The organism is Rhodococcus sp. NPDC058532 (assembly GCF_042719255.1).
In the GTDB taxonomy this organism is placed as follows: domain Bacteria; phylum Actinomycetota; class Actinomycetes; order Mycobacteriales; family Mycobacteriaceae; genus Rhodococcus_G.
In genome coordinates, this window is record NZ_JBHXNU010000004.1 from 1 (window position 1) to 57671 (window position 57671).

The 57671-nt window shown below is 67.5% G+C and carries 44 protein-coding genes, 1 rRNA gene and 1 pseudogene (1 of these 46 running past the window's edge); 24 read left to right on the forward strand and 22 right to left on the reverse strand.

Annotated elements, in window-relative coordinates; all coding sequences use genetic code 11:
* Positions 1–117 precede the first annotated feature (117 nt).
* Positions 118–234: ribosomal RNA gene (gene rrf / locus ACFWQG_RS06365) — 5S ribosomal RNA — on the forward strand.
* Between the two features lie 1026 nt (positions 235–1260).
* On the opposite strand, the gene ACFWQG_RS06370 is transcribed toward rrf, so the two are convergent.
* The gene (locus tag ACFWQG_RS06370; protein WP_378506756.1) at positions 1261–1617 is read right to left on the reverse strand and encodes an MmcQ/YjbR family DNA-binding protein; all 357 of its coding nucleotides are present in this window, start codon (positions 1615–1617) and stop codon (positions 1261–1263) included.
* Positions 1618–1701: 84 nt separating this feature from the next.
* Here ACFWQG_RS06370 and ACFWQG_RS06375 point away from each other — a divergent pair, with 84 nt between their 5' ends.
* A complete protein-coding gene (locus tag ACFWQG_RS06375; RefSeq protein WP_378506757.1) occupies positions 1702–2160 on the forward strand; it encodes a MarR family winged helix-turn-helix transcriptional regulator in 459 nt (152 codons plus the stop codon).
* On the forward strand, positions 2153–3931 hold the full coding sequence (locus tag ACFWQG_RS06380; RefSeq protein WP_378506758.1) for an AMP-dependent synthetase/ligase: 1779 nt from the start codon (positions 2153–2155) through the stop codon (positions 3929–3931). Before ACFWQG_RS06375 ends, ACFWQG_RS06380 begins: the two co-directional genes overlap by 8 nt.
* Positions 3932–3937: 6 nt before the next feature.
* Here the strand turns inward: ACFWQG_RS06380 and ACFWQG_RS06385 are convergent, their stop codons facing one another.
* The gene (locus tag ACFWQG_RS06385; protein ID WP_378506759.1) at positions 3938–4516 is read right to left on the reverse strand and encodes a hypothetical protein; all 579 of its coding nucleotides are present in this window, start codon (positions 4514–4516) and stop codon (positions 3938–3940) included.
* Between the two features lie 120 nt (positions 4517–4636).
* Between ACFWQG_RS06385 and ACFWQG_RS06390 the strand changes: the two genes are divergently transcribed.
* Positions 4637–6193 (forward strand): carboxylesterase/lipase family protein, encoded by a 1557-nt coding sequence (locus tag ACFWQG_RS06390; protein ID WP_378506760.1) that lies wholly within the window; start codon positions 4637–4639, stop codon positions 6191–6193.
* On the opposite strand, the gene ACFWQG_RS06395 is transcribed toward ACFWQG_RS06390, so the two are convergent.
* Both ACFWQG_RS06395 and ACFWQG_RS06400 read right to left on the reverse strand, forming a co-directional pair.
* Positions 6186–7418, reverse strand: a complete 1233-nt coding sequence (locus tag ACFWQG_RS06395; protein WP_378506761.1) for an MFS transporter — start codon at positions 7416–7418, stop codon at positions 6186–6188. The genes ACFWQG_RS06390 and ACFWQG_RS06395 overlap by 8 nt on opposite strands.
* A gap of 84 nt (positions 7419–7502) precedes the next feature.
* Entirely contained in the window at positions 7503–7799 is a 297-nt protein-coding gene (locus ACFWQG_RS06400; RefSeq protein WP_378506762.1) for a DUF2470 domain-containing protein, read from the reverse strand.
* Between the two features lie 65 nt (positions 7800–7864).
* On the opposite strand from ACFWQG_RS06400, the gene ACFWQG_RS06405 reads away from it, so the two are divergent.
* Positions 7865–8230 (forward strand): VOC family protein, encoded by a 366-nt coding sequence (locus ACFWQG_RS06405; protein WP_378506763.1) that lies wholly within the window; start codon positions 7865–7867, stop codon positions 8228–8230.
* An 11-nt stretch (positions 8231–8241) separates the two neighbouring features.
* Here ACFWQG_RS06405 and ACFWQG_RS06410 read toward each other — a convergent pair whose 3' ends face one another.
* Positions 8242–9027, reverse strand: a complete 786-nt coding sequence (locus tag ACFWQG_RS06410; protein ID WP_378506764.1) for an enoyl-CoA hydratase/isomerase family protein — start codon at positions 9025–9027, stop codon at positions 8242–8244.
* An 85-nt stretch (positions 9028–9112) separates the two neighbouring features.
* Between ACFWQG_RS06410 and ACFWQG_RS06415 the strand changes: the two genes are divergently transcribed.
* The gene (locus ACFWQG_RS06415; protein WP_378506765.1) at positions 9113–10519 is read left to right on the forward strand and encodes a plasmid pRiA4b ORF-3 family protein; all 1407 of its coding nucleotides are present in this window, start codon (positions 9113–9115) and stop codon (positions 10517–10519) included.
* Between the two features lie 50 nt (positions 10520–10569).
* On the opposite strand, the gene ACFWQG_RS06420 is transcribed toward ACFWQG_RS06415, so the two are convergent.
* On the reverse strand, positions 10570–11568 hold the full coding sequence (locus ACFWQG_RS06420) for an MBL fold metallo-hydrolase (RefSeq protein ID WP_378506766.1): 999 nt from the start codon (positions 11566–11568) through the stop codon (positions 10570–10572).
* Between the two features lie 482 nt (positions 11569–12050).
* Here ACFWQG_RS06420 and recC point away from each other — a divergent pair, with 482 nt between their 5' ends.
* The 4 genes from recC (at position 12051) to ACFWQG_RS06440 (ending at position 21742) form a co-directional block, all read left to right on the forward strand.
* Complete coding sequence (gene recC / locus ACFWQG_RS06425; protein WP_378506767.1) at positions 12051–15317, forward strand: exodeoxyribonuclease V subunit gamma; 3267 nt, start codon at positions 12051–12053, stop codon at positions 15315–15317.
* Complete coding sequence (locus tag ACFWQG_RS06430; protein WP_378506768.1) at positions 15275–18841, forward strand: UvrD-helicase domain-containing protein; 3567 nt, start codon at positions 15275–15277, stop codon at positions 18839–18841. The genes recC and ACFWQG_RS06430 overlap by 43 nt, the downstream gene beginning before the upstream one ends.
* A complete protein-coding gene (recD, locus tag ACFWQG_RS06435; RefSeq protein ID WP_378506769.1) occupies positions 18838–20679 on the forward strand; it encodes an exodeoxyribonuclease V subunit alpha in 1842 nt (613 codons plus the stop codon). Before ACFWQG_RS06430 ends, recD begins: the two co-directional genes overlap by 4 nt.
* 91 nt (positions 20680–20770) lie before the next feature.
* Entirely contained in the window at positions 20771–21742 is a 972-nt protein-coding gene (locus tag ACFWQG_RS06440; protein ID WP_378506770.1) for a hypothetical protein, read from the forward strand.
* A gap of 64 nt (positions 21743–21806) precedes the next feature.
* On the opposite strand, the gene ACFWQG_RS06445 is transcribed toward ACFWQG_RS06440, so the two are convergent.
* On the reverse strand, positions 21807–22394 hold the full coding sequence (locus tag ACFWQG_RS06445) for a hypothetical protein (RefSeq protein WP_378506771.1): 588 nt from the start codon (positions 22392–22394) through the stop codon (positions 21807–21809).
* Positions 22395–22544: 150 nt separating this feature from the next.
* Here ACFWQG_RS06445 and ACFWQG_RS06450 point away from each other — a divergent pair, with 150 nt between their 5' ends.
* Both ACFWQG_RS06450 and ACFWQG_RS06455 read left to right on the forward strand, forming a co-directional pair.
* Positions 22545–23066, forward strand: coding sequence for a DUF3558 domain-containing protein (locus ACFWQG_RS06450; RefSeq protein WP_378506772.1), 522 nt, complete (start codon positions 22545–22547; stop codon positions 23064–23066).
* A gap of 14 nt (positions 23067–23080) precedes the next feature.
* Positions 23081–23452, forward strand: a complete 372-nt coding sequence (locus tag ACFWQG_RS06455; RefSeq protein ID WP_378506773.1) for a hypothetical protein — start codon at positions 23081–23083, stop codon at positions 23450–23452.
* Between the two features lie 33 nt (positions 23453–23485).
* Here the strand turns inward: ACFWQG_RS06455 and ACFWQG_RS06460 are convergent, their stop codons facing one another.
* Entirely contained in the window at positions 23486–24748 is a 1263-nt protein-coding gene (locus ACFWQG_RS06460) for a hypothetical protein (RefSeq protein ID WP_378506774.1), read from the reverse strand.
* Between the two features lie 90 nt (positions 24749–24838).
* On the reverse strand, positions 24839–26272 hold the full coding sequence (locus ACFWQG_RS06465; RefSeq protein WP_378506775.1) for an MFS transporter: 1434 nt from the start codon (positions 26270–26272) through the stop codon (positions 24839–24841).
* 102 nt (positions 26273–26374) lie between these two features.
* Here ACFWQG_RS06465 and ACFWQG_RS06470 point away from each other — a divergent pair, with 102 nt between their 5' ends.
* From ACFWQG_RS06470 to ACFWQG_RS06505, 8 genes and pseudogenes are all read left to right on the forward strand, one after another.
* Positions 26375–27052, forward strand: coding sequence for a helix-turn-helix domain-containing protein (locus ACFWQG_RS06470; protein WP_378506776.1), 678 nt, complete (start codon positions 26375–26377; stop codon positions 27050–27052).
* Positions 27053–27124: 72 nt separating this feature from the next.
* Complete coding sequence (locus ACFWQG_RS06475) at positions 27125–27490, forward strand: SseB family protein (RefSeq protein ID WP_378506777.1); 366 nt, start codon at positions 27125–27127, stop codon at positions 27488–27490.
* Entirely contained in the window at positions 27487–28002 is a 516-nt protein-coding gene (locus ACFWQG_RS06480; protein WP_378506778.1) for a WXG100 family type VII secretion target, read from the forward strand. The genes ACFWQG_RS06475 and ACFWQG_RS06480 overlap by 4 nt, the downstream gene beginning before the upstream one ends.
* Positions 27999–32696, forward strand: coding sequence for a putative T7SS-secreted protein (locus tag ACFWQG_RS06485; RefSeq protein WP_378506779.1), 4698 nt, complete (start codon positions 27999–28001; stop codon positions 32694–32696). Before ACFWQG_RS06480 ends, ACFWQG_RS06485 begins: the two co-directional genes overlap by 4 nt.
* On the forward strand, positions 32686–33396 hold the full coding sequence (locus ACFWQG_RS06490) for a hypothetical protein (protein ID WP_378506780.1): 711 nt from the start codon (positions 32686–32688) through the stop codon (positions 33394–33396). Before ACFWQG_RS06485 ends, ACFWQG_RS06490 begins: the two co-directional genes overlap by 11 nt.
* A gap of 176 nt (positions 33397–33572) precedes the next feature.
* Positions 33573–33638 (forward strand): annotated as a pseudogene (locus tag ACFWQG_RS06495) (hypothetical protein); the annotation flags it as partial.
* 87 nt (positions 33639–33725) lie between these two features.
* Positions 33726–34070, forward strand: a complete 345-nt coding sequence (locus tag ACFWQG_RS06500) for a hypothetical protein (protein WP_378506781.1) — start codon at positions 33726–33728, stop codon at positions 34068–34070.
* A complete protein-coding gene (locus ACFWQG_RS06505) occupies positions 34067–34441 on the forward strand; it encodes a hypothetical protein (protein ID WP_378507056.1) in 375 nt (124 codons plus the stop codon). Before ACFWQG_RS06500 ends, ACFWQG_RS06505 begins: the two co-directional genes overlap by 4 nt.
* On the opposite strand, the gene ACFWQG_RS06510 is transcribed toward ACFWQG_RS06505, so the two are convergent.
* From ACFWQG_RS06510 to queC, 5 genes are all read right to left on the reverse strand, one after another.
* Positions 34354–34707: an integrase core domain-containing protein gene (locus ACFWQG_RS06510; RefSeq protein WP_378506782.1), complete on the reverse strand. Its 354-nt coding sequence runs from the start codon at positions 34705–34707 to the stop codon at positions 34354–34356. The genes ACFWQG_RS06505 and ACFWQG_RS06510 overlap by 88 nt on opposite strands.
* Positions 34691–35242, reverse strand: a complete 552-nt coding sequence (locus ACFWQG_RS06515) for a VUT family protein (RefSeq protein WP_378506783.1) — start codon at positions 35240–35242, stop codon at positions 34691–34693. Before ACFWQG_RS06515 ends, ACFWQG_RS06510 begins: the two co-directional genes overlap by 17 nt.
* A gap of 77 nt (positions 35243–35319) precedes the next feature.
* Positions 35320–35697, reverse strand: a complete 378-nt coding sequence (gene queD / locus ACFWQG_RS06520) for a 6-carboxytetrahydropterin synthase QueD (protein WP_378506784.1) — start codon at positions 35695–35697, stop codon at positions 35320–35322.
* A complete protein-coding gene (gene queE, locus ACFWQG_RS06525; RefSeq protein ID WP_378506785.1) occupies positions 35694–36329 on the reverse strand; it encodes a 7-carboxy-7-deazaguanine synthase in 636 nt (211 codons plus the stop codon). The genes queD and queE overlap by 4 nt, the downstream gene beginning before the upstream one ends.
* Position 36330: 1 nt before the next feature.
* Positions 36331–37026, reverse strand: a complete 696-nt coding sequence (gene queC, locus ACFWQG_RS06530; protein ID WP_378506786.1) for a 7-cyano-7-deazaguanine synthase QueC — start codon at positions 37024–37026, stop codon at positions 36331–36333.
* A 105-nt stretch (positions 37027–37131) separates the two neighbouring features.
* Here queC and ACFWQG_RS06535 point away from each other — a divergent pair, with 105 nt between their 5' ends.
* From ACFWQG_RS06535 to dbpB (ACFWQG_RS06550), 4 genes are read left to right on the forward strand one after another with little or no spacing between them, the layout of a single operon-like run.
* Positions 37132–38022, forward strand: coding sequence for a hypothetical protein (locus tag ACFWQG_RS06535; RefSeq protein ID WP_378506787.1), 891 nt, complete (start codon positions 37132–37134; stop codon positions 38020–38022).
* The gene (gene dbpB, locus ACFWQG_RS06540; protein WP_378506788.1) at positions 38019–39158 is read left to right on the forward strand and encodes a DGQHR domain-containing protein DpdB; all 1140 of its coding nucleotides are present in this window, start codon (positions 38019–38021) and stop codon (positions 39156–39158) included. The genes ACFWQG_RS06535 and dbpB (ACFWQG_RS06540) overlap by 4 nt, the downstream gene beginning before the upstream one ends.
* Positions 39155–40378, forward strand: a complete 1224-nt coding sequence (gene dpdA, locus ACFWQG_RS06545; protein WP_378506789.1) for a tRNA-guanine transglycosylase DpdA — start codon at positions 39155–39157, stop codon at positions 40376–40378. Before dbpB (ACFWQG_RS06540) ends, dpdA begins: the two co-directional genes overlap by 4 nt.
* Before the next feature lie 9 nt (positions 40379–40387).
* The gene (gene dbpB, locus ACFWQG_RS06550; RefSeq protein ID WP_378506790.1) at positions 40388–41485 is read left to right on the forward strand and encodes a DGQHR domain-containing protein DpdB; all 1098 of its coding nucleotides are present in this window, start codon (positions 40388–40390) and stop codon (positions 41483–41485) included.
* 60 nt (positions 41486–41545) lie between these two features.
* Here dbpB (ACFWQG_RS06550) and ACFWQG_RS06555 read toward each other — a convergent pair whose 3' ends face one another.
* The 8 genes in view from ACFWQG_RS06555 to dpdE are tightly spaced (each overlapping or abutting the next) and all read right to left on the reverse strand, a layout consistent with a single transcriptional unit that may run on beyond the window.
* Positions 41546–43537 (reverse strand): hypothetical protein, encoded by a 1992-nt coding sequence (locus ACFWQG_RS06555; protein WP_378506791.1) that lies wholly within the window; start codon positions 43535–43537, stop codon positions 41546–41548.
* A complete protein-coding gene (gene dpdK, locus ACFWQG_RS06560) occupies positions 43534–44058 on the reverse strand; it encodes a phospholipase D-like domain-containing protein DpdK (protein ID WP_378506792.1) in 525 nt (174 codons plus the stop codon). The genes ACFWQG_RS06555 and dpdK overlap by 4 nt, the downstream gene beginning before the upstream one ends.
* Positions 44055–48452, reverse strand: a complete 4398-nt coding sequence (gene dpdJ / locus ACFWQG_RS06565) for a protein DpdJ (protein ID WP_378506793.1) — start codon at positions 48450–48452, stop codon at positions 44055–44057. The genes dpdK and dpdJ overlap by 4 nt, the downstream gene beginning before the upstream one ends.
* The gene (locus ACFWQG_RS06570; RefSeq protein ID WP_378506794.1) at positions 48449–49135 is read right to left on the reverse strand and encodes a hypothetical protein; all 687 of its coding nucleotides are present in this window, start codon (positions 49133–49135) and stop codon (positions 48449–48451) included. The genes dpdJ and ACFWQG_RS06570 overlap by 4 nt, the downstream gene beginning before the upstream one ends.
* Entirely contained in the window at positions 49128–52133 is a 3006-nt protein-coding gene (gene dpdH, locus ACFWQG_RS06575) for a protein DpdH (protein WP_378506795.1), read from the reverse strand. The genes ACFWQG_RS06570 and dpdH overlap by 8 nt, the downstream gene beginning before the upstream one ends.
* Complete coding sequence (locus ACFWQG_RS06580; RefSeq protein ID WP_378506796.1) at positions 52130–52996, reverse strand: hypothetical protein; 867 nt, start codon at positions 52994–52996, stop codon at positions 52130–52132. The genes dpdH and ACFWQG_RS06580 overlap by 4 nt, the downstream gene beginning before the upstream one ends.
* Positions 52996–55569, reverse strand: coding sequence for a protein DpdF (dpdF, locus tag ACFWQG_RS06585; protein ID WP_378506797.1), 2574 nt, complete (start codon positions 55567–55569; stop codon positions 52996–52998). The genes ACFWQG_RS06580 and dpdF overlap by 1 nt, the downstream gene beginning before the upstream one ends.
* A protein-coding gene (gene dpdE, locus ACFWQG_RS06590) for a protein DpdE (protein WP_378506798.1) crosses the window boundary here: on the reverse strand, positions 55559–57671 show its 3' portion. Its footprint extends 1127 nt past the window's final position; the window shows 2113 of its 3240 coding nt (coding positions 1128–3240); the start codon falls outside the window, past its right edge; it ends in the stop codon at positions 55559–55561. Before dpdE ends, dpdF begins: the two co-directional genes overlap by 11 nt.

Here is a 57671-nt window from a genome sequence, read left to right on the forward strand (position 1 = left end):
GGTAACTGATGTAGGTGACTGGTACTAATAGGCCGAGGACTTACCACAAAGAAGCTACGCGTCCACTGTGCGGTATCTGAAACAACACACATGTTTTGTGTGACAGTTTCATAGAGTTACGGCGGCCATAGCGGAGGGGAAACGCCCGGTCCCATTCCGAACCCGGAAGCTAAGCCCTCCAGCGCCGATGGTACTGCACTCGACAGGGTGTGGGAGAGTAGGACACCGCCGTACATTACTTGTTCGGGAGCCCCGGAACTTGACCCCTTTTGGGGGGTTGGGTTCCGGGGCTTTCGGCGTTTTCGGGGGTGGGTCGCCCGGTGGGGTGGGTGTGTGCACGCGGCAGAAGCCGTGTGCGCAGGGGGGATGTGGTGTTCGCGGGGGTGTTGAGCGCGGAACACGGGTGTGCACGCAGCAGAAGGTATGTGCACACGACCGCTGCCGGGTGCGCACGGGTATTGCTGGCCTCGCCTCCGGGCGCACGCGGCCGCTGGCATGCATCACGCAGACGAGGTGTGCACACGGGAAATGTGGCGTCCGCGGGGGTATTGAGCGTCGAATGCTGGTGCGCACGCGGCAGAGGCCGTGTGCACACGGGGGTGCACTCGCACGCGCCCGGTGCGCGCCGAACCCCGCTGCGCGCATCCCACCCCTTCCACGGGCACCCATCAGCTGTGCACACGCGGGATGCGGTGTTCGCGGGGGTGTTGAGCGCGGAACACTGGTGTGCACGCCGCAGAAGCCGTGTGCACAGCGCGGGTGACCACGCCGCTGCCACCAGCCCGACCACGGACCCAGCGACGACACCGCCCACTGACGGCGACCGCCAGCCAACGCATGCGACGGCGACACCGCAGGTGTGCACACGCCCACTGCCGCGTCCGCAGACAGATTGCGCGCCGAACACCGGTGTGCACGCGGCAGGAGCTGTGTGCACACGCCCGCTGCCGGGTCGGCACGGGTATTGCTGGCCTCGCCTCGGGGGCACACGCGACCGCTGGCATGCATCACGCAGACGAGGTGTGCACACGGGAAATGTGGTGTCCGCGGGGGTGTTGAGCGCCGAACACTGGTGTGCACGCGGCAGAAGCCGTGTGCACAGGGGGGATGTGGTGTCCGCGGGGGTGTTGAGCGCCGAATACCGGTGTGGGCGCTGCAGAAGCTATGTGCACATGGGGAATGCGGAGTATCCGTGTGCACGCAGCAGGACCTGTGCGCACAGGGGCAGGGGCAGCGCCGCGCGTGGTGTGGACTAGGTGGCTACTCGTCGTAGAGGCTGCCGAACTCGTGTGCGTCGACGAGCCGCTTCGGCGCGGTCAGGCACCAGGCTTCGGTGACGAGCTCGAGGAGTTCGTCGGGCTCGATGCCCTCCAGATGGACGACGATCCAGCCGAACTGGCCGGCGGTGAACTGGATCTTGAACACCTCGGGGCGCTCGGCGACCAACGCAATCTGTTCGTCCAGGGTCGCCTTCAGCCCGACGGTTCGGGTCTTCTCCCAGATGTAGCCGTAGCCCTTGCCGCAGACCTTCAGCGCGGTCCAGTTCCCGGCATCGACCTGCTCGGTCTCGGGCAACGTGTCCAGCATCGCGATGAAGCCGTCGAGGGTCACACTCATGCCCCACGTCTACCAGAGGTGTCCGACATCCAGCCTTCCATACCCGGGGTATCGGATAGCCGCGCGCGGCGTTATAGTTGCGGAATGCAACACAGTGCTGCCGTCGCTCGGGTCCACGACGAACTCGTGCACCTTGTTCGGCAGCTGATGACGGGGGATCGGGGTGGTGACGGAGCCCCGTCGTTCGCTCAGCATTCGGTGTTGTCGTACATCGACCGCAGCCCCGGCTGCCGCGCGACGGAGATCGCCGACGCGTTCGGAGTGCACCGCTCCACGGTGTCCCGGCAGATCCGTGGATGCGTGGACAGCGGCTGGGTCGTTGCCGAACCGGGGCCGGTGAGGACGGGGCACCCGCTCACGCTCACCGATGCCGGGCGCAGCGTGCTGGCAGCGGCGGGTGTGCGCCGCCGAAGCGAGGTCGCTGGCCGCGTCGAGGACTGGACCGACTCCGACATCGCGCTATTCGCCGACCTTCTGCACCGCTTTCGCGTGCCGACCCCCACGCCCGACAACGACACGACCGGAGGCGCTCCGCATGCGTGAGTACGCGACGACACCCACTTTCACGATCGCCGACGACGACGCCCTCGTCCGGACCGTGTACTCCCACGCCGACACGACCCCGGACCTCGTGCTCTTCTCCCGCCCGCGCGGCGACCGGTGGGTTGACGTCACGGCCGCCGAGTTCGCGGACCTGGTCACCGGCGTCGCGAAGGGGCTGATACAGGGCGGCGTGCAACCGGGGGACCGGGTGGTGCTGCTCTCCGCGACCCGATTCGAGTGGACGCTGCTTGACTTCGCGATCTGGGCGGCAGGTGCGGTGTCGGTGCCGATCTACGATTCGTCGTCGGCGGATCAGGTGCAGTGGATCGTCGAGGATGCGGGTGCCAACGTCGCGATCGTCGAAACCTCCGCGCACGCAGAGTACTTCGCTGGCACCGGCGTCCGGGTGCTGGAGATCGAGGACGCAGCTATCGAGACGCTGCTCGCGTCCGGTGCCGATCTGGACGACTCCGCCGTCGAGCAGCGGGTTTCCGCACTGCGGGCCGACGACCCGGCCTCACTCGTCTACACCTCCGGGACGACGGGGCGGCCCAAGGGATGCGTACTGACGCACCGGAACTTCCTGTCCGAGGTCCGGGGCATCCTCGCGGCGAGCATCGGTGACGTTGCACGCCCAGGGAATCGGATGCTGACGTTCCTTCCGCTCGCGCACGTGCTGGCACGCGCGGTGTCGCTGGCGATGTTCGAGGCGGGCGGTACCCAGGCGCACTGGTCGAACTTCGGCACCATCGTCGGGCAGTTCGATCGGTTCCGGCCGAATGTGATCCTTGGGGTGCCACGGGTTTTCGAGAAGGTCCGCGACGCGGCGGCACAGCAGGCGTCAACGGGTGGCGCGCTGCGGGCGCGAGTGTTCGCCTTCGCCGAGTCGGCGGCCGTCGAGTACAGCGAGGCAATCGATCGGGGACGACCGTCATTGCTGCTGCGGTTCAAGCATTTCGTGGCCGACCGCGTGGTGTACTCAAAGCTGCGTGCGGTTCTCGGTGGCGAGTGCTGGTGGGCGATCTCCGGCGGCGGCGCGTTGATGCCGCGGCTCGGACACTTCTTCCGCGGGCTCGGGGTGCCGATCTACGAGGGCTACGGTCTGACCGAGTCCACCGCAGCGCACTGCGTGAACGTCCCGGGTGCACAGCGGATCGGCAGCGTCGGACAACCGCTCGGCGGCAACGCGGTCCGGATCGCCTCCGACGGGGAGATCGAACTGCGCGGTGGTGTCGTGTTCGGCCGCTACTGGAGGAACGAGACGGCCACCGTCGACGTATTCGACGACGGCTGGTTCCGCACCGGCGACCTCGGGTCCCTCGACGAGGACGGCTACCTCACCATCACCGGACGGAAGAAGGACCTCCTCATCACCGCAGGCGGCAAGAACGTGTCGCCGGGGCCGCTCGAGGATCGGATGCGCTCGCACGAACTGGTATCGCAGGCCGTGGTCGTCGGCGACGGCAGGCCGTTCATCGGGGCGCTGGTCACGGTCGACCCGGATGCGTTCGCGCGCTGGCGGTCCGAGAACGACAAGGGCGGGGAGGCGACGGTCGCGGACCTCCGGAACGATCGCGACCTGCGGGCGGCGGTGCAGCGGGTGATCGACGACGCCAACACCACTGTCTCGCACGCCGAGGCGGTCAAACGTTTCGCGATCCTCGCCAGGGACCTCACCGAGGAGGACGGTGAACTGACCGCGACTCTGAAGATCAAGCGGAACGTGGTTGCGCAGCGCTACAGCGCCGAGATCGACGCGCTGTACTCCTGACTGCGGTCACCACAGGTCGTAGGAGACGTCCGACACGGTGAAGCCGTGGCCGGATCCGCTCTCGCAGGTGACCCCGGCGCGCCGATCGACGGTGCACGTGAACCCTTGCACGCGCAGCGGAGAGCCGTACGGCAGCGCCTTCGCGGGACCGTCGAAGCGGTGGAACGCCGGATCTCCGGTGCTGACAAACTCTCCGGGCTCCCCGGTGACGACCCGGATCGCGTTGGGGATGGTCGTTCCCGGGCCGCTGGGCGCTGGCACCCGCGGCGCGGTGCCAGGGAGACTGCCGTGACAGCCAGCGACCGGGGTCGGGGCGGTGATCACCGCGCACTCGAACTTCCCACTGGGACTGGTGAAGTAGTACGAGCCGCCCGCCTCGCCCAGGTAGTCGGCGACCTGCGCGGCGGGTGCGGCGCTGGGGGTCACGGAGGTCGACCGCGTGGTCGTGGCCGCCGGGGCTGGTGCGGTCGTGGTGCCGGGACCGGGCTGCTCCGCGGCAGGGCCTGCGGCCCCGTCGACGGTGTTCGCGCAGCCCCCGACCACGCTCAGGGTGGTGAGCAGCAGGATGATTCGGGTGGTGCGCACGTCGGTCATGGTAGGGGACCGTCGCGCAGCGGCCGGTCGGCAGTCCGTGTCGTGCGCACCTGCTCCCCGTGCCGGGTTGGTACGTTGGCGATGAGTGACCGCGACGGAAGGGAGGCTGTCGTGCAAACCGACGAGACCAGTGCCGTAACGGGACCGCGAACGCTGACGGTTCGGGTGGCGGACGGCGCGGTGCGTGGTCACGCGGCGGGCTCGGTGTTCGCGTGGATGGGCGTGCCGTATGCGACGGCGGGACGCGATCGGCGGTTCCGCCGCGCGGCACCCGCCCGGGCGTGGGACGGCGAGCGCGACTGCCGTGACCGCGGGCCGATCGCGCCGCAGGCCAAGGCGATGCAGGTTCCGATCGACCCGGGCCTGGCGCAGGACGAGGACTGCCTATCCCTGAATGTGTGGGCGCCACGCCCCGCCGAGGAGCCGCGGCCGGTGATGGTGTGGATCCACGGCGGCGCGTACTGCGTGGGGGCATCTTCCCAGACCGTGTACGACGGTCGCAGACTCGCCGAGACCGGGGATCTGATCGTGGTCACCGTCAACTACCGGCTCGGGGTGTTCGGGTTCCTCGACCTGTCGTCCTTCGGGGAGGGGTTCGAGCCCAACCTCGGGTTGTGGGACCTGGTGACCGCACTGGAATGGGTGCGGGACAACATCTCCGCGTTCGGCGGCGACCCGGGGAACGTGACCGTGTTCGGTGAGTCGTCGGGTGCCGGGGCGATCACGACGCTGATGACCGCACCGCGCGCGGAGGGACTGTTCCACCGCGCGATCGCCCAGAGCGCCCCCGCGACCTCCGTGTACGGCGCGGTGCGAGCGGCCGCCGTCGCGTCCCGGTTCCTCGAACTGGCCGGGGTCGCACCGTCCGAGGCCGACCGCCTCCACGAGTTGCCCGTTGAGAACCTGCTCCGGGCCGGGGACGAGCTCCTCGACGAGATCGTCACCACGGTGCCCGGCACGCTGGCGATGGCGCCGGTTGTCGACGGTGACCTGGTGCCCCGCTACCCGGTCGCCGCGTTCCAGAAGGGGGTCGCACATCGGATCCCGCTGATCATCGGAACGAACCGGGACGAGGCGTCGATCTTCCGGCTCACCCGATCCCCGATCCTGCCGGTGACGGCGGACACGGTGACGCAGATGTTCGCGGCGATCGCCGACGACCACCCGGACATGCCGCCGTCCCGGATCGCCGAGGTCATCGCCGCCTACCCGGACTACACGAAACCGACCGGGGCGATGGCGATCTCGCGTGACGCCGCATTCCGGATGCCGTGCCTGTGGATCGCGGACGCACACTGTCGGCACTCGCCGACATGGGTGTACCGCTTCGACCACGCAACCCCGATGCTCCGGGCGGCCCGCGTCGGCGCCGGCCACGCCACGGAATTGCCGTACGTATTCGGCAATTTCGGCACCCTCAACATGGACCCGACGTTCTGGCTCGGCGGCCGCAGGAGTGCCGTTCAGGTGTCCGGGCGAGTGCAGCGGCGGTGGCTCGCGTTCGCCGCATATGGCGTTCCGGCGGCGTTGGACGCGTCGAAGCACTGGGCTCCCTACACCGAGGAGAGCCGCTCGACCCTGCTGATCGACAAGACCGACACCCTCGTCCCCGACCCGGATGCGGCGTTGCGGGCCGCGTGGGGCAACGAGGTGATGGGGTTCAGCTGACCGGCGGGGTGTCGAGTTCCCGCAGCGCGGGCAGGCCGATGCAGGCCACGCCGAGCACGCACACCGGGATCGCCAACGCGAAGAACGTCGGCTGCAGGCCGACCGCGTCGATCATCGGGCCTGCGAACAGGTAGCCGAGCGGGCCAGCCGCATAGGCGGTGGAGGTCATCACCCCGACGACGCGGCCGCGCATATGCTCGGGGCTGCGGGTCTGCATGGCGTAGTTGGCAATCGGGCCAACCGGCCCGAACACGAGTCCGACCAGGACGGCCAGGGACAGGGTCAGCCACAGCGGCGGCAGGAAGGCCATCCCCACCATGCAGAGGCCGAGCACCGTCACCGCGACGAGCATCAGGGTGCGCCGCCGGATCCGTGCCGCCAGCGACCCGTACGCCAGTGCGCCGACGACCCCGCCGACGCTCATCGCCATCAGCACCCATCCCAGCTGCGCGGGCTGCTCGAGGTCGGCGAAGTGCACCGGGAACAGGACGCTCTCGACCGGCAGGTACAGCGCAACGATCGCCATGTCGACGAGGGCCAGGGTGCGGAGCAACTTGTTGCGCCACACGAACTTCAGGCCCTCCACGGTGCCGGACCACATCGACGCCGGCCGGGACTCCCGGTCGGGTGGGCCCGCGCCGTCGAGACGAAGGAACGCGATCGTCACGATCGATCCGGCGAAGCAGAGTGCGGTCACCCAGAGTGTGCTCACCGGCCCGAGCGCCGCGATCAGCACGCCGCCGACGCCGGGTCCGATCAGATACGCGACGTTGTAGTTCGCCTCGTACAGACTGTTGACCCGGTCCAGCCGCCACCCCGACGCGGTGGTCGCCGCGGGCAGCATCGACTCGCGGGCGGAGATGCCCGCCGGGTCGAAGACGGCGCCGAGCGCGGCCAGGACCGCGATCAGCGGGACCGACAGCCCGATCGTCGCCGACGAGATCGGGATCAGGGCAACCGACAACGCGGACAGTACATCGGAGACGAGGGAGGTGCGGCGACGCCCGAACCGGTCCACCACCGTCCCCGAGAACAGCGACGACAGCAGCAGCGGCAGGGTCGCCGCTCCGGCGACAACGGCAGCGTCGGTGGCCCGCCCGGTCTGCTGCAGCACCAGCCACGGCAACGCGACGATCGTGATGCCGTTGCCGGTCGCCGACAGCAGGGTGGCGAGGTTGACCAGCAGCAGCGGCATCAGTCGGCGGGTCGCCGTCGACGCGGTCATGTCGGGACTCTTTCAGGACGGAGGAGACATGAGTCGACGCTAGCCCGCCGCGCGCCGCCGCGCGAACCGTTTTCCGGCGCAGGCTCAGTGCCCGCCGGACTCGATTCCGAGCCGCTCGCAGGCCGCGTGGTACAGCGCGACCACCTCGGTGCGGATGGAGCCCCGGTCGGTGACCGGCCCGAGCCACGGCACCCGCACCGGCCGTTCGGTGCCGTCGACCGTCGCCACCCACTCGCCCGCGGTGGTGTCCAGTCCGGTCATCCGGGCCGCGGTGGCGTCGGGTTCGGCGAATGCCCGCACGATCGCGAGATTGTCGGTGGCGTGATCGCCGTTCATGTGGCCGGTGACCGCGGCAATCACCGCGTCGTCGAAGTCGCTCATGGCGCAAGCCTACGGTGGGCCCGTCCGGGCGGCGGGGTCGGTGGCGTGCGCCTACGCTCGACGTCATGACCCGTCCCGCCATTGCCGTGGACTACACGGTGCTCGACTGCCCCGACCCGGCGGCGCTCGCCGGGTTCTATCGCGATGTGCTCGGCTGGCGCCTCACCCGATCCGAGGACGACTGGGTGATCCTGCAGGGCCCCGGTGAGCTGCGGCTGGCGTTCCAACAGGCCCACGACTTCACACCGGTCGACTGGCCGGCGCACGGCATCCGGATGCACCTGGACCTCATCGTCGACGACATGGACGCGGCGGAGCGGTGGGTGCTGGGGCTGGGGGCCCAGCTCGTCGAGGGCGACGCCGACCATCCGACGTTCCGGGTGTACCGGGACCCGGTGGGGCACCTGTTCTGCCTCTGCCGCCGTGGCTGACGGCCGCCGGCTCAGGCTCCTGCGGGTAGCGTCGTGAAGTCCGGCTCCCTGCCCTCCGCGAATGCGACGAGCGCCTCAAGGTTCGCTGGCCCACCCATCAGCTCGGCGAAGCAGGCGTTCTCCCGTTCCCGTGCGGCCGCGATCTCCGCCCGCAGCGGCGCCGTCATCGTCTGCTTCACCGCCATCAGGCTTGAGATCGGTTTGGCCGCCAGTGTTTCCGCGTGCCGGACGGCGACCTCCATCAGGTCGTCGGGCGCGCAGACCTGGAAGACCAGACCCATCTCCTTCGCCTGCTCGGCGCGGATCCACTCGGAACTCATCAGCACCCACGCCGCGTTCTGCCTGCCGATCAGCGCGGGCAGCAGATAGCTCGACGCCGCCTCCGGCGCCACCCCCAGCCCGGTGAACGGGCACTTGAGCTTGGCGTCGGTGGACATGAACGCCAGGTCCGCGAAGCCGATGATCGTGGTCCCGATGCCGAGACCGAGCCCGTTCACCGCGCAGATCAGCGGCTTCGGGAAGTCGGCGAGGGCGTCGAGCAGGCCCGTGAAGCCGTGCGTGCCGGGGCGGAAGTTCGGGTCGCTGGTGCGGGCGTGCATTTCGCGCAGGTCGGTGCCCGCGCTGAACGCGCGCCCGTTGCCGGTGAGCAGGACCACCGCGACCGACGGATCCTCGGCCGCGTCCCGCAACGCCTCGGTCGTCGCGTCGTACAGCGCTTCGTTGAACGCGTTCAGCGCGTCCGGGCGGTCGAGGGTCAGCGTCCGGACGCGGGCGCGGTCGTCGATGAGGATGCTCATGTCCGAATAGTAGAACGCGTTCCAGTGTGTCGGGGTGGTTCGCGGCCGCCGTGCCGCTGTCCCCGCCCTGTTCTAGGCTCGGGAGATGGGAGTCTCCGAGCCTGGCCGGCACCTGCGGGTGGTGCCCACCGACCCCGAGGCGCTGCGCACCTTCGTCGCCGAGATCGGTACCTCGCCGCGAGTCCCGGCCGGGCGGCGGATCGCCGCGTACCGCCTGCGGGTCGAGTTGAGCGGGGTCGTCCCCGCGGTGTGGCGCAGGCTGGTGGTGCCGTCCACCGTCACCCTCCACGAACTGCACGTCGCCGTCCAGGTCGCGATGGGCTGGACGGACACCCACCTGCACCAGTGGGTCCTCCCGGATCCGTCCGGTGTGGTGCGGGAACGGTTCTCGATGCGGGAGAGCATCGAGGACGGCTTCGGCGACGGCGACAGGTGCGACGAGGACGTTCGGCTCGAGGACGTGCTCGGCGCCCCCGGCGACCGGCTGATCTACGAGTACGACTTTGGCGACGGGTGGGAGCACAGCGTCGTGCTTGAGGACATCGACCCGGCCGCAACGCTGGACGCCCCGTCCTGCCTGGCTGGCGAGCGAGCCTGCCCGCCGGAGGATTGCGGCGGTGTGCCCGGGTACGAGCGGCTAGTGGACGTGCTCGGCGACGTCGGACACCCCGAGCATCACGAGCTGCGCGCATGGGCGGGCTACGGCTTCGACCCGGAGTCATTCGACGTGGCCGCGGCCGACGCGGCGGTCGCCGCCAGGGACGCGCTCCGGCTGCATCCGCCGGTACTGGATTCGCGGGTCGCGCCGCTTCTCGAGCGGATACCGTATCGCGCTGCACCCCACGTGCATTCGCTGCTTAAGCGGGCGGACCTGCAGAGTGGTGAGTGGTCGGAGATCGAGAGCATGATCGACGGTGCCCTGGTGCACCTGCAATGGCTGCTGCGCCGGGTCGGTGCCGACGGCATCGCCCTGACCTCGGCCGGCTATCTGCCGCCCGCCGTCATTGCCGCGGCCCGCGACGAACTCGACTGGGGCACAAGGTGGGTCGGGTCCGGCGATCGCGAGGTGAGCAATCCGACGTTCCGGGAGTTACTCGAATCCGGTCGCGCGTTCGGCCTGACCCGAAAGTATCGGGGCAGGCTGCTGTTGACGAAAAGAGGTGCGACGCTGGCGCGTCGGCGAAACCAGCTGTGGGAGCACGTCCTCACCGCGCTCCCGCTCGGCAGGCACGAGGTGGAACGTGAGGCGGGAAGGCTGCTGCTGCTGACCGTCGCGGCAGGCGCCTCTCGACACGAACGGCGGGCCGCGATGTCCGAGGGACTGGCGGCATTGGGGTGGCGCAACGCCGACGGCAGCAGGGTCACCGAGTTCGACGCGTACTGGGACGCGGCGGAGACCGCACGCTACCTCCGGATGATCGGGGCGCTCGGCGCGGTCGAGGGCACCCCGGACTGGGCGCGCGGCGTCGCCCGCATGTCGCTGTCGATGTGACGGGCGGGTGCCGGGCCGCGCAACCGTATCCGCGGCCCGGCGTCGACTGGCTACCGGCGGGCGAAGCGGGCGGGCTCGCTGCCCGGCACCTGACCGACCTGCTCCCGCGTCACCAGATGCCGCAGATGCGCGGCCGCCTCGGACACCGCCATGTTCCGCGCCAGCGGGTGGAAGTCCGACCACGGCCGGTACCACTTCATCCGCTCCGCCACCTGCCACAGCGTCAGCTCGTCGTCGCCGAACGCGTCATACAGGTGATCCAGACGCTCCTCGTGGTGCTCGACGAGTTCCTTCGCTCGCCCCGGTAGGTCGGTGATCGGCAGGCCGTGCGCGCCGAGCCCGCGGGTAATGCCCATCGACTGCACCCGACGCAGCGAATCCATGAACTCCGCCAACGCGTCCCGCTCCTCGATCGGGTACACGAAGTTCCCGACGTGCGGGGTCGTCTTCTGCAGCACGTGGTCGCCGGTGAACATCACGTCGGCGTCCTCAAGGTAGAAGCAGGCGTGACCGGGGGTGTGGCCCGGGGTGAAGGCGACCCGCAGGTTCCGCCCGGCGAGCGCGATGACCTCCCCGTCGGTGAGGGTGCGGTCCGGTGCGGATTCGGGACCGGCCGGGGGCTTGCCCAGCGCGGCCGCCCCGAACGCGTCCCGATGCTCCTGCGGTGCGCCGGCCCGAACCATGTTCTCCTGCTGGTCGGTCACCCACACCGCATCGTGGGACGCCGACATGAACCGGAACATCTCGTGGTCGGCCTCGTGCATCGCGATCCACGCGCCGGACGCGTCGCGGACCCGGCCGCACAGGCCGGTGTGGTCGGGGTGGAAGTGGGTCAGCACGACGCCCTCGACCTCGGTGATCGAGTGCCCGACCGATTCGAGTCCGCCCGTCAGGCCCTCCCACCCTTCGTCGCCGTCCCACCCGGCGTCGACGAGCACGATGCCGCCCGGCGACTCCATCGCGTACACGAGGGTGCTGCCCAGCGGATTGTGGGTCATCGGAACCGTGATCTGGAAGATGCCATCGCCGATGGCCACTGCGTCGGACATAGTCACTACCTCTGTACCGGTGAAATTGGTTAACCCTTTCGTTCATCACTACCGCACGAGTGGTGTGCAGCACAGCCCGGGTGCCCACTCGGTGGACATCCTGTGACGCAGGTAACCGCGCGCCGCGGGGTGGGTGTGCCCGTCGACGGCCGTGTGCACACGGGTGTTGCGGCGTGTGCGGGGGTGTTGGGCGTGCAGCGGGGGTGTGGACGCGGCAGCGGGGGTGTGCACAGGGGTGTTGGTGCGGGCGCCCGTCGGCGGCCGTGTGCACACGGGTGTTGCGGCGTGTGCGGGGGTGTTGGGCGTGCAGCGGGGGTGTGGACGCGGCAGCGGGGGGGTGCACAGGGGTGTTGGTGCGGGCGCCCGTCGGCGGCCGTCCCGGCGGCGTCGGGGGTGATGCGGCGCCGGCTGCGCGCGGCCGACGGGGCGGTGTCGGTCGCCTGTGGTATCCCTGACTCGACCGAACCGATCGAGGGGGGAACGTGCTCACACTGCACCGCGCCGAGCGTTCGGACACGCTCGCCGACGCCCTCGCGGCCATTCTCGCCGCACCCCTCGCCGACCCGTTCACCCGCGAGGTGATCGCCGTCCCCGCCAAGGGCGTCGAACGGTGGCTGACGCAACGGCTTTCGGATTCCCTCGGTGCCGCACCGGACGGTGTCGACGGGGTCGCGGCGAACATCGACTTCCCGTCACCGACCCGGCTCGTCGACGAGGCGCTGGCCGCGGCGTCCGGGACCGACGCGGACGCCGACCCGTGGCACCCGGCGCGGGTCCTGTGGACACTGCTCGACGTCGTCGACGTGAGCCTCGACGAACCGTGGGCGGCGGTCCTGGCCCGGCACCTCGGGCACGGCGACGCGGGCGGGCATCGGATCGGGCGCCGCTACGGCACCGCCGCGCACCTCGCGGAACTGTTCCGCTCCTACGGGGACCAGCGGCCCGCGATGCTCGTCGCCTGGGCCGCGGGCCGCGACGACGACGGCGCAGGGGCCGCGCTGGCGGCGGACCTCGCCTGGCAGTCGCAGCTGTGGCGCAGGCTGCGGGACCGGATCGGGGCAGCGAGTCCGGCGGAGCGACTCGGCCCGGCCTGCGCGAGGATCCGCGCGCATCCCGACATCGCCGGGCTGCCGGACCGGATCTCGGTGTTCGGCCCCACCCGCCTCACGACCGCGCAACTCGAGGTGCTCGACGCGCTGTCCGCCAATCGCGAGGTGCACCTGTGGGTTCCGCACCCGAGCCCGACCATGTTCGACGCCCTCGACCGGTCCGTTCCCGCGCCAACCCGCGCCGCCGACACCAGCGGGTTTGAGGTGACGCACCCGCTGCTCGCGAGCCTCGGCCGCGACGTCCGCGAGCTGCAGGCCAGGCTGCGCCGCGACGACGTCGTGCACCGGCACCACCCGGCGGCGCTGCGCCCCACGACCCTCCTCGGATGCCTGCAGGACGACCTCGCCGCGGACCGCGCACCGAGTCCCGCGGACTGCGACACCACCATCCAGATCCACGCCTGTCACGGCCCGGCCCGGCAGGTGGAGGTGCTGCGCGAATCGTTGCTGCACCTGTTCACCGAGCTCCGCGACCTCGAACCCCGCGACGTGCTGATCATGTGCCCCGACGTCGACACCTACGCGCCGCTGATCCGGGCCGCGTTCGGGCAGGACGGCATCGGGCATCCCGGGCACGCGCTGCGGGTCCGGCTCGCGGATCGTGCCCTGCACCAGACCAATCCGGTCCTCGCGGTGCTGGCCACCCTCCTCGACCTCGCTGACGGTCGCGTCACCGCCAGCGAGATCCTCGATCTCGCCGCCGCCGAGCCGGTGCGCCGCCGGTTCGGGTTTTCCGACGACGACCTGGAACGTCTCCGGGAGTGGGCCACCGCGGCCGGCGCCCGCTGGGGCATCGGCCCCCGTGAACGCGCCGCCCACGGACTGCCGGACTTCCCGCAGAACACCGTCCGCTCGGCGCTGGACCGGATCCTGCTCGGCGCCGCCACCGACGACACCGGCGGCGAATGGCTGGGCCTCACCCTCCCACTCGACGGTGTGGACAGCGGCGACATCGACCTCACCGGCAAGCTTGCCGAGTTCGTCGACCGACTCGACGTGTCCCTGCGGGGGCTCGCGGGCCCGCAACCGGCCCCGGCGTGGGGAGCGGCGCTGACGCGGGCGCTGGACCTGCTCGTCGACGTGCGCGAGCGGGACGCCTGGCAGCTCGGGCAGGCGCATCGGGAACTGGCGGCGGCGATCGAGCACGGCGCGGCCGACCTGCGGTTGGCGGACGTGCGGGCGATGCTCGCGTCGCGGCTCGCGGGCAGGCCGACCCGGTCCAACTTCCGGACCGGCGAGCTGACGGTGTGCACGATGGTGCCGATGCGGTCGGTGCCGCACCGGGTGGTGGCGCTGCTCGGCCTCGATGACGAGGCATTTCCGCGCAGTCCCGGAGTCGACGGCGACAACGTCCTCGGACGCACCCCGCTGCCGGGGGAGCGGGATCCGCGCAGCGAGGACCGGCAGCTGCTGCTCGACGCGATCGGCGCTGCGGGGGAGCGGCTGCTGCTGTTCTACACCGGGATGGATCCCGTCAGCGGGGTGACGCGGCCACCCGCCATCCCGCTCAGCGAGGTGCGGGACGTGCTCGACGCGATGGTCGGGCGGCCCGCGGCCGTGGTCACCACGCACCCGCTGCAGCCGTTCGACGCCCGCAACTTCCGCGGCCCGCGCCCGTTCAGCTTCGACACCGCCGCCCTGGCCGGGGCCATGTCCGCGCAACGTCCCGCCGCCCCCGACCGCGGGTTCCTGCCCGAGCCGCTGCCTGCGCTGGCGCCCGGGGACGTGGACCTGGCCGAGCTGATCGCGTTCGTCGTGCACCCGACGCAGGGGTTCCTCCGGCAGCGGCTCGGGGTGCGGATCGCGGACCTCGACGAGGAGATCGCCGATGCCCTCGACCTGGAGCTCGACTCGCTGGCCAGGTGGTCGATCGGGGAACGGATGCTCACCGCGATCCTCGCCGACGACCGGGACTTCCCCACCGCCGTCGCCGACTTCCGGGCAGCCGAGTGGCGCCGCGGCACCCTGCCCCCTGCCGCGTTGGGGGGCCGCGCCCTCGAGGACATCGAGGAGGCGGTGCGGGTGTTGGCGTCGGCGGGGCGGATGCCCGGACGCCCCGGCACCGTCGACGTCGACCTCGACCTCGGGGACGGACGCCGGCTGACGGGCAGCGTCGACGGCGTCCACGAGGACGTCGTCGCCCGCACCACCTTCTCCAAGCTGGGTCCGAAGCATCGGCTCACCGCCTGGGTGCAGCTGCTGGCGCTGTCCGCCGCCCAACCGGACCGGCGGTGGCGCGCCGACACGATCGGCAAGGGGCCGGTGCGGCGGCCGACGGCGTGGCGATCACACCTCGTCGCCCCCGCCGACGCGCGTGCGCAGCTCGATTCGCTGATCACCTTGCGGGACAGCGGCCTTCGGGCGCCGCTCCCGATCGCGACCGCGGCGACCGCCGCCTATGCGGCGCGCCGCGCCTACGGCGACGCGGTCGAGTCGGCGCTCGACTCCGCGGCCAACGAATGGGGCAGCGCCTTCGGCGACGGGAAGGACAGACACGTGACGTACCTGTACGGCGCGGACGCCCCGCTCACGGTGCTCACCGCGACCCGCGCGAGCGGGACGGAGGGCACCCGGTTCGGGGACCTGGCCCGCGCGCTGTGGGAACCGCTGCTCGCCGCCGAGACGATGGGTGCGTCGTGAACGCCCCCGTCGCGGACCGGGCCGCGTTCGACCTGCTCGGTGACCTGCCGTCCGGGACGACGGTGCTCGAGGCCAGCGCCGGGACCGGCAAGACGTACGCGATCGTCGGGCTCGCCGTCCGGTACGTCGCCGAACGCGGCGTCGACCCGGAGCGGCTGCTGCTGGTGACGTTCAGCCGCGCCGCGACCAAGGAGCTGCGCGAACGCACCCGCGACCGGTTCGCCGGTGTCGCGGCCGGGCTCGCCGATCCGGCGGCGAGCAGCGACCCGCTGGTGCCGTTCCTCGCGGCCGCCGACCCCGACACGGTGGCGTTGCGCCGCCGCAGGCTGCTGCAGGCCCTGTCCAACTTCGACGCGGCCACCATCGCGACCACCCACAGCTTCTGCCAGCGGATGCTCGACGGCATCGGCATCGCGGGTGAGCGCGACCCCGACACCGAGCTCGTGGAGGAGGCCACCGAGCTGATCGACCAGACCATCTCGGACCTGTACCTCGCCCGGTTCGGCAGGGAACCGCAGCCGTCGCTGTCCCCGGACGAGGCCCGAAAGGCCGCACGGGCCGCCATTTTCGACCCGCAGGCCGTCCTCGCCCCGACCGGCGCCGATGGGACGGCCGGTGACATGGGCGGCACCGCCGCCGCTGGTGACGCCGTCGCGTTCGCGCAGGATGTCCGCGACGAGGTGTGTCGGCGTAAACGCGCGGCGGGCGTCCGCGACTTCGATGACCTGCCCGCTCTGCTGCACGGTGTCCTCACCGACGCGGAGCACGGGGCGGACGCGCGCCGCCGGGTCCGGGAACGCTACGACGTCGTGCTGGTCGACGAGTTCCAGGACACCGACCCGCAGCAGTGGGGGATCCTGCGCGCCGCCTTCCACGAGCACGTCACCCTGATCCTGGTCGGCGACCCGAAGCAGGCCATCTACGCGTTCCGCGGCGCGGAGGTGTTCGCCTACCTGGACGCGGTCACCGAGTCCCGCACCCTCGAACTGACCACCAACTGGCGCAGCGACCGACCACTGCTCGCCGCGCTGGCGCATGTGCAGGGCGGGGCCGCTCTCGGGCATCCCGGCATTGTCGTGCATCCCGTGTCGGCCGTGAAACCCGCACGGGTGACGGGGGTTCCGCCGATCCGCCTGCGCCACCTGACCCGCGCCGGCGCCGGACCGTTGGGCAAGAGCGGGTTCCCGGCCGTCGCCGCGCTCCGCTCCCGGGTCGCCGACGACGTCGCCGCGGACATCGTGCGGCTCGTGTCGGGCGCGCGACCCGGCGACGGCGGTGCCGCGAGTGTGGGCGACGGCGGTGCCGCGAGTGTGGGCGACGGCGGTGCCGCCAGTGTGGGCGACGGCGGGGTTGTCGACGGCGGTGCCGTCATCGATCTCGGTGCCGACGACCCGCTCGGTGCCGGGCCGCGTCCGGTCCTGCCCGGGGACATTGCGGTCCTGGTCCGCACCAACCGGCAGATCACCCTCGTTCACGACGCGCTCGACCGGGCCGGGATCCCGGCGGTCACGGTCGGCGGGCTGAGCGTGTTCGTCACCCCCGCCGCGCAGGACTGGCTGTGGGTGCTGCAGGCGCTCGAGCAGCCGCACCGCGCGGACCGGGTGCGGCTCGCCGCGTTGACGCCGCTGCTCGGCCGCACCGCCACCGACCTCGACGCGGGCGGGGACGAGCTGGTCGCGCGGATCGGTGGCGGGATCCGCGAGTTCGCGCGGGTGTTCGCGACCGCCGGGTTCGCGGCGATGGTGGAGCGGCTCGCCGCCTGGGGCGCGCTGGAGAAGCGGTTGTTGGGGCGGGTCGGCGGGGAACGAAGGCTGACCGACCTGCGGCACATCGCGCAGCTGCTCGGGGAGGTCGCCGTCGGGCAGGGCCTCGGGCTGACCGCGCTGACCCGGTGGCTGACCGACCGGATGCGCGACCCCACGTCCGGGACCGTCGACCGCAGCCGACGCCTCGACTCCGACGCCGCGGCGGTGCAGATCGCGACGGTGCACGCCACCAAGGGGCTCGAATACCCGATCGTGTACGTGCCGTACGGGTGGGACGCCGCGAAGAACCCGACCCCGGTCCGGCTGCTGCTGCACGACGACGCGCACACCCGCATCCTCGACGTCGGCGGCCCCGACGGCCCCGACTACGGGGATCGGCGCAGGCGGCACGACGAGGAGGAGGCGGGCGAGGATCTTCGGCTGCTGTACGTGGCGCTGACCCGCGCCAAGTGTGCGTTGGTGCTGTGGTGGGCGCCGTCCGCGTCGACGTCGTCGGCGCCGCTGCACCGAATGCTGCTCGCCCGCGCCCCCGGCACCGCCGAGGTGCCGCGCGGACTGCGGGTCCCCGCGGATCCCGAGGTGGCACACCAGTTCTCCCGGTGGGCGGACGGTGTTCCCGGCATCTGGGTGGAGGCGGTGCCGCCCGGCCCGGTCCTGGCCGGGACGTGGGCGCCGCAGGCCGAGCGCGCCGAGACACTGACCGCGGCCCGGTTCGACCGCGCGCTGGACGCGGACTGGCGCCGCACCTCCTATACGGCGATCACCGCGGCCGCGCATGCGCTCGCGCCTGCGGCGAGCGAGCCGGAGGAACCCGACCTCGGCGACGAACCGGAGGATCCGCCGCTGACGGTGCCCGCCGCCGACCACGCGCGCGGGCACCTGCCGTCCCCGATGAACGGGCTGCCCGCCGGCGCGGCGTTCGGCACCCTGGTGCACGCCGTCCTCGAGTACGTCGACACCGCCGCCGCGGACCTCGCCGCCGAGGTGCGGCAGCGGTGCCGTGACGAGGTGACCGCCGGATTCTCCGGGGTCGACCCGGACGCGCTGGCGGACGCGCTGATGCCGGTCCTCGCGACACCGCTGGCGGCTCCGGCGGTGGGCCGCACCCTCGCCTCGATCGCGCCTGCCGACCGGCTGCCGGAACTCGACTTCGAACTGCCGCTGGACCATCCGGTCCGAGCGCCGGACGGCGACGCCGCGGATCGGGTGACGCTCGCGGGCGTGGTGACGCTGCTGCGTAGGCACCTGCCCGCCGGTGATGTGCTCGCCCCGTACCCCGACCTGCTGGCCGAGCTGGGGGCGGCGCCGCTGCGCGGCTACCTCACCGGCAGCATCGACGCCGTGCTGCGGCTTCCCGGTCCGCGGTTCGTGGTGGTGGACTACAAGACCAACCGGATCGCGCCCGGCGACGTCAGCACCGCGCACTTCACCAGGGATTCGATGGCCGCGGAGATGATGCGCTCGCACTACCCGCTGCAGGCCCTGCTGTATTCCGTTGCCCTGCACCGCTACCTGAGGTGGCGGCTGCCGGGATACGACCCGGCGGTGCACCTCGGCGGCGTGCAGTACCTGTTCGTCCGCGGCATGGCCGGACCCGACACCCCGGCCGGGTGCGGCGTATTCGACTGGCACCCGCCCGCCGAACTGGTGACCCGGCTGTCCGACCTGCTCGCCGGCCACCCGGACCGGGGTGAAGGGAACCTTCAGCCCGTCAGACCGGGTGAACGTGTCCTTCATCCGAGGGGGGAGACACCATGACCGACGCGCGGATTGCGCAGCGCGGCAAGGGCGCGCTGCGGGTGTTCAACGAGGCCGGTGTCCTCGGCGCCGCGGACGTGCACGTCGCGGTGCGGCTCGCGCAGCTCGCCGGTGAGACGTCCGAGGCGGCGGTGCTGGCGACGGCGCTGGCCGTCCGCGCGGTCCGCTCCGGATCGGTGTGCCTGGACGTGGGCGGCATTCGCGACATCGGCGTCGACGCCGTCGCCGCCGACGACGGCACCGAGGTCGACCTGGACGCGCTGCCGTGGCCCGACCCGGCGGACCTGCTCGCCGCGCTGCGGGTCAGCCCGCTCGTCGTCGGCGGCGAGGCGGGCCCGCTGCGGCCGCTGCGGCTCGTCGACACCGTCGGCGGCCCGCTGCTGTACCTGGAGAAGTACCACCGGCAGGAGGACACCGTCCGGCGGGTGCTCGACTCCCGCGTGGGCGATCACCCGGACGTCGACGCGGCCGAACTGCGCGCGGGTCTCGCGGACCTGTTTCCGGAGCACGCGCCGGACCGGCAGCGGGTCGCGGTCGCGGTCGCCGCCACCCACCGCACCGCCGTCATTGCGGGCGGTCCGGGTACCGGGAAGACCCACACCGTCGCCCGGGTGCTCGCGATGCTGCTGCGGCTGCAGGGGCCGACGCTGCGGATCGGGCTCGCCGCCCCGACCGGGAAGGCCGCCGCCCGACTGCAGGAATCGGTGCACCAGCACCGGGACCGGCTCGCGCTGCCGGAATCGCTGTCCGCGTCCACGCTGCACCGGCTGCTCGGGTGGGGCCATCGCGGTCCCCGCTACCACGCCGGGAACCACCTGCCGCACGACGTGATCGTCGTCGACGAGACGTCGATGGTGTCGCTGACCATGATGTGCAGGCTGCTCGAGGCGCTACGACCGCAGGCCCGGCTGATCCTGGTCGGCGACCCGAACCAGCTCGCGTCGGTCGACGCCGGGGCCGTTCTCGCCGACCTCGTCGACCGGCCCGTCACCGCGGCCGCCAATCCCGTGCTGCCCGCCGTCGTCGGCGCCGACCTCGACGCCGACGGGTGGGACGACGGCGAACGGGACCGGGTGCGCGGCGGCATCGTCCGGCTCACCCGCGGGTGGCGATTCGACGAGGAGATCGGGGCCCTCGCCGACGCGGTCCGCGACGACCAACCCGACCGGGTCCTCGACCTGCTCAACTCCGGCAGCGACCGAATCGAATTCCTGGCCCCCGACGACCTCGACGCGCTGCGCCGGGACGTGCTCGACACCGCAGCGGAGGTGACGGCCGCCGCCGAGGCGGGGGACGTGGCGGCGGCACTGGAACTCGCCGAGCGGCACCGACTGCTGTGCGCGCACCGCGATGGACCGTTCGGCGTCGCGTGGTGGGAACGGGCGTCGCTGGAGTGGATCGGCACCGCGACCGGGCACCGCCTCGACCCCGACGCGTGGACCGCCGGCCGCCCACTGCTGGTGACCGCCAACGACTACGACGCGAAGATCTACAACGGCGACACCGGCGTCGTCGTGCGGGGCGGCGACGGCGAGGAAGGCGGCGGCGACCTGGTCGCCGCGTTCGGTCGCGGCGGGGACCCGCTGTTGCTGCACCCGAGCCGGATCTCGTCGGTGCAGTCCGTGTACGCGATGACCATCCACCGCAGTCAGGGCAGCCAGTACGGCACCGTGTCGGTGATCCTCCCCGACGAACGGTCCTCGCTGCTGACCCGGGAACTGCTGTACACCGCGATCACCAGGGCCAAGGACCGGGTGCGGATCATCGGCACCGAGGACGCCGTCCGCGCCGGCGTGCGGCGGCGGGTGCGGCGGGCGAGCGGGCTGCGGCTGGGGTGAGCGTGCTGATTGTCCACAGCCGAGGAAGTCGGGGGAACCGTAGCCGTGGACGGCGCATCGAACCAGGTACACACACCTTGGGGAGGCGCACATGGGGTACACCACCGAATTCACCGGCCAGATCCGGATCGATCCCCCGCTGAACGAGGCGGAACGCGACTATCTGACCCGGTTCGCGCGGAGCCGGAGGATGCGGCGCCCCGCCGGTCCGTACGCGCTCGGCGACGCGACCGACGAGCACCTCGACATCGCGCTGCAGAACAATCCGCCCTACGGGCAGCCCGCGCTGAACTGCCAGTGGGTGCCCACCGCGGACGGTTCCGCGCTGGAATGGAACGGCCACGAGAAGTTCTACCGCTCGTCGGGGTGGATGACCTACCTGATCGACACGTTCCTGCGGCCCGGCGCGTTCCTCCGCAACGAGATGCGCTACGAGAGCGCCTGCGAATTCCCGCCCCAGCTGGCACATTTCACCTTCGACCACACCCTCACCGGGACCGTCGTCGCGACCGGGCAGGACGGTGCCCGGTGGTGCATCGAGGTGATCGACAACGAGGTGGCGGTGCGGGAGGTGAACGGACCCGCCCCCGTCGAATACGCGGTGTTCGTGGTGCCGCGGCACGACGACTACCAACTCGACCGCGAATTCGACGCGGCATTCGACCTGGGCCGCAACCAGTTCGCACGGATCAGGGCCGACGATCCGACGCTGCCCGAACTCGTCGCCGACTGCGTGCGGTCCGTGCACCCCGGCGTCGTGGACGGCGACTTCGAGGGACTCGCCTCACTGGTCGACCCGGCGATCGGGCTGCGGGTCACCATCATCGACGATGCGGTCCGGATCGGGCTGCTCGCCGACCCCGGACTCGACGACGCCGACCACACGTTCGGGCTGGTGCAGCGACTGGTCGCGGCGCTGACCGTGCAGCTGGGCTGGATCGCGTTCGACCCGGCGCAGCGGGTCGCGGTGCGCCCGACCACGGCGTTCCGCAACCGGGCGATCGACCTGATCCGCGGCTGGATCGACGAACCCGAGGGGCGCTACCTGTGGAACGTGGTCTGACGGGACGGCCGGTGCGGCGCCCCGAAGGGTGCCGCACCGGCCGCAGGTCCGGTGGTTGCCGCTGCTACTGCTGCGGGGCGCCGACCGGGATGCTGTCCCCGAGATCTCCGGCCTCGGCTGCGTCGCCACACCCGCAGTCGCCGCAGCCGCAGCCGCCGGCGCCGCACTCACCGGCGTAGCTGTCGTCGTCGGCATCGCAGTCGAGGGTGCCGCCGAACCGGGCCGCGAAGTCGTCGTCCAGCTCGTGGGTGAGGTCGTGCAGCTCGTCGACCAGATTCAGCAGGTGCTGCGGGGCGAACGGGTCTGCGTCCAGGATCGTCGACGCAAGCAGGTGCCCGTCGTCGAGGACGAAGCGCAGCCGCGGCCACTCGTGCGCCAGCCCGACCAGCTGGTCGGCGGCCTTGTCGCCGTCGGTGAGCCCGTCGAGCAGGGACGCCCACACGTGCAACTGCGGGCCGTCGTCGGCGACCGTGACGAACACCCCGAAGCCGTGCACGGGGATGACGATGTCACCGTCCTCGTCGGTCTCCGGTGCCTCGCCGAGCAACTCGGTCAATGCCCGCACACACAGCGTGTGCAGTTGGTCGCGGTCCTCGGTGGCGACGGCGAAAGCCCCGTCGAGCTGCAACGGCTGGTCGTCCTGGTCGGTCATGGTTCCTCTTCGCTGGTGAGCGCGGTAGCGGTCGCCGACCACGGTAGCGTGCCCGGCCGACAACAACGGTGCCGAGTGACGGACGGAACCAGCAGCGGACCCGCCGCGTCTGGGTACTGTGAGCGGACATTCTGCATGGGGGTGTGACGGATGAGGACGGTGGGGATACTGCTGTTCGCGGCGGCCGCGGTGGCGGTCGCCGGGTGCGGCACGGTCAGCGGGGAGGCGGGGCCCGAGCAGCCCACCGCCAGCAACCCGGCGTTCGATCCGTGCGACGACATTCCCGACGACGCGATCCGTGCGGTCGGGATGGATCCGGCCACCGAGTCGCGGGACATTCTCGGGGTGCACCAGCCGGGATGGAACATATGCGGATGGAACAACGATGAATCCGAATTCCTGACCGTCTACGCGACCGGACGCACTCTCGACGAGATTCGACGGAACCCCGACTTCGTCGACTTCCGGTCGGTCGATCTTGACGGCCGCCCGGCTTTGTCGTTCCGGGACGTCGACGATGTGCAGCAGACTAGGTGTGATGTGGCGACAGTGGTCGCCGGCGCGTCCGCGATGTTCTCGTTGTCGATTGCCGCGCCCGGCGCACACGTCGGTGATGTGTGCGGCGAAGTTCTCGGCCTGGTCAAAGGCCTGCTGCCGCATCTTCCGAAGTAGCACAAGGAGTCTCGATGAACGACAGTGCGGAATGGTCTTCCCTGGCGGAGGACGCAGATAGTGGACGACTCCTCCTGGATCGAGGTGCAGCTGCCCGCTGTGCAGTGCATTGCGCAGAATTCGTCAATCACCTTGTTGCACTTCGGGAGAAGGCATATTCCCTTGGCCGCCTCGACGGATTCGGCACCTTCCCCAGCGGCATCGCATTGGCGACGAAGTTCAGTCGCAAGGCGGTCGGCGGCGACTATTCGATGGTGCAGGCGTTGACCGATCACATCGCGGAGGTGGAGGCGATGCGGGAGGTGTTCGAGCGGATCGAGGCGCGGTACGCGGCCGCGGAGCAGCGCGGCGAGGAGCGGTTCGCGGCGATCGATCCGGGTCGCTGACCCCGCCCACCCGAGGTCGGCAACCGGTCGCGGTCAGTCGAACGGGTCTGGTTGGTCGGTGTTGAACAATTCCATCTGGCGCGGGCTCGGCGGGCCGAGCGCGACCACCCGCAGGGCGGCGCGGAGCGAGTCGACGGTGGCCTGCCAGCCCGCCATCTCGTGATCGCACGCCCCGGCCTCCTCGTCGTCGCCTGCGCCGCGTGCCGCGACACCCGACTCCCGCCATTCGTAGACCTGCTCCTCACAGATGTCGAGGTAGCGCAGGATCGTGTCCCGGTCGTGGTCGCACACCTGCGCGACCTGACCGGCATCCAGTGTCCCGGTTCCGGTGGCGTCCAACTGGATCAGCGTGAGCAGCCCGGCCGGCAGGTCGTCGGCGGAGTCCCGGTCGGGCTGCGCGCGCGCCGCCGCGCGGGAGTCGTCACAGAATCTGCCGCCGAGCCGCCGCTCGAACCGGTCGTCGAGGGTGCGCAGGAAGGTGGTCATCCGGTCGAGATGATCGCTCAGCTGCGCGCCGGCATACGGCGACCCGGGGAGGTCGATGACGGCGTTGATCTGATCGGCGGTCAGCGTCAGCCGGATGAAGGTCAGCTCCGCGTTGAGGTCGGCGAGCACCTCGGCGGCGCGGGTGCGTCCGGTGACCTCCCGCAGCAGCGGCACCAGGATCCGGACCTGCGGCTGCTTCGGATGGGGGAGCACATATCCGGCGAATCCGTCGAGGGTGACGGGAAAGTCGTCGTCCTCGTCGGTGATCGGCGGGGTGCCGTATTTCCAGGCCAGCGTCCGCGCGACCGCCTCCCGCAGCTCGCGCGGGTCGGCCGGGTGCTCCAGTTCGGGCAGCGTCATCGGCGCCGGCTCGACCGGTGCGTCCGCCATCGCCGCGGTCAGGGCGGCCGGGCCGGCGCCGGTGCGGGCGTGCACGAAGCTCGGATGGGTGAGGCCCGCGATGTCCCGCAGCATGGTCACCGATGCCGCGGCCGCGCGGTCGACCTGCCGGATCGGCACCTCGAGCGTCACCTGGTCCGGGTGCCCGGGATCCTCGTCCCACCCGCCTGCGCGGGCCGCGTCGAACAGGACGCTGTCGACCGCGAGATCGTCATGGCGGGCGGTGCAGACGAGGTGCATACCGGCCCGCCAGAAGTCCACCGTCACCAGCAGCGTCGACCGGTCCACCGACAGTGCCCCGAGCACCAGCGTGTCGTCGTGCTCGAGCAGCGCCAGCCGGTCGGCGAGGGCGGTGCGGAACTCCCGCCACGCACCGTCGACCGCGCTGTCGAATGCCTGTCCGTCGGACATCGGGGCCCCCTCCTGCGTGACGATCGTCGATGCGGACGGTACCGGCGTGCACCGACACGACGGCCGCCGCGGCGTCGACGGCCCAGGTCGTCAGGCCCTGCGGGAGTGGGCGACGAGGGCGACCGCTGCCGCGACGCCGACGAGGCTGCTGGCCGCCGCCACCCAGAACGCCAGCGAGTACGGGTAGGCGGGGTGGCCCGCGACGGCGCCCATCGCCAGCACCGCCGTCACCACCGGTGCCGCGGCCGCTGACCCGACCGTCCGCACCACACTGTTCAGTCCGACCGCGGCGGCGGTCTCCGCCGCAGGCGACAGGGCCACGACAAGTTGCGCGCAGATCGCGTACCCGATCCCGTTGCCGATGCCGAAGACCGCGAACCCGACGACCACGCCCCAGGTGGTCGGCCACAGCGCGAGCCCGGCGGCACCGACCGCCATCACCGCCGCGGCGATCACCGCGGTGCCGCCACCGCCGCACCGGGCGACCAGCGCGGGCGTCACCCGGCCGCCGACGAAGACCATGACGGCGCTCGGCAGCATCGTCACGGCCGAGACGGTCACGCTCATGCCCTGCCCGAATCCGGTGCTGGTCGGCGCCTGCAGAAGCAGTGGCAGCGCGACGTAGCAGACGTACGGGACGAACCCAATGACGACGGTCAGCACGCTGACCAGCGCGAGCGCGCCGTGTCGGAAGGTCCGCACGTCCACCACCGGTGCGGCGCTGCGCAATTCGACGCGGATCAGCAGGCCGAGCAGGACGAGACCCGCGGCACCGACACCGATCGTTGACGGCGACGCCCACCCCCAGGCGCCGCCCTGCGACACCGCGAGCAGCACGCCGACGAGTCCGGCGGTGAGCAGGATCGTCCCGGGCCAGTCGGTCGATCCGGCCGCCCGCGGCGACCCGCCGCGCGGCACCCACACCGCGACCGCCGCGGCCGACGCGACGATCAGCGCCGCGGCGACGACGAACAGCCAGCGCCACGACAACGCGTCAACGACTACCCCGCCGAGCACCAGCGCGATGCCGGCGCCGAGGCCCACCATCCCCGGAATCCAGCCGAACGCCGTCGCCAACTGCCGCCCGGTCAGCAGGTCCCTGGCGAGGGCGAGCGCCAACGGGAAGGTGGCGGTGCTGACGCCCTGCACCACCCGCGCCGCGAGCAGCACCCCGAGATTCGGGGCCGCCGCGGCGACGAGGGTCGCGGCGGCGAAGACGAGCACCGCGGCGAGCAGCACGCGGCGGTGTCCGAATCGGTCCCCGAGGTTTCCGACGACGGGGGAGAGCACCGCGCCGGCGAGCAGGAAGGCGGTGAGGATCCACCCGGTGCCCTGCGCGGTCGCGCCGAGGTCGCGGCCGATCGTCGGCAGGGCGGGCACGACGAGCGTCTGCATCAGCGAGAACGCGAACACCACCGCGCTCAACGCGAAGATGAACAGTCCGGGGTGCGCGACCCGGTGATGGTCGGGGACGGCCGCGGGCGCCGCGGCCTCGGTTCGGTCGGGGATCGTCTCGGGTGGCATGGCGTGCTCGCTTTCGGTGCGCGTGGCTCAGATTTCAATCGGAACGGAATGTTCGTTCCGATTGAAAGGTAGCACGCCGGAACGGCCCTTACACTGAGCGCCATGCACGCGTCCTCCGAACCGGGTCGTCCCCTGTCCGGCCGGCAGCGGGAGGCCCGGTCCAATGACCTGGCCGTGCTCGCCGCCGCCCGCGAGGTGTTTTCCGCCCAGGGGCACGGCGCCTCCATGGCCGACATCGCCCGCCACGCGGGCGTCGGGATCGGATCGATCTATCGGCGCTACCCGACCAAGCAGGACCTGGTCGGGGCGCTGCACCTGCAGGGGGTGCGGGAGGCCGGGCTCCTCGTCCACGCCGTCGCCGACGAGTGCGCCGCCGCAGCGCAGGCCGCGCGCGGCGGCGAACCGTCGGGCGCCGTCGCGACCTTCCTGTCCCGGCAGATCACCGGTGCCACCGGGCCGATCCTGCGACCGCCGGACGTCGGCAGACTCATCGACGAGGAGCTCGCCGCCGCGTCCGAGGACCTGCGGTCCGGGCTGGAGCGTCTCATCGCCCACGACCGCGCGCTGCGCCTCATCCCCGAGGGATTCACCGCGGCCGACGTGATGCAGCTGCTGCTGCACCTGCGCCCGCCGCTCCCCGGCCCCCGCGCGCACGCCGACGCGCTGCACCTGCGTTACCTGCAGTGGGTCGTGCGGGGCCTGCGCGAGCTGGCGCGCGCGGACACCGCGCTCACCGACAGTCCCGAGTGGGACGAGTGGATGGGGTACTGGCGGGACTGACCGCAGCGGCGCCGAGGCCGCTATGCTGACCGGGCGCGCCGTGGGGGAGCGCAGCGATCCGGGGGGATTGACATGGGGGACAGTGCTGACGGCTGCGCGCGGTGGCGCGCCGAGATCGAGGCATTCCGGCAGGGATTCGGGCATCCGGGCCAGCTGACCGCGGCGCTGCGGGACGCGCCGGTGCTGCTGCCCGTCACCCCCGACGACCGGCTGCTGATCAGTACCGTCCGCGGCGTCGACTGGCTGTGCGTGTTCACTGGCGAGGCGCAGTACGCCGCCTACCTCGACGCGCGCGGCGCCGCGGCGTTTGCCCGATACCGCGCGCTGCCCGGTGGTCGGGTCCTCGACGAGATCGCCGCCGCCCTGCCCCGGCCGACCGGCGTCGTGGTCGACGCCGCGGGTCCAACACCGATGGCGTTCCCGCCGGACGCACCGTGAGCGGCGAACTCCGGGTCGAGCCGCAGGTCCTCGTCGACGCGGCTGCCGGGATCACCGCGATCACCGGTGTGCTCGCCGACCTCGGGATCGGGGAGACCGCGGCGTCGGGCCGCGGATTCTCGCTGCTCGCGCTGTCCCCGCTCGAGGCCGGGCACCGCGACGTGCAGACCGCGTTCGAGGACTGCGTCGAACGGTGGTCGTGGGGTGTGCGGTATCTGGTGCAGGCCGCGAACTCGATCGCCCGCACCCTCGACCTGAACGCGGGCCGCTACCACGACATGGAGCAGGCCGCGGCGACGATGCTGAAGACGGTGTGGTCCGACGTCGTCGGCGACCCGCACCTGAGCGAGGCGGAGATCGCCGCCCGCGGCTGGGGCGAGACCCTCGCCGACAACCCGATCAACCACGTCCGCAGCCCCGACTACAGCGTCGACGCGTTCGCCGAGGCGTACCGGTCGATCGGCGCGGACGCGGCCGTCGTGTCCGGCATCGTCGCCGGGGAGGCGCCGTGAGCTGGCTCAGCGACACCTGGGACGACGCGACCGGCGCTGTCGACGCGGCGGGCGAGTTCCTCACCGACACTGCCGAATCCGCCGCCGAGACGGTCGGCCAGGCCGTCGACGCCGGACTCGACGGGGCGGCGCGGCTCGCCCGCGGCGTCGGCGCGGACACCCTGGCCGGGCTCGGCGACCGGATCGCCGACGCCACCGGCGGCGCCGTCGACGAGCTCGAGCTCGGGCAGTCGGAGGATCCGCGGGACCTGGTGCGCGGCGATCCGGCGGCGATCGCCGACGCGGCAGCCGCCCTCGCCGACCTGGCGTCCGGCATCGCCGGGGCCGGGGACTCGTTCGCCGCCGTCGACGCCGCGGGCTGGACCGGCAGCGCCGCCGACGCGTTCGACGCCGTGTACGACCGGCAGCCGGGCCTGTGGCACGCCGCGGCCGACGCGATGACGGCGGCGGGGGACGCGCTCACCGGGTGGGGGCACGCGGTCGCGGCCGCGCAGGGGCGGGCGGCGGACGCGGTCGCGGTGTGGCGGGCGGCCGGCCGCGCCGAGGCCGCCGCCGGGAACGATGCCGCGGCGCCCGACGCGGCGAAGACGACCGCGGCCGCGATGCTCCGCGGCGCCCGCGCCGAGCGGGACGGGGTCGCCGCGCGGATCGCGGCCCGGCTGGCGGAGGTCACCGCGGCGGCGCCGACCGCACCGCCGTTCACCGAACGCCTCGCCGCCGACGTCACCGACCTGCTCGCGGTCGGCGAGACGGCGAAGGTGAACTTCACGGCAGGTCTGGTCACCTCGCTCAGCGGCATCGCCGGGTTCGTGCGGCAGGTCAACCCGGCCGACCGCTACAACCTGACGCACACAGCCGAGTACGCGGCCGCGCTGTCGGAACTGACCGCGGGACTGTTCGTCGCCGCCTCCGACCCGGGCGCCGTCGTCTCCGCGATGCTCACGGATCTGCGGGAGCACCCGTTCGAGGTGTCGGGTGGCCTCGCCGGGGACGCGCTGCTCACCGCCGCGACCGGCGGCGTCGGCGGGGTGGGGGCCGCCGCGGTGCGCGGGACCGAGCACATCGTGGACGCCGCCGACACGCTGGCCGACACCGCCCGGCTCGCCGACCGCACGCCGGACGGGCATCATGCCGCGGACCCGCCGCCGGACACCACGCCCGCCTCCGCCGACCCCGCGGCGCCGGGACCGGAGCCGCGGCCCGATCCGACGCCGACCCCGCAGCAGCTCGCCGACGCGGACGGCGGCGCCCACCAGGCCGCGACCGACCGCGGTGTCGAGGCCGACCGGACCGGCCACCAGAACACCGAGGGCGGCGACCCCGTCGACGTGGCGACCGGCGAATTCCTGCTCCCGGAAACCGATCTCACCCTGCCGGGGGTGCTGCCGCTGGTGCTGCGGCGGCGGCACCGGTCGACCCACCGGTTCGGACGCTGGTTCGGGCGGAGCTGGTCCGCGACCCTCGACCTGCGGGTGGTCGTCGAGGACGCGGGCGTCACGTTCCTCGCCGAGGACGGCGTCATGCTCAGCTACCCGCACCCGGAGGTCGGCGCGGCGGTGCTGCCCACGTCCGGGCAGCGGTGGCCGCTGACCCGCACCGAGGCGGGCGGCTACCGGATCGACGACCCGGACCGCCGGATCAGCTGGCACTTCGCGCCGAAACCCGAGCTGGCGGGACTCGATTCGGCGCTCGGCAACGTGGCGATCAGCGCGATCACCGACCGGCACGGCAATCGCATCCTGCTGCGCCACGACGCGGACGGCGCGCCGACGGAGGTCGTGCACTCCGGCGGCTACCGGGTGCGGGTCACCGCGGCGGCGGGCCGGGTGACGGCGCTGGCCGTGGTGGACGGCGACGCGACCGTGACGGTACGCGAGTTCGGGTACACCGACGGCGATCTCACCTCGGTGACGACCGGGGACGGCGGCACCACCCGCTACGAGTACGACGCCGACGGCCGGATGCTGGCGTGGGTCGACTCCAACGGCACCCGGATGGACAACGGCTACGACGCATCCGGACGGGTGGTGGAGCAGCGCGGCACCGCGGGAATCATGAACTGCCGCTTCGACTACCGCGAGCTGCCCGCCGGCCGGGTCACCGTCGTCACCGATTCCCTCGGCGCCGCCACCACCCACGGCTTCGACACGGACCTGCGGCTGCGGGACCTGATCGACCCGGCGGGCGGGCACACCCACACCGACTACAACGACCGGCGCGAGCCGCTGCGGGTCCGCACCCCGGACGGCGCCGTCACCAGCTACACCTACACCCCGGACGGGGACGTCGCTTGCATCGTCCGCCCCGACGGAGAGACACTGACCGTCGACTACGGCGCGCCGAAACAGCCCGTCGCCGTGCACCATCCGGGTGGGTCGGTCACCAGGCAGGCGTGGGACGGCCGCGGCAGGGTCGCCGCCGTGACCGATCCGTCCGGCGCGCGGACCACGTACCGGCACCACGACACCGGCGCGGTCGCCCGGATCACCGACCCGGTCGGCGCCACCACCGTCGTCGACTGCGACGGGGCGGGGCTGCCGGTCGCGATCACGTGTCCGTCCGGCGGCGTCACCCGGATCGAGCGGGACGGGTTCGGGCGGCTGGTCCGGGTGACGGACCCGACCGGTGCCGTGACCACCCGGCGGTGGTCACCCGGCGGCCGGCTGATCGAGGCCACCGATGCCGACGGCGGCACCGAAACCTGGTGCTACGACGGCGAGGGCAACCTGCTCCGCCATGTCGATGCGGCAGGTGGCACCACATCGCACACGTACGGTCCGTTCGACCTGCTCGCCGCCCGCACCGACCCCGACGGCGCCACCACCCGGTACACCTGGGACACCGAACGACGCCTCACCGCCGTCACCAACCCGCTCGGCGACACCTGGACCTACCGGTACGACCCGGTCGGACGCCTGAGCGCCGAGACCGACTACGCCGGCGCGACCACCACCTACACCCGCGACGCGATGGGCAGGGCGGCGGCGGTGACCACCGCGACCGGGGTCACCCGCACCCACCGCCACGACATCCTCGGCCGGCTGACCGAGGTGCGCGCCGACACCGGGGAGTACCGCCGCTTCGGCCACGACGCCGCCGGCCGGGTCACCGCCGCCGCGGCGGGGCGCGGTGACGACGTCACCCACCTGATCGAACGGGACTACACCGCAGCAGGTCTCGTGTCGAGTGAGACCGTGGACGGGCGGCGCACGGCGTTCGAGTACGACGCCGCGGGCCGCCGCACCCGCCGGTCGGGCGCGTCGGGCGGGGACACCGGGTGGCGGTGGGATCCGGCGGGACGGTTGGCGGCGCTCACCGCAGAGGGGCGCGCGGTCGGGTTCACCCACGACCCGCGCGGCGCAGTGTCGGGGTGGCGGCTCGGCGAGGTCGCGGTGACGCACACCCACACGCCGTCTGGGCGCCTCGCCGCGCGGACCGTGACCGCGCATCCCGCGCCGGCTCTCGACCTCGGGCTCGGCGGACCGTCGAGCACCGTCCTGCGCGAGGACGGGTACGACTACCGGGCCGACGGCCACCTCACTCGGCACACACGCCGCGCGGGGGAGACGGACGTGCGCACCGACTACCGGCTCGACCCGGTCGGCCGGGTCACCTCCGTCGACCGCGGCGACGGGCCGGGGGAGCGGTACGGATACGACGGGCTCGGCAACATCACCCGCCGCAGCGACGACCGACGCGAATACCGCGGCAACCTGATCGTCCGGGACGGCCGCACCCGCTACCGGCACGACGCGGCGGGACGACTGGTCCGCAAGACCGTCACCCGGCCGTCGCGGAGACCGGACGTGTGGCGGTACCGGTACGACGCGTTCGACCAGCTCGTCGAGGTCGTGACGCCGGACGGGCAGCGGTGGCGGTACAGCTACGACGCGTACGGTCGCCGCACCACCAAGAACCGGATCGCCGACAACGGGACCGTCGTCGAGCGGACCCGCTTCACCTGGGACGGTGCCCGACTCGTCGAACAGGAGACGGCGAGCCAGGTCACCCGGTGGACGTACCGGCCGGGCGGGTTCACGCCGCTGACCCAGTCGCGGGCCGACGGCGAATTCTTCGCGATCATCACCGACCTCGTCGGTTCACCGGTCGGGTTGGTCGACCCCGCTACCGGGGTGGAGGTCGGGTCGGCGTCCGCGGACTTGTGGGGGCGGGCCAGCTGGCAGGGGGAGTCGACGCCGCTGCGGTTCCCCGGCCAATACCTCGACGACGAGACCGGGCTGCACTACAACCTGCACCGCTACTACGACCCCGACCTCGGCCGGTACGTCACGCAGGACCCGCTCGGGTTGGCGCCCGCGGCGAATCCGAGTGCGTACCCGCACAATCCGACGGGGTGGATCGATCCGTTGGGGTTGGCGCCGGAGGCGTGCGGGGGTCACCGACCTCCCAATATGTCGCCCGATGGCGCGGGCCGCCATGGTGCGTTCAACCAGGTGAAACGCGATCTGGGTATCCCGGTCGGGCAGCAGCCGCTGGCTGTCGACCCGAACTATGATCGGCGAGGACGATTGCAGCCGGGTAGCAGCTATGTATTCGAGGTATCCGTCGAAGGTGGGGGGACGAGAAGAGTGACAATCCGAGACGACGCCGGGGGTCACATTTTCGTCGACGACCCATCCCAGAATCGGGGACCGCACTTCAACGCCCCGAACGGTGATCACTATGACTACTGAGAGCGGTGATCTGTCGCTGGACCGGGCATCGTGTGCGGACGTACCGCTCCTTCGGTCGGTTTCGGCGGAGCTTTCGGACATCGACGTCCTTGGTATCGAGGTGAATCGTTCATCAGTTGCAGGACTAACCCCAGCTGCCGGCGTAGCGGAGGCGGCGCACGCTGCATCGCAAGCGTTGTCCTTGCTGTCGGACGAGTTATGGGGGCTCATGCTGGTCGCAGCGTCCTGGCCTACCCAGCCCCCCAATCGACTTGCCGCACGCCTCGCGATGAAGCACAGGGTCTGGGGGCAATGGGAGAGAGAATCCGTCATGCTTCCGGTGGGTGCCCGACACGATTTTCCGCTCACCCGGTCGGACGACAGGCTGCGGTTCGCGGGATGGCTTGACTGCGATATCGAGGAGTTCGGAGTTGCCATCGAAGTGACGCGAACGCATCCAGCGCTCTGCGTTCTGCATCCGGAGTCGGTGTCGGTGTCGGTGGATTTTCACTCGGTCATTGACCGCGCACTCCAGGGTCTCGGTGATCCGGATCCCGACGGGGGCGAACTCCTTCGTCGACTCATTCCAGCACTTCAGCTGGGGGCACTAATCGTTCGTGGATTTGGCGTCTTCGACGACCGACGTGTAGGCGTCGACATTTACGCGCAGGCGCGAAGGATCGACGCGATCGAGGACAAGCTACCTGGCCAGGCGCAATAGCACACAATTATCGGATCTTCCCGATCGGGAGTGCCCTGTTTGGCTGCGTCTCACTCGGCAACCCGTGTCGAACCGCCCCGAGACGGTCGAGGTTCGACCACTTGGCCGTACGCACTGATGTCACAGGCGGGTTCTGGTAGGACTCTTGCGACGACGAGACCGGGCTGCACTACAACCTGCACCGCTACTACGACCCCGCGGTCGGGCGGTACGTCACGCCGGACCCGCTGGGGTTGGCGCCCGCGGCGAATCCGAGTGCGTACCCGCACAATCCGACGGGGTGGATCGATCCGTTTGGGTTGGCGCCGGAGGCGTGTGGGGGAAATCGTGTGTCCACGCAGTCCGGCTACCCGGAGAGCCCAATCTCGGCTGAGTACTTGCGGTCTGAACTTCTCGATCGACAGCTGTCGAGTCTATTCACGGATGACGGACGATTGCATGACGATGTGCTCGCGGGGGCGTATGACGTCATTCGAGGGGAGAATATTGGCAATCCGGAGTTCGCCCGGCAGGTCGCGGAGCGAGGTGGTGATGTTCGTGACTGGGCGAAGTTCACGAGTGGGTCGATGCCTTGGCAGCATGGCCGCGTGGAGGCTCACTTCTACATGAACCGGATGACTCTGGAAGTGATGTACGAATTGGACTACAAGTCGAAAGTGATGTGGTCAAGGTGATCGTAGAGCTGAAGCCAGCAGGTGAGCGGGTTCCCAATACTGTTGGGGCGCCATATCCGACCCTGCTGGAGGGCAGATCAGATGTGCTGGAGATTGCAATCTCGCATCGGTCCGACACCACGTACCGGGTAATCGACAAGTCCGGGCTGGCGTCGATCTGGCCGGCTGGGATGTTCGACGTCGTGGACAACACGGTGCCTGATGGATGGATCTTGATCCCGGGTCGAGGTGGGGGGCTGATGATCACCCACGGAAGATTCGCTAGGGCGGGCTTCTGGGAGGACTACTTCGACGGCCATCCCGACGCGGTAGAGGAATTCGCGGACGTTGTTTCCGAACTTGGCGGTGGACGGTATCCGGTGAATCGGTGAGACGGGGCTGTCGGTGGGGCAGTCCCTTGGTCAAGCGACTGAAGGGGAACGTTCCTCCCGATGGCGGAGTGTTGCCGGTTGTGATTGTAGGTGTGCGACCACCCCGGCAGCACCGTCTGCCGGGCTTGTTCGGACTTGTAGTGCCGGGCGAAGGCCCACTCGGTCGCCATGGTGCGGTGAAACCGCTCGATCTTGCCGTGTGCCTCCGCCGATGAGGGCGGGTGGGGCAGTCCCAAAAGTGTACAGTGGCTACGCGGCAGGGGCACTCGTCAACCGCGTGGATACAGCCTTCCCTGCGGCAAGATAGAGCATGGTTGCCCACATCTTTCCGATCAACTGGCCCACCATGGCGGGTGCGACCGCCGCCCATCCGAAAGCGATCCACAAGAAGACAACGGTGTCTGCGATGGCGCCAGCGATCGACGAGGAGACGACAGCAGTGGCCCAACGCCGGTCTCCGAGGCGTGAGCGTTCCCGAAGTGGTGTGTAGACAGCGAAATTGAGCAATTCGGCCACCGCGAAAGCAGCGGCGGACGCCAGTGCGATGAAGGGGTCGGCGATGATATAGGAGATCAGGACTCCGACCGCCACTGTTGCCAGCATCCCTGCCTTGCCCAGTGCGTCCTGTGTGGCGTCCCGCGCTGCCAGAGCAAACCCTGCGAAGAACGTTCCCGCCGTGGCTTGTTGGCCGAATCCGACCGGCACGAATCCGAATCGAGTTGTTGCCCAGTTGGCCGCGACTACGCTGCCAAGCAGCGCGATCGCCGCACCCGAACCGATCAGGGTGGACTGGTTCTTCACACTTACAACGCTTTCTGCAGAGTCTGTTCCATCAACTGGAAGATTTGCGGACGTAACCACCGGTCATGCCGAGCGACTTATGGTCCGGCATACCCTCGGTAGGTGGACCCGGATGTGCAGGTCTCACGAACGGTGATCGCGGAGAGTCCCGGCAGACCCGGGTGCAGGCGCTCCCACAGCCAGACCGCGAGTACTTCGCTGGTCGGGTTCTCCAGTCCTTCGATCTCGTTGAGGTAGTAGTGGTCCAGTTGCTCGACGAGCGGTCGAACAACCTGCTTCAAGTCGCCGAAGTCCATGATCCAACCCAGCGTCGGGTCGACCTGGCCCTCGACGTGAACGGAGAACCTGTACGAGTGTCCATGCAGGCGTGCGCACTTGTGCCCTTCAGGCACATTGGGGAGTCGGTGAGCGGCCTCGAAGCTGAACTCGCGGAAGATCTCGCTGGTGACTGTCACGGTATTCCTAGGAACTTGTGGGTCTGGAGGCTGAGTTGCCACTGTGGGTTTCGTAGGCAGTAGTCAACCGCTGCTCGGGTGTTGTCCGCAACGTCTGCGCCGTCCATAGGCTGGAGGCGGAAGGACGTGAAGGCAAGGTTCTCGTAGTCGGCAGGGTTGTTGTCATCCTGTGGATAGACGAGTTTGAGTTCATTGCCACCTGACACAACCAACTCGGCGCCCTGCTTGGGACTAACGCACAGCCAGTCGATCCCGTCCGGGACCGGTTGTGTGCCATTCGTTTCGACCGCGACATAGAAGCCGCGGCGGTGGAGTTCCGACGTGAGGGCAGAGTCGAGTTGGAGCAGTGGTTCGCCGCCAGTGCAAACAACCATCCGATGCTCGGTGTCCCCGGAGGGCCATTGCGCCGAGATCTGGTCTACGAGTTCGCCGGGTGTCTGGTACTTGCCGCCGTTGATCCCGTCGGTTCCAACGAAGTCCGTGTCGCAGAACTGGCAGATTGCACGGTGACGGTCTTCCTCGCGACCTGTCCACAAGTTGCAGGACGAGAACCGGCAGAACACCGCTGGGCGCCCCGCATGCATGCCTTCGCCCTGCAGCGTGTAGAAGACTTCTTTGACCTTGTATGCCACGTCAGGCGCTCTGGTACTTGAGGGGGTCCGTCAGGCCCGCGTCGGCGAAACCCTTCAAACGCAGAAGGCACGAATCGCAGTGTCCACAAGGCCAACCCTGCTCGTCGGGGTCATAGCAGGAGGACGTCAATCCGTAGTCGACGCCGATGCTGAGGCCGGCCTGCACGATCTCGGCCTTCGTCATCGAGATCAAAGGGGTGTGGATCTTGATGCGCGCACCCTCGACGCCGAACTTGGTTGCAAGGTTGGCCATCGACTCGTACGCAGCGATGTACTCGGGGCGGCAGTCCGGGTAGCCGGAATAGTCGAGGGAGTTGACGCCGAGGAAGATGTCGGTTGCGCCGACGGTCTCGGCGTACGCGAGTGCGAACGAGAGGAAAATTGTGTTCCGTGCCGGCACGTAGGTCGACGGGATCTCGTCAGGCGTGTTCACCTCGGCAGCGTCATCGTGCTTCGGAACGGCGATGTCGTCGGTCAGGGCGGATCCGCCGAACACTCGAAGGTCGATGTCGGCGACAACGTGTCGGGTTGCGCCGAACGCCGTCGCAACGCGGCTGGCTGCTTCGAGTTCGACGGTATGGCGTTGTCCATACCGGAACGAGAGCGCGTAAGCGTCGTATCCCTGATCGCGGACCATCGCGAGCACCGTCGTCGAGTCGAGTCCTCCGCTGAGAAGTACTACAGCTGGTGTGCCCACCGGGCCTCCTGGTTGTTCGATCGTGAGCTTTCAGAAGCGTAGCGGAAACTGCGATGCTGAGTCGCATCGATAGTAGGGTAGTTTCTACTTACGAAAGGAGGTGCTGTGCGGCAACTGACACTCGTAGTCAACTGCACTGACCGCAAGTCGGTCAGGCCCCATCCCTTGCTGCAGGTACGCTCCCTTGCCGCCGGCGACGGTGACAGTCGCTTCATCGAGTGGGCTGATCGGCTGTCGACTGTGCCCGCCGATGTGGAGTTGCGGACCCTGTACCAGGGTGAAGCCTGGGTGCAGGCGACGGGTCTGGCTCGGGATGCGGCGACAGCTGGATTCGACGTCACACTGCTCGTTGCATCCGCGGGATTGGGACTGCGGAGTTGCGCAACACGGGCCGCGGCATACTCCGCAACTTTCGCGTCGGGTCAGGACGATACCGTCGCCGCCGGTTCATCCGGAATCCGTGATTGGTGGCACAGGCTCGAGGCCCTGCCGGCATCGCTCAAACTAACGGACGTTGCGGGTAAGCGCACGCTGCTCGTCCTGTCGGAGAACTACGCGCGCGCCCTGGAGACTGACCTTGAGGCGTTGGGGCGACGGGGTGGCGACCTTCTCCTGGTGGGCGGGGCGCGTGATATCGCAGGGATACCTCGACTCGCGTCCGACCGCGCTCTCCGCGCCCACCTTGGTGGCACTGCTTCAAGCGTCAGTTTGCGGATGGCGCGCTCGTGGCTTGCGCTGCGTGAGTCGAACGAGTTGTACTGTGCTGCTGACGACGAGCGTTGGCAATCGTGGGCGAGTGCGGTTCGAGTCGAGGAACGGTACGACCGAATGCCTCTGCGGGACAACGAGGTGACGGAGTTGATCGAGGAACTGTTGACGCACGATCCCACCCTGTCGGCGACGCGTGCCCTTCGCCGCCTTCGTGACGCAGGCGTTGCATGCGAGCAGAAGCGCTTCGGTCGGTTGTTCAAGGCTGTTCGCGGAGGTGCGGCATGACCCAAAGGGAAGCGAAGATAGAGCGACGCGCGCTGCGTATTCAACAGAATCCTGAGATGCCGGTGTACCTCTTCGCGCTTGCGGCCGAGGAAATCGACGCGGTCGCCGACGTGGCGAGGATATCTCGCGACGAGGCCGGAAAGCTGATCGGATATCAACGGCCGGAACGGAAGAACCACGTCAAGCAAATTCTCGACTACCTCAACTCCGGTGAGGTGTTGTTCCCGAACGGCCTGATACTGGCGTTGCCCGAGACCGTCAGGTTCAGAGCGAGCCGAGGACCGGCCACCAGTGACGGTCTGTCGACCGCGGGGACTCTCGAGATCCCGTTGTCGACCGACCCCGATGCGCCGCGCCCGGCCTGGATCGTTGACGGTCAGCAGCGAAGCCTCGCGTTGGCGCGGACCAAGAACAAGAGAATTCCTGTCCCGATCGCGGGGTTCGTTGCGCCGACACTCTCGATGCAGCGGGAACAGTTCCTCCGAATCAACACGGTGTCGCCGTTGCCGGCGAATCTGGTGACGGAGTTGCTGCCAGAGGTCGTTGCGGCACCGTCGCCTCGCCTGTCGGCGCGCAGACTTCCCTCGGCCCTCGTCGACATGCTGAACCAGGATCCCGAGTCGCCCTTCTGTGGACTGGTGAAGCGGGCTTCGAGCGATACCGAAGAGCGTCGACGCGCAGTGGTTACCGACACGAGTTTGGTTGAGTCGATCAAAGAGTCGCTTGAGTCGCCTTCGGGGGTTCTGTTCCCTTATCGGAACATGGCTACAGGCACGACTGACACCGAAGGGATCCGACGTCTGCTGCTCATCTACTGGGCGGCGGTCCGCGAGGTCTTTCCAGACGCGTGGGGTAAGCCTCCGGCGAAGTCTCGACTGATGGGTGGCGTCGGCATCCGAGCGATGAGTCGATTGATGGACAGGGTGATGGTGCATCTGGATCTGACCTCCAAGTCGATCGATGCGGAGGTTCGGCGCGAACTCGAACGTGTTGCCCCGCTTTGTCGGTGGACTGATGGGACCTGGAACGAACTCGGACTTCCTTGGGACGAGTTGCAGAACACACCCCGGCATATTTCGGCGCTGTCAAACTATTTGGCGCGGAAGTACGTCGAGGCCAGAGCGGGGAAGAAGTGAAGTTCTACTTTCCGGATAGCCAGGATCTGGTCAGTCCGACCTACGATTTCATCAACGATGAATACTCGCCGATGCGTGTGCGGCAACGAGACGACCGGTACGCGCACGAGGTGTTGACCTCTCCTGCGTACGACGGGATCCTCGTCTCGAAGGCGATTGTCGACGGTTCGATCCGAGGCGTCGGAAAGTACACCATGGCGCAGCGGCAGAGGCTCTATCGGCTTGGCGTCGAACGGTTCTTCCGACTCCCGGAGGGTGTCGCGACACTCGGTGACTGTGGTGCGTTCAACTACGTCGGGGAGACGGAACCCCCGTACACCGTCGAGGAGGTGCTTGACTTCTACGAGGAGTGCGGATTCCAAGCGGGAGTCAGCGTCGATCACATCATCCTCGGATACCAGAAGCCCGGCGCTACGACCGACCCCCCGGAGGACTGGGTCGAACGGCGGAAGATCTCACTTCGCTACGCCGAGGACTTCCTCGAGGTCGTCCGGGCTCGCAAGAGTCCGGTTGAACCGGTCGGCGCTGCGCAGGGTTGGAACCCCGCAAGTTACGCAGACAGCGTGCAGGAACTCCAAGCGATGGGATACTCGCGAATCGCTCTAGGAGGAATGGTTCCTCTGAAGACGCCAGACATTCTCGATTGTCTTAGGGCGATCGATGAGGTCCGCAACACCGGCACAGAACTACATTTGCTTGGTGTCACCCGAATCGACTCGATCGAGGCCTTCGCTAGTCTCGGGGTGACGAGTTTCGACAGTACGTCGGCGTTCCGCCAGTCGTTCATGGATGATCGCGACAACTTCCACACCCGCGACACGAAGTATGCGGCGTTGCGGGTGCCGCAGGTCGACGGAAACGTGAAACTCAAGCGGGCAATTCTGGCCGGCGTGGTCTCGCAGGGGGACGCGATTGCCGCGGAACGCCACACCCTCCGTGTGCTGCGCGCCTTCGATGATGCTCAGGCTTCTGTAGGTGAGGCGATGTCGGCGCTTCTCGCGTACGAGTCGCTGATCGGGGTCTCGACCAGTTACGCCGGACAGTACGAGCGGACTCTCGTGGCTGTTCCCTGGCGGACATGCCGGTGTGGACTGTGTGAGAAGCACGGCATCGAGATGATCATCTTCCGCGGTACCGAACGAAACAAGCGCAGGGGATTTCACAACCTATCTGTGCTCGCGGAACAGATGGCATCGCTGCCGACCGTGAATCGAACGTGAGAGGTATACGTGGCCGATAAGTACGAGATTCGAGTGCCTGCGATCGAGGTAAAGCAGGGTGAGCGTCGTATCTACTGCTTCGCTGTAGATGGCAAGAAGATTCACGACTTTGCGACGGTGTCCCGAATCCACCGTGATGATGACGGGGCGCTCGATGGGTATCAGCGACCGGAGGTCTTGAGCCATATCAAGGCGATCAGACGCTACCTGGAATCGGATGGTGCGATGCTGCCGAATGCTGTTGTGCTCGCATTCGATTCGCGCGTCGTGTTCGAGTCGGCGCGGCGACGTAGCGTCGTGGACTACGCGGTTCCCGGCGAGTTGGTAATCCCCGTTGACGAAGGACTTGCCGAGGAAGACAAGCCGGCACTGCTGGTTGACGGGCAACAGCGCAGTGCCGCGATCCGCGATGCCGACCTGGGGGAGTTCCCCGTCGCCGCAGTCGGGTTCATCGCGAACTCCGAGGAAGAGCAGCGCTCGCAGTTCATCCTCGTCAACAACACGAAGCCACTGCCGAAGGGCCTGATTCATGAGTTGCTCCCGGACACGGAGGGCTACCTACCGCCGAAGTACGCGCGCCGGCAACTGCCTGCGCAGGTGATGATTCGGCTGAACGGTGACCCCGAGGGGCCGTTCTATCAGAAGATTGCGATGCCCACGTCGCCGGCCGGCGATATCAAGGACAACACGATCCTGAAAATGATCGAGAACAGCCTGTACGACGGCGCGCTGTACCAGTATCGGAATGCTGAGGACGGTACCGGCGACGTCGAGCAGATGGTGCTGCACCTCACTGCCTTCTGGAAGCTCGTTGAGGACACCTGGCCGATCGAGTGGAAGCTTCCGCCTCGCAAGTCTCGGCTCACGCATGGCGTCGGGATCCAGGCCTTGGGCTACGTCATGGACGCACTCACCGAAGGGGTTGTGCCCGAGGACTTCAACGAGGTGCGTATCGACCGAAAGCTTGGTTCGATTGGAGACATCGCGGCATGGACGGGGGGCGCGTGGAACCTCGGTCCTGACGACCAGCGCCGTTGGAACTCGCTGCAGAACACGCCGAATGACGTGAAATTGCTGACCAACGTCTTTCTGCGGGTTATTCGCTAACCGCTACTTGGATTGACGAGGCAACGCGAGTTGTGAGCATGTCGTCAACTCCGTCGCCCGTCATGTCGATAGCTCACTAATGCCGAGTTCAACGGTTCGCATCATGGAGGCAGATCCAGATCCGTCTGCGTGTCGGATGAGTCCCCTTCCGGCGTTGTCGGTGATAAAACCGGTCGCAGCATGCGTCGCACGACGGGTTGCCATGACGATCAGGTCGGCGTTGCGGGCATGTTGTCGCAGGGCCGTGTTACCCACCTTATCGGACGAAATGTGGACACGACTCGAGGGCCACTGCAGACGCACGGCTTCTTCCACGCGCGCAAGGCAACCCGTGTCAAGGCTGTATAGAAGGATGACCAAACGTCCCATTTGGTCGTGTTCTATGGCTGAGGTGTTCTCGTCGTCGTCCCAGGCAAGGGTGAGCCCGACGTCATTGGAGACCAGCGCGGCGAGTCGCCGTAGTGCGGGGGACAATCTGTGCCGCAGGTGATGAAGCGGAGCGACCAGTGCGGCGACGAAGGTTTCGCGTTCGTCAGAGTCGGCGTTGGGCCCGGATGCAACCACATCTGCAATGTCGAGTACTCGAGGAGCTGCGCTGGCGGCGACCCACTGAGGCGCGTATGATCGTAGATCCGACAGCATGTCGCGGTATGGTGCGGCTGCCGGTGACGCACGTAGGAAGATCTCGAGCAGAGCGCAGATGGCGCCCAGATCATTGGGCCCGAATCGTTCTGCGACCATGTACTGGCGCAAAAGGGCCGCAGCCGTCTGCATCGCTGGATGGTTCAGCTCGTCGGCCTCGAGAAAGGCTGCGACGCCGGACAGCAGTCCGTCGGTCGCGATGTGTGGCAGATCATCAATCGCATCGGCGAGCGTCCCATCGTCCATCCACGCCGGAGTCCAGCGCTGAGAGTCCTCGAGGGCAAGTTCTGGAGATTGTGCTGCCGAGAGTTCCTGCACCCAGGTAAGCCACGAGTCGAGGACGGGGGAGCGGTCGTCGTCTCGGTCGGTTTCGTTGTCGGGGTCGACATCAACCGACGTGGCCGCGAGGTCGGTGTCAATCGATGGGCCGTCGTCAGCGCGATTGCCGCTGACCGGCCCTGTTTCGGGCAGCAGGATGCCGAGGATGTCTGGGGCGATCGCCGCGGTCGTGGCCAGTGCCGTCGCCAGGGCCGTTTCACCACGCGCGGCGGCGACGAGTGCTCCCACCGTTGCCGCATCGCGGTCGTTGCTGGTGGTGAGGCGGCCGTCCACGAGCATTGCTACATCGGGTTGCGCTTCTTGCACGGCGGCGATGGCTTCAGCCAGGTCCGCTGTCCTCAGCGGAAGGCTCAGGGTGGTGCGCGCCCAGGCGCCAAGCACTGCCTCGCGAACCGACACTGGCGGTTCGGAGTACACGATTGTAGGCAAGGCCCCATGCGCGAGGATGGTTCGATCCCGCCCGAGACGAGCTAGTCGCCGGATCTGTAGGTACGCGACGTTCTCGTGAGAGATTCCTGCGAAAGCTTCGATCTCCGCGAGAAGGGTTGCCGATGTCTCGGCGGATCCGTTGGCAAGGGCGAGTTCGAACTCGCGCAGCATCCTGCCGGTGGGGCGTGCCCGCGTGGGTAATCGCAGCGGTTGGCCGCGCAGCGAGTCAACCATGCGCTTGACGGCTTTGTATGCGTGTCCTGCCGTGGCTTGCGTTGGTCGCAGGATGAAGGTCGTGCCTGGTCCTACGAGGTCGAGAATCGATGCCTCGACTGGGTCTCGGGGGTTGAGGTGAGCGACGCGTCCGTCGAACGGGCACCAGTTGTGGGCGAGTGCGGCTTCGACCAACGGACGCACACGGCCAGCGTGGCCAGTATCCCAGCATATGACGTAATAGATCGCAGCCGGCCAGGATTGCTCGCGACGGGGCAATACAATTGGGCACTCGTCTCGAGTGGTCAACGCCTCGAGGAAAGGACCCAGCGATGCTGCTACTGGTTGCTGTTGATCCTTGTTCGGCCAGACCGTGTTGGGCGACGAGAAGAACCGTGACAGGAACTGCTCTGGATCTGGCTGCGTCATGATTGACCGCCGATCCATCGCGTACGAACGTCGAGTCGTTGGCGGGCTGCGTTGGCGGCCCCGACTTCAAGGTCGAGTGCTTCTTCGTTTCGCTGGGTTCCGTGCCATGTGAAGTTCATCGAGCCTTTCAGTACCCACGTCCAGCCGATCATGATCTTTTCGTGGAGGTCGTCGCTGGAATACAGGTGCAGGTTCTCCTTTACACACATTCGACTCAGTCGGTGGACGAAGGTCTCGTTGTGCGGATCGGTCCGAACGGCGACGTGTAGGTGGGTTCCGCGCTGGGTCAGGAGCGCGAACACCTCGGTGAGACTCAGGGAGGACCGTGCCTCTGTGCCGACAACTGCATCGAACTGGTGGATCGAGTTGTCGATGACGGTGATGTCCGATACCCAACCGGTGACAAGCCAGAACTCGTCGCTGGGTTGGAGCAGTTCGGACACGAGGGCAGCGGTGAGGACATCACCGATGGCGAGGCCGCTTCGGGGGCGGGTCCGAACTGTTCGGGTGGCGTTGTTCATTGCAGTTCCTCTGCGAGCGAGAGAACGGCACGCACCATCCCTCGCCGGTGGTGGATTCCGGTGACTCGCCCGAAAACCCGCAGTCCGTTGTGTTCGGCTGCGGTGACGATGGCCTGTCGAATGCATTCGGCCAGTACATCTTTATGGCGATAGGGTGCAGTGAGGACGACACGGCCACCGGTCTCGATGTACTGCGTGTACTCCATGAGCCACTGGGGTTGTGTGACGTCCACGGTGGCGCTTCTATCCCGGACGATGTCGTCAAGCACAAGGCGTTCGACCACAACATCGTCGCGGTAGGGGTGCCAATGTTCGAGCCGGCGCAATCGAGCTTGCGGACCTCGCAACCAGAGCAGTGAGAATGCTGAATCCGACGTGAGGGGTGCGATCCCGTATCCGAGGTCACCTTGACTGGCATGGAAAACGAGGGTGCGCGCGTCGATCTCGACCCCCAGGCGGGCCTCATGGTGTGTCCACGACTTTGCGAGGTCCGTGACGAGGCGATCAATCATCTGAGTCGATCCTGGACGCAGGAATCGGGCGGCGAATGTTGATACCAGCAGGTGTCCGGGTGGGCCGTCCGATTCCGTCCATGCGTTCAGGAGATCATCGAGAGCTTCGTCCATCTGTTTGGTTCCAGCAGCACCACGGAAGTGTGCAACCGCGTGCGCGATTGGGCTTGTCGAGTCGAGAAGGTTACCAAGCACTTCCTGCAGGGCATGGTCCACGTCTTCTGCGTCGGTAGGTGAGCATGCACGACTGACCGCGTCCCAGAACTGGCGTGGATCTTTGGTGTAGTCCCGGTTCAAGGCCTCGATAAGGCCGAGTCCGCCGATCGAGGTTTCCGACACGATGATCGTGTATGCGCGGACTGTCGCGTCGAACTCGACGTCGACGGCCAGGTCGCTGTCCTCGGCGTCGGGGATGCTCTCTTCGGCAGCGGCAAGGATGGCGTTGGCGAAGGTGTCGAGAAATACGCGATCGAGCAGGTCGGTGGTGTCGGAGTATAGGTCGGGGGATGCCAGCAGTTGGCCGTGTTCGTCCAGTACCGATCTGACAGTTGGATCCTCTGAGAGGGACAGGAGATCGGCGAGAGTCCGACCTGGATTGTCCGCGTCACTTTCGTCGGCTCGATACGCCACTGTCAGGAACTGTGGAAGATCGTCGGCCCACCGACCGTGCGTAAGGGTGGCCGGGATGTCGGTGGTGCGATGGTCCGCGAATCCGAGGGCGGTGAACGCATGCAGGTAGATCTCGGCGAGTCGTTCCCGCTGAAATAGGTTGGCGATTTCGTCGAGGCGTTCGTCCTCGAGTACGCGACGACGGAAGGCCAACGTCCGCCATGGCGCGCTATTCGCGAACTCGCGTAAGAACCCTTTGTCTGCGTTGGGGAGTCGGCCGGTGACGACCATAGCGTCGACATCGAGTTCAAATCCAAGTGCTGCTACTTGGCCATCAATTGCGTACCGGACATGGACGGGTTCGCGGGTTCCATTCGCTTTCAGCACTTCGCCATCGGATCCAATTGTCATCCGACGGACTTTGAGAGGGCTACCGCCTAGGTGTAGTGCGAACGCACACGTGTCCACGAAATCCGACCACACCGAGGGCGTCGGTATGTCTGCCTGATGTAGTGATGCCCGATCGAACTCGAATGTTGATCGCCACCGCGGTCTTGCGTTTGAGGAGTCTTCGACGTCCTCGGGGGGTGTACCTAACTTGATTGCCAAGGGCCGCACTACGTCGTAGCTCTGTCCCTCGGTGGTGGTCCATTTACCCAGTCGGTGGCCTCGTGCAACGATGTCGTTGAGTTCGAGGTAGTCCCATGGCGGCGGGGTCGGAAGCCAAGTACGTGCTCGGGCACTCGTGTAGCCGAAGCGGCGGCTTACCTTTCCCGGTACTGCTTCGCGCAGCGCTTGGGCGATAGGGGTGGGTGGTGGCGGTTGTTGACCGCCAAGTTCATCGGGGAGATCGAAATCCACGTCTGGACTGTTCAGGGAGGCGAACAGCGAGGCACTCATGAACTCGGGGAGAGGCGAACGCGGTACAGCGCCGGGGTCAATCTCGCCGCTGAGCGTTGTCCATCGTGATTCCAGTCGGCGCAATGCGGTGGGGACGACGGAGAGGAGCAGAGAGCGGGGCTCTTCCCATAACGCAGCCTGGACTTCAGTCGGTGTCAGCATCAGCGATCGGCGGAGATGCTCGGCAAGTTCCTGTTGGCGTTGTGCGTTGCCCAACAGTTCGGTCAACTCGCCGATGACATGCTTGGTTCTCGGGTTGGTCCAATTGCCTCGCGGTAGGGCAAGGATTTCTCGGACGTCAGCAAGTGCCCTGCGGCCGATCCAATCGAGCAGGGAGTGGGTGGCCTGCATCTTGATGACATAGCGGTTGTTGATCGGGAGTGTGCGCGCGTCGATCTCCGGATCCAGCAACTTCTCGTACGTCTGATAGGCAATCCGGTCACGGCCGTAGTCCGAGAGGACGACGGCCGTGATCGGTCGCATCTCGAGTCGCCGCCCCGCTCGTCCCCGTCGCTGCAGGAACGAGGCAAGGTCCCGGGGCGCTTTGTGCTGGATGACAGCGCCGACACGGGGGTCATTGAATCCGACCTCCAGCGATGAGGTGGCGGTGATGATGTCAGCGCTGGAGTCGGTGCCGGCGTCCTGGGAGGATGTCCGGGCGATTCGCAGCGGTCGGTCCATGCGGTGCAGATGCGCGGGTAGGTCCCACGACTGCCCATCGGCATACCTGTCGCCTGAGTGCGGCGCCTGCGGGTTACGGAGATCGGCCAGGACAGGGTCGCCGGGCCGGCCTGTTCGCTGTTTGATGCCCTCGGCGTTGCGAAGGTTGTCGTACAGACGGTTGATCACATCGAGGTTGTCGGTGAACGCGAATGCGACGGAGCCATAGTGGTGAGGGGTGGTGTCCAGTACACGACCCAGGAGCATGGCGGTTTGGATCGTGGTCGAGAGCAGGGAGGTTCCCGAGATGGGGTCACCGCGAAGGACAATGCCGTACTCGCGGCTGATCCGCAGCATGTCCCCGTCAGCGGGAGCGATCACCTCGACGTTGCTGCGATCGGTCCCTGTCAGGGTGGCGAAGAAGTCGCCGGCGTCGCGTAGCGTGGCGGACAGTCCCACCATTACCGGATTCGGTTCCCCCCGTCGGCTATTGGCGTGGCGCCATCGGCGGAGCATGAGGCCAACTTGCGCACCGTGGGTCCCTGAGTAGGTGTGGACCTCGTCGAGAAGTACGAGGCGAGTGCCGTTGGCGCCGCGCCATCCCAGCAATTTGCCCAGACCGTAGGACGTTGATTGCTGACTGAGCATCTCGGTGGAGCTGAACAGAATGTCGGGCGGATTCGCGGCCATCGATTCGCGAGTCAGAGCCAACGTGCCAGGCTGGGTCGAGTAGTTGCAAGTGGAGCAGGTGAGGCGTTCGTTGTGTGCGGCGCAGTCCACCTCTGACCATGTCAGTGTGCCGCGGCAACTATCGACAGGACACGTGAAGTAGGGGCAAACCCACCCCTGCCCTTGCCGCTTCCAACTCGACCAGCGCCCACCCAACTGGGTGGAGTCCTTGGGCGTGGCGCCGTACAGCAGTGCGATCCGCGCAGGGCGGGACCCGGGTCCGTTCAGTGGGCCCAATTGGTCGACTGTTTTCAGTGCCTCTCGTGCCTGGTCACGCAGCAATTCATTGCGTGGATATAGGGCCAGGGTGTGTGGCCCGGCCCGACGGGTGTCCGCAGTCGCGGCAATGTCCAGCAGAGCGGGGAGGTAGAAGGCGAGGGTCTTGCCGGATCCTGTTCCAGCGGTGATGATCCGGGCCGAGAGTCCGGGATCGACGAGCGCAGACAGTATTGAGGCGGTGGCATTGAGCTGAAACGACGCCAGGAGGGAATCGCCGACGATGCGCGCGAGTATGTCGGCGTGGACTGGAGACCACCCCGGCGTCGAGGCGAGACTGTTGCTGGCTTCGATGGGTGTGATTGAACGCCGTGGGTAGCGTCGCGGTGCTACGCGCAGTCGATAGTCGGCTACCAGGGTGCTCGAACTGCGCCACCAACCGGGGACGGCGGGATCCTTAGGCGGCCAAAGTTGGCGCAGTGTGCGGAGTAGGCGCAGCGTCTCGCCGAGTCTGGTCCGGTACCTCGGTGTCGATACCGGGAGACGGTGGAGTAGTCCCGTGTCCAGTAGGTGGCGAAGATACTCGTCAGCGGTCGGTAGGTCTTCGTGTGAACGCTTGGCATCAATATCCAACTGCGCATCGATGGCATTCTCAACCTCGTCTCGGCTGAGGAACCCATCGACAATGCCCCAGGACAGCAGACGAAGTTCGACATCCTCGAGCCGACTCAGGAGATCGCCGACACCGGACCAACGGTCGTTGGTCATGATAGAGCCAGGTACAGTTGGTCGGCCAGTGCCTCGTCACGCTGCAGAAGTAGAAGTTCCTCTTCGCTGAGATCGGCAAGGCGTACGCGGCCGTTCCCGAACTTTGCGAGGATGACATCGAGATCCGACGTACCGACGTCGGCGAGGATCTCTTGTACCGACTCGAGCGTTGTCACAAACACTGTGATATCTGAGGCGGTAAACTTCGACATGTCAGCAGTCTTTTTCAGATCGCTGATCCGCGCAATCACATCCGACCGTGTGGATGCACCGAGTCGTGGAATGAGGCTCTGCGGAAGTTGAGCGATGGACGCATCAGCCCACGACTTCCACGCCAACTTGTTGTCGGCCGCAATCGCTGCATACGCCGTGGTGACGTCCCTCGTTCGGGCAGTAAGAAACTGAAGTGTCGGGCGACCGATGCTCTCGACTTGCTCGCGCAGCTTCGTGGCCGGCTTGGCCAGTCCTTCGATGGGATGGACGGGGGCGCCGACCTCGTTGAGTTTGCTATGCAGGCGGAGAGTCGTACCCAACGTGGTGATTTCGGTTTGCAGCTTTCCCAGCGCAGTCTTGATCTGGTTCTGCGCTTGCTGTTCTTGCTCGGTCTCACTACGCGCGCGTGACAGCGCGCTGAGCCGCCGGGCCCGGATCGCCAAACTGGTGTCGACAGTGTCCTCAGCCATGAGGCTCGGTCTCCTCGATTGTCGCGAACCACTGCGTGATGGTGGCCATTACTTGTTCGTCGATGTCTGCCGTGGTCCCGGTGTCGGCTTCCGCGCTGGCGATTCCCGCCTCGATCCAGTTCGCGCTGTAGTCGAGGTAGTCCGCGATGGCGGGTAGGTCAGCCCCTGCATCCGTGCCCACGGTGCTGAGTCGTGGAAGACCGCTCTGTGTCTTGGCGGACTCGACGAGTCTCGTGATCGTCGACATTGCGCTCTGATCCCAGGAGCGGGCATCCTCGTTTCGTGCAAGGACGCTGGCAAGGTTCTCGCGGACCTTGACATATCCGTGGCTCTGGCCGGTGCGGGTTGCTTCGGAAGTGGCGTCAATTGTTTCGATCAACGTCACTCCGGTTGGGAGGTGCTTGCGAATGCGATCGAGCAAGGACTGCCAGTACTCGAGCTGCGAGTCGGTGGCGCGGGTCAGTTCCTTCAGTTTCCGGTGCGCTTCCTTGCACCATGAGGGCACATCGATCTCGTCGTTCGAGGCGGCGAGGACCTTTGCCTTCCGCACGATGAGTGTCATCCGATAAGGGGCTACGGCGTACACGGCTCCAGTTACGCCTTGGGAGGGACCGACTGCGCTGAGGAAGTACTTGACTACGTCCTTGCGCTGCGAGACGTAGGCGTTGTAGGCGGCCTGCCAGTTTGGTGAACGCGCCGCATTGTCGGCCCGTGGTGTGGTCGGGTCGTCCCAAAGTGCGGCGTTGATGTAGTCGAGGTCGGCGGCCTTCCGGGGGAGGTGTCCACAGGCAGCGGCACCTTTGATCAACGACGCGGTTGCCTTCACCAAGGAATCCTCGTCGACAGCCAGCACGTCGAGGATCCGCCGCTTGGCTTCGTCGACATGTTCGGAGACGATCTGATCCAGGCGGGGTAGGCCCGGCCCGGCCTGTTGCCAGAGGCCAGCGCGGATGAACAGGAGGCCACGGAACATCATTGCGGTGCGGGCGTCGCGCGACAGTCGCACGACGGGTTCCGCGTTGATATTCTCGTTGGCACCTTCAATGGATACTCCTCGCGCGTTTTCCGGTACCGCCTTCTTCAGAGTTTCCGCAGTGGGCTCTTTGATGACGGTGTCGAACCATTGAACCCGCGCAAGCAGGGCTTCACGGACAATGGATCGCAGGTCGTTAGCCAGTCCCTGGGGAAGGGTCGTCCCAGTGGACCAGGCGTCGACGTCTTCGAGATCCTTCCGCAATGATGGGGGTAGGGTGCCGTCTGGCCCTCGCGTCTTCCCTTTGTCTGGGCCGCGGACTGGATCCGAGCCCGGTTTGGTCCGATCGACAAGGTCGCTGGGGATTGGTTGTTGGGAGAACGCTCGGAGGACGCCAGCATCGATTTGCTCGGTTCCCTCGCGTCCCCAGAATGTCAGCAGCGTCTCGATTCGGCCAGCTTCCGGATCGGGGAAGGCATTCTCGATCCGCTCCCTGACTTGGGTGGGTAGAAAGGGCAGTGCGGCCCTCGCCGACTCGTCTCTGAGCAGCGCCGCCGGAGGAAAAACTCCGTCACGGATCGTGCGAATGTTGTCGGTGAGGACATCGCGAACTGCTCGTGCCAGGACTCTGCGTGGGTTGAAAACGATCCGTTCGCCGTCCGTGTCCGCGCAGGCTCGCACGGCGCGAATGAGCGCTGCCTGGTTGTATGGATACAGGCCGTAGCCCTGCCCCGACGCGCCGAAGGCGGTGTGGCAGGGGGCCTGGAACTGGCATTCGCTGCACGCGTTGGGCACGCTGGGTGCTGACTTCTCGAGTTCCGTCCTGCCTACTCGGGCTGCATTCAGGTACCGACCGAAGAAGTCGACAAAGTCCTGCTCTTCTACTCCATTGGCGTCGAGGTCGACCTCGACGCGATACGTAGGGGACGATCCCTCGGCGCGGGTTCGGAATGTGTCCGGCAGTTTTTGATAGTAGCCCGGCGTGACCGCCATCATCGTGCGGACGGTCGCGTACTTCTCGACGCCCTGGACAACGCCCACTTCGACGATGGCATCCAGGAGATCTCGGCGGACGCCTTGGATGAGTGCGACATCCTCGATCAGTAGTACGATCTCGTGGCCGACGAACTTCTCGCGGATGCGCTTGAACGCCTGGCTGACATCGCCGACGTTGAGGCTGGCTGCCTTCGTCACTGCAGTGTCAAGGACCTTGTTGAGGAGGCGGACGGCCTCCGTCTGCAAGGTTGGATTTGAGAGTCGGCCGAAGATCTTCCGAGTGGCCGCCGCGGCATCTCCGATGTTGGCGTAGTCGCCGATATCGGTCGGCAACTCGGCTGTCGTGAATTCGAGTGGCACGTCGGGTTCGGATTCGTCGCGGCCATACAGCGAATACCGCGCCCGCCGCTTGATGAACGAATCGGGACGAAGCAAGTGATCGCGAAAGAGCGGGTCGAGAAAGAACAATCGCAACCCGTTGTCGCCCACGAGTGTCCTCGCTAGCGGCGTATCGGCTTCCAGCGTACGCAACACTTCTGCGAGCTCCAGAAGGATCCGTTGCTCCATTTCCTCCTGTGTCATGCCAGCTCCGAGGCTGGAGAGTTTGCCGCGGATTTCGTCGAATTCAGGGTCCGTTTGGTTGAGAAGGAGCTTCTCGATAACGTCCTTCAGGCTTGTCTCGGTCTTCTGTAGGTAGATCACATGGCGGTGGGGCGTTTCCGTGATGTTGGCGTCCATCCAGCGAACCAGGTGCGATTTGCCGGCCCCGGATTCTCCTAGCACAGTTGCAATGAGCACGCCGTTGGTTGGTGAGGAATTGAGAAACTCGTCGAGGATCTGCTCCTCGGTCACGTACTCGGACGTCCTATGGCCGCTGATATCACCACGTTGCCGGGTGACACGCAGCGGTGAGTGAGTCGCGAGCAGCACAGCTTCGGACTGAGTCGCGGCCTCGGTGGGAATCGTCGCGGTGACGGTGTCAGCAGACCAGCATACGTAGTTGATTTGCTCACTCATCGTGGTCGTCATCCTCCGATTGTCACAGCCGAGACGTAGCGGTCGCGCCCGTGGTCGCGCGCGTCAGGTAGAGCCACCACCCCGGATGGGTCGGACTGATAGGTCATCGACAGGACGCCGCGCTCTTCCGCGCACGACAACGCCAGTCCGAGTGCGCGCATGCCGGTGTCGACGTCCTCCTCGAGTCCGTCATAGGTGGCGTGTGGATGCCCTGGTAGAACTGGTAGTTCACTGCGTAGAAAATCGAGAAACTGCTGGACGGGGATCTGTTCACCGATCGGTAGTGGCGGACCTACGGGATGGGAGATCACGTCGACGACCGCGTCGGTCGGGTCAGCCACGATCCTTCCCGTTGCATTCTGCTTGGCTGGAACCATGATTTTCAGTGCGGGCCGACTGAAGCCGAGTGCCTGGCTCCACCAACTGAACCCGTTCCACCGCGTGTCGTTTGTGAACAAACCTGCTGGCATCGAGGTTTGGGTGTCTCTCCAGTGCAGTGGTTGGGTGGGAATCTGTCGCATGAGCCACACGAGGCCGCGACGGAGGTCTGGTGCCCCTTCTGCTTCCTGGCCAATCGTCTCGGGTGGAACCACGAGGCGGTGCCGGAGGCGGCGCATGAAGTCGGCTACATCCCTCACTGTTTCGGCGCTGTGAAGGTCGTCGGAGTCCCGGTGTACGAGGCCGAACTCCCGCAGTCCATGCAGTGCGCGGTCGGCATGCGCACCGCTCTGTGGTATCGCACTTCGCATCGAGGTCGGAGTCACCAGGTTGAGTACTTGGTCCTTGCTCAGGTCGGGGTTGTCCATGATCGTTCGATGGATGATCCACATTGCCTGAGGAAGGCACAGGGCTGGGCTGGGGTTCAGAACGTCCATTACATACTTTCCAGTAGTGCGTCGGCGGAGACGCTGGTGGTCACCCCGGTGACGTCCCGAAGCAGGTTTCCCGGTCGATCAGGATCGGGTGTCGAGTCGGGTCCCAGGATGTAGCTGACCAGTCCAAGGTCGAGTCGCTCACGTACCGCGGGGTCGAGATTGCCATTTGGTAGGACAAAGACCATCGGCCCCGGGTAGTGCTCCGACAGGCGCAGGTGCGAATCCGCCTCATCGAGAATGATCGGTGTATGTGGCACCGCGGACTGCAGTCTGTCGGCATCGGCAGGCGTCAGGCCAGAGAACACGTTGATTTTTTTCTGGGCCAGGCGGACGAGCAACGGTTCGGTATCTTGCCCTTCGCTGAATCGGATGAAAAGTCCGGGGCAGTTTCCACGCCACGTGCTCAAGGGATCGGCGAGAGCGTGTGAGGCCGGCAAGAAGGGGTTGGGTTCCTGAGGGTCGGTGCCTGGTGATGATGCGGGATCACGTCGGCAGGCGGGGCATCCCCTGCACGCCGGCGATGTCAGAAGGGTGCCGCCGTCGTGGTGCACTCGATAGTGGCGCGCGATCACGCGTCCGACGCATTCCTCGCCGGTCATGAGAGTGGCCGAAGCATCCAGTGCTGCTGCTTGTGCTGTATTTACCCTCTCGCGCACCTCTTTCAGGGCCCGAATCCATCCGGTCTCGCCCTGTAAGTCTCCGCGGAGCAGCTCAAACTCGATGAAGTCATCGATGTTGGCGTAGAACGCCTCACGCGCTTGCGTGTCGGCATCAGCAGTCGCTCCTTCTGTTGGAACCCATTGCGGCGGTCGGAGGCGGACGATCCCTGCTTGTGCCATCAACGTCAGTGTGCGCACGTTCCAACTGGCGCTGCGGCCGTACCCCTCGGTCATGTACTCCGGCAGGGTGCTCTTCTGCACTCGGTATCGCAGCGTACGGACCTCGGTGCCTGAGCTGAGGAGTCTTCGCCAGCGGTCCCATCCCTTGTCGTCGCCGATCATGGTTACCCTGCTCAGTCGCTCCGCGATCTGCTTGCCGCCGGGGCCGCTGCAGAGGTACGCAACCGCCGGTCGCCCGTCTCGTCCCGCACGACCGACCTCCTGGTAGAAGCGGTCGACTGTTTCGGGCAGGCAGGCATGCACCACGGTGCGTACGTTCGGCATGTCGAGTCCCAGGCCGAATGCAGATGTTCCGACAATGACATCGAGGCTCGTCGCTCCACTCTGCCCCGAGGGGGCGAGTCCGCGCCAGCGGGCCATGACTGAATTACGTTCAGCCTCGGTAGATTTGCCGGTCACGCAGCCGACGCGGGCGAGGCCCCTCTCGTGAAGTCGGGTGGTCCAACTCTCTGCGTCGTCGACTTTGGACGTGTAGAGGATCAGCGGACGGGGAAGTGTGGTCACGGCTTTCAGAATTGCTTGGTTGCGTTCTTCTTCGTCGCCGAGGGCGTCGAAGAAGAACGCCGGTTCTGTGCGAAGTTCTGATCCCCAGACCAGGTCCGCCTTCTCGTCGTCGACTGCGAACAGGCTGGTGAGCAGGTCGAGCGGCTTCTGCGACAACGTCGCACTGAGGAGCAGCACCGAAGGCTTCTTTCCCACTGGTGCTCTCTCGTGCGCTTCACGGATCAGTCCGGGCATCGTCTGGAATTCCGGCCTGAAGTCGGCGCCCCACTGGTCGACCAGGTGTGCCTCGTCGATGACGACCTGCTGCAAGAATCCGGCATCGGCACAGTCGAGCACGGCGGCAGCGAGGCCTGTTACGAACGCCTCCGGTGAGGTGTACAGCAGGCGCTGTGTACCGGATCGAATCTGTTCGCGGAGGTCCTTCTTTGTCTGGCCATCGAGTGAGCCAACGTAGGCGTACCGATTCAGTGGGCTGAGTGGTTGTCCTCGGTGCTGCGCAGCCTCTCGTGTCCGTCGTTCCATGTCGAGAGCGAGGACGATGGTTGGGACGACGACAATCGTGACTCCGTGAACGGAGAGTAGCGTCTTCGACCAGGCGACGGCAGTCTTACCGCGTCCTGTCGGAAGCGCGATGACCAGTGCCCCGTTCTCGTTCAGTACTGCAGCCCGAGCAGCCTGACGTTGGGTCTCCCCGCGGTAGGAGTTGTACTGATGCGCCTGCCTCCAAAACGGGTCGGCAGGTAGCTGTGTTGCGTTCTCTGAATCCACATCTCGGTACACGGCACGGACTTGGTCGCGTGCGAGTTCCTCGGCTGCGGGAGTGCTATTCCGGCTTGGGGGATGCCAATCGAGCGCCCGAATTGCCAGGCGCCCGTCGGTCAGCGGGTTTGAGGAGCACTCCGCTTCTCGCCACTGCTCCGCCGTTGGCCATGATGGATCCGATGGAACCGCCAACACGGGAACTCCGCCATACGTGGTGTGGGACGTCAGCAAGACTTGCCGAATCAAGCCGGCGGCATCACGCCAGTGCGCCGCGCCACTGCCCAGGCCATCCATCGCGTCGAGAAGTCGGAGGCACGCGTCACTGCAATCCCAATCCGGGTCCACCACTATGGGGTGGGGCCAGGCTGCCAGTGCGGATTGAGTTACTGAAAGGTCGTTACGCGACATAGTCCGACCAAGGCTGCGTAGACAGGACTACACAACTGACCGTTGTCAGCCTGATTGTTGGGTTCGTGACGGCCTTTTCGATTGCATGACCGATTGCCACCTCGGCGTCCAATGCGCGTGGGTCGCTGACCAGGCCGGCCGCTTGAGTTCGAGCGCGACTCTGGGCGAGGACTCGTCCCGTTTCGGTTCGTACGTTGTCTGCGGCCTTGCCACACACGTCGAGGAGGTCTGCTGCTGCCTGCAGGTGATCGAGTGCGATCTGGTAGCAGGATTTCGCGACAACCTCGAAGTTCTTCTCGCCTCCGATGACGGTGTGGAGAGCGGAAATTCGCTCGGGGTTGAGGTTGGTGTCGCGGCCGCCGTCCTTCATGGGCAGGGACAGGTAGGCGGCCAGTTGGGAATTGTCCAGGACGTCACTCGAGGTCGCCGGCACCCAGATTCGGTGTTGTTGGGGTCGCAACACGTTGTCTGCTCGGCGTCGCGCAATTGGTTCGATCGTACGATCGTCGCCAATTGTGCCGACAATTGGTCCCGTATCGGCCTCGATAATGAAATCGAAGCCGAAGAACGCATGCGGTTCTTCGTATCCTGGGCACCGTCGCCACATCGCGGCAGCCTGTCCACGATCGTCGAATGCCAGTAGCTTCTCGACCCCATCGATGAAGGGGTTGCCGCGCCGGAACAGGCGCCGTGTTGGCTTCAGTTTCCAACGGTCGAAGAAGCCACTGCGGACTGCCTCGACCGTCATGAGTTTGGTGAGTAGTCGGACGCTGACGAGAGGATCTGCCTTTGGATGGCGTTCGAAGGTGATACTGCCATCGCTGTTCTCTCGACCGTGGAGTCGAATGCCTTCGGCTCCTTCGATGAGTTGGCGGTAGGGGCGTTCGATTTGGTCGGGCTTCTCCTCGTACAGGGCGATGGCCAGCGCCATCGCCGCGCCGTCGGCGTGGGTGCCGTAACTCGACTCGAGCGCATCGATCTCGTTGATCCGCCGCTTCTCCCGAAGGAGTTCACTCTGGATTGAGTCGGAACTCGCGAGAAAGCCCTCAATGCCGTCCGTGAGCATCGTGCTCCAGACATCGCGGGCCAGATCGTCGACCACTTCTTGCATCGCCGAGATTGATTCGGTGAATATTCCGAAGCCGTTGGCGAGTACCTTCATCCAGGCGGTTGGAACGCCCTCGGCGTCGGCATCTGCAATCACGAATTGCGCCGCCGGCGGTTTGTTGCTGTAGCGGTCCACACGTCCGATACGTTGCTCGAGTGAGTTGGCGTTCCAGGGCATCCTGACGTGAACAACCAGTGTTGCATCCTGGAAGTTGTGGCCCACGTCGCCGCTGTCGTCGGTGATCAGGATTCCACCGGTCGAGCGCCAGCGGTCGACTTCCTCCTTCCCAGTTTGTTCAGGCTTCCCGTTCAACAGCTCATGAACCCGCACTGCAGGGGCGTCGCTTCGCAGGCGGGCGGCAAGTTCGGCGGCGAGCGTGCCACGGCCGCAGAAAACGATGGCCTGTCCGGGCACTTTGCACGCCGCGTTGACCCGTGCGGCGAGAGCGACGACACCGCCCATTCCTATCGAGTCGCGCAGAACCTCGGTGAGGCTGGACTCGAATGGCAGCGCCGGTGCGGCGTCCAATATTGCCTTCTCCGTGACCTGGAGAACGTCGGTGTCGACTCCGTGGACCCGATAGTCGAGTGCTGCGAGCAAATCGCTTGCAGGGCCGCCGGTTCGTGATACAAGCACTCCCAGGGCGAGGCCGTATGGCGCGGGATCGAGTTCGTCATCGAGTACAGCGGCCGCGACACCGGTGGTCCACTGGGCAACGAGACTCGCTGCGGCATCGGTCTCGGGTGCATCCAGGCGCAACACCGCAGGGCGCTTGCGCCCAGCGAGTTCGAACGGTGCGAGCAGGCCGTCGTCGTCGAGTCGCTCCATCTCGATGTTGTGTCTGCGGTTGCGAATGACGCGATGGTGGAGGCGGTAGGTCTCTGAGACGTGTGTTCGCACGGTTGCGACACTTCGCCTGAGGGCGTCGATGTCGACGGTTTCGGGATCGGTTCCAGGCGGTCCGAACAATTGCATCGCGTCGTCGACGGCGGCA

Bases quoted from the DNA above. Each gene is read 5' to 3' on its own strand.
- ACFWQG_RS06370 (WP_378506756.1), bottom strand. From the start codon at position 1,617: ATGAGTGTGACCCTCGACGGCTTCATCGCGATGCTGGACACGTTGCCC.
- ACFWQG_RS06380 (WP_378506758.1), top strand. From the start codon at position 2,153: ATGCGTGAGTACGCGACGACACCCACTTTCACGATCGCCGACGACGAC.
- ACFWQG_RS06455 (WP_378506773.1), top strand. From the start codon at position 23,081: ATGAACGACAGTGCGGAATGGTCTTCCCTGGCGGAGGACGCAGATAGT.
- ACFWQG_RS06395 (WP_378506761.1), bottom strand. From the start codon at position 7,418: ATGACCGCGTCGACGGCGACCCGCCGACTGATGCCGCTGCTGCTGGTC.
- ACFWQG_RS06580 (WP_378506796.1), bottom strand. From the start codon at position 52,996: ATGGACGTTCTGAACCCCAGCCCAGCCCTGTGCCTTCCTCAGGCAATG.
- dpdF (WP_378506797.1), bottom strand. From the start codon at position 55,569: ATGTCGCGTAACGACCTTTCAGTAACTCAATCCGCACTGGCAGCCTGG.
- ACFWQG_RS06415 (WP_378506765.1), top strand. From the start codon at position 9,113: ATGGGAGTCTCCGAGCCTGGCCGGCACCTGCGGGTGGTGCCCACCGAC.
- dpdK (WP_378506792.1), bottom strand. From the start codon at position 44,058: ATGAACAACGCCACCCGAACAGTTCGGACCCGCCCCCGAAGCGGCCTC.
- ACFWQG_RS06405 (WP_378506763.1), top strand. From the start codon at position 7,865: ATGACCCGTCCCGCCATTGCCGTGGACTACACGGTGCTCGACTGCCCC.
- ACFWQG_RS06490 (WP_378506780.1), top strand. From the start codon at position 32,686: ATGACTACTGAGAGCGGTGATCTGTCGCTGGACCGGGCATCGTGTGCG.
- ACFWQG_RS06570 (WP_378506794.1), bottom strand. From the start codon at position 49,135: ATGGCTGAGGACACTGTCGACACCAGTTTGGCGATCCGGGCCCGGCGG.
- ACFWQG_RS06445 (WP_378506771.1), bottom strand. From the start codon at position 22,394: ATGACCGACCAGGACGACCAGCCGTTGCAGCTCGACGGGGCTTTCGCC.
- dpdJ (WP_378506793.1), bottom strand. From the start codon at position 48,452: ATGACCAACGACCGTTGGTCCGGTGTCGGCGATCTCCTGAGTCGGCTC.
- ACFWQG_RS06420 (WP_378506766.1), bottom strand. From the start codon at position 11,568: ATGTCCGACGCAGTGGCCATCGGCGATGGCATCTTCCAGATCACGGTT.
- recD (WP_378506769.1), top strand. From the start codon at position 18,838: ATGACCGACGCGCGGATTGCGCAGCGCGGCAAGGGCGCGCTGCGGGTG.
- dpdH (WP_378506795.1), bottom strand. From the start codon at position 52,133: ATGACGACCACGATGAGTGAGCAAATCAACTACGTATGCTGGTCTGCT.
- dbpB (WP_378506788.1), top strand. From the start codon at position 38,019: ATGACCCAAAGGGAAGCGAAGATAGAGCGACGCGCGCTGCGTATTCAA.
- ACFWQG_RS06450 (WP_378506772.1), top strand. From the start codon at position 22,545: ATGAGGACGGTGGGGATACTGCTGTTCGCGGCGGCCGCGGTGGCGGTC.
- ACFWQG_RS06470 (WP_378506776.1), top strand. From the start codon at position 26,375: ATGCACGCGTCCTCCGAACCGGGTCGTCCCCTGTCCGGCCGGCAGCGG.
- ACFWQG_RS06440 (WP_378506770.1), top strand. From the start codon at position 20,771: ATGGGGTACACCACCGAATTCACCGGCCAGATCCGGATCGATCCCCCG.
- ACFWQG_RS06375 (WP_378506757.1), top strand. From the start codon at position 1,702: ATGCAACACAGTGCTGCCGTCGCTCGGGTCCACGACGAACTCGTGCAC.
- ACFWQG_RS06465 (WP_378506775.1), bottom strand. From the start codon at position 26,272: ATGCCACCCGAGACGATCCCCGACCGAACCGAGGCCGCGGCGCCCGCG.
- ACFWQG_RS06475 (WP_378506777.1), top strand. From the start codon at position 27,125: ATGGGGGACAGTGCTGACGGCTGCGCGCGGTGGCGCGCCGAGATCGAG.
- ACFWQG_RS06400 (WP_378506762.1), bottom strand. From the start codon at position 7,799: ATGAGCGACTTCGACGACGCGGTGATTGCCGCGGTCACCGGCCACATG.
- ACFWQG_RS06460 (WP_378506774.1), bottom strand. From the start codon at position 24,748: ATGTCCGACGGACAGGCATTCGACAGCGCGGTCGACGGTGCGTGGCGG.
- ACFWQG_RS06555 (WP_378506791.1), bottom strand. From the start codon at position 43,537: ATGACGCAGCCAGATCCAGAGCAGTTCCTGTCACGGTTCTTCTCGTCG.
- ACFWQG_RS06410 (WP_378506764.1), bottom strand. From the start codon at position 9,027: ATGAGCATCCTCATCGACGACCGCGCCCGCGTCCGGACGCTGACCCTC.